The organism is Streptomyces sp. NPDC001410 (assembly GCF_042895235.1).
Lineage (GTDB): Bacteria > Actinomycetota > Actinomycetes > Streptomycetales > Streptomycetaceae > Streptomyces.
Window position 1 is genome coordinate 624953 of the sequence record NZ_JBIAWE010000002.1, and the last position, 57299, is coordinate 682251.

General features: G+C 71.5%; 53 protein-coding genes and 1 tRNA gene (2 of these 54 running past the window's edge). 42 read left to right on the plus strand and 12 right to left on the minus strand.

All coding sequences use genetic code 11. The features are described 5' to 3' along the window. Positions 1-108: the 3' end of a nuclear transport factor 2 family protein gene (locus ACFY3C_RS06290; RefSeq protein ID WP_386571877.1), read on the plus strand. Its footprint begins 288 nt before the window's first position; only the last 108 of its 396 coding nucleotides appear in the window; its start codon lies off the left edge, out of view; the stop codon is at positions 106-108. Between the two features lie 197 nt (positions 109-305). Here ACFY3C_RS06290 and rpsT read toward each other — a convergent pair whose 3' ends face one another. Further along, entirely contained in the window at positions 306-572 is a 267-nt protein-coding gene (rpsT, locus tag ACFY3C_RS06295; protein ID WP_067006864.1) for a 30S ribosomal protein S20, read from the minus strand. A 227-nt stretch (positions 573-799) separates the two neighbouring features. On the opposite strand from rpsT, the gene lepA reads away from it, so the two are divergent. From lepA to ACFY3C_RS06325, 6 genes are all read left to right on the plus strand, one after another. After that, complete coding sequence (gene lepA / locus ACFY3C_RS06300; RefSeq protein WP_390769893.1) at positions 800-2674, plus strand: translation elongation factor 4; 1875 nt, start codon at positions 800-802, stop codon at positions 2672-2674. A 262-nt stretch (positions 2675-2936) separates the two neighbouring features. Further along, a complete protein-coding gene (locus ACFY3C_RS06305) occupies positions 2937-4811 on the plus strand; it encodes an AMP-dependent synthetase/ligase (RefSeq protein WP_390769894.1) in 1875 nt (624 codons plus the stop codon). A gap of 190 nt (positions 4812-5001) precedes the next feature. Next, complete coding sequence (locus ACFY3C_RS06310; RefSeq protein WP_386571882.1) at positions 5002-5142, plus strand: hypothetical protein; 141 nt, start codon at positions 5002-5004, stop codon at positions 5140-5142. A 188-nt stretch (positions 5143-5330) separates the two neighbouring features. Continuing rightward, positions 5331-7208: a SpoIIE family protein phosphatase gene (locus tag ACFY3C_RS06315; RefSeq protein WP_390769939.1), complete on the plus strand. Its 1878-nt coding sequence runs from the start codon at positions 5331-5333 to the stop codon at positions 7206-7208. Positions 7209-7235: 27 nt separating this feature from the next. Further along, a complete protein-coding gene (gene hemW, locus ACFY3C_RS06320; protein WP_390769895.1) occupies positions 7236-8468 on the plus strand; it encodes a radical SAM family heme chaperone HemW in 1233 nt (410 codons plus the stop codon). A gap of 99 nt (positions 8469-8567) precedes the next feature. Continuing rightward, positions 8568-9146, plus strand: coding sequence for a Uma2 family endonuclease (locus ACFY3C_RS06325; RefSeq protein WP_390769896.1), 579 nt, complete (start codon positions 8568-8570; stop codon positions 9144-9146). Here ACFY3C_RS06325 and ACFY3C_RS06330 read toward each other — a convergent pair. Beyond that, the gene (locus ACFY3C_RS06330; protein ID WP_390769897.1) at positions 9124-9936 is read right to left on the minus strand and encodes a DUF3097 domain-containing protein; all 813 of its coding nucleotides are present in this window, start codon (positions 9934-9936) and stop codon (positions 9124-9126) included. The two genes, ACFY3C_RS06325 and ACFY3C_RS06330, sit on opposite strands and share 23 nt — an antisense overlap. Positions 9937-9970: 34 nt before the next feature. Beyond that, positions 9971-10705 (minus strand): MBL fold metallo-hydrolase, encoded by a 735-nt coding sequence (locus tag ACFY3C_RS06335; RefSeq protein WP_390769898.1) that lies wholly within the window; start codon positions 10703-10705, stop codon positions 9971-9973. A gap of 162 nt (positions 10706-10867) precedes the next feature. Between ACFY3C_RS06335 and hrcA the strand changes: the two genes are divergently transcribed. From hrcA to ACFY3C_RS06385, 10 genes are all read left to right on the plus strand, one after another. Next, a complete protein-coding gene (gene hrcA, locus ACFY3C_RS06340) occupies positions 10868-11884 on the plus strand; it encodes a heat-inducible transcriptional repressor HrcA (protein WP_389174500.1) in 1017 nt (338 codons plus the stop codon). Next, complete coding sequence (dnaJ, locus tag ACFY3C_RS06345; RefSeq protein WP_389174497.1) at positions 11885-13021, plus strand: molecular chaperone DnaJ; 1137 nt, start codon at positions 11885-11887, stop codon at positions 13019-13021. Between the two features lie 100 nt (positions 13022-13121). Beyond that, complete coding sequence (locus ACFY3C_RS06350; RefSeq protein WP_390769899.1) at positions 13122-14198, plus strand: nitronate monooxygenase; 1077 nt, start codon at positions 13122-13124, stop codon at positions 14196-14198. Continuing rightward, positions 14195-14947 (plus strand): 16S rRNA (uracil(1498)-N(3))-methyltransferase, encoded by a 753-nt coding sequence (locus tag ACFY3C_RS06355; RefSeq protein WP_390769900.1) that lies wholly within the window; start codon positions 14195-14197, stop codon positions 14945-14947. Before ACFY3C_RS06350 ends, ACFY3C_RS06355 begins: the two co-directional genes overlap by 4 nt. A gap of 20 nt (positions 14948-14967) precedes the next feature. Next, complete coding sequence (locus ACFY3C_RS06360; protein ID WP_390769901.1) at positions 14968-15360, plus strand: VOC family protein; 393 nt, start codon at positions 14968-14970, stop codon at positions 15358-15360. Between the two features lie 130 nt (positions 15361-15490). Then, positions 15491-16009 carry a hypothetical protein gene (locus ACFY3C_RS06365; protein ID WP_390769940.1) on the plus strand — a complete coding sequence of 173 codons (519 nt, stop codon included), beginning with the start codon at positions 15491-15493 and terminating at the stop codon, positions 16007-16009. Between the two features lie 108 nt (positions 16010-16117). Next, positions 16118-19279, plus strand: a complete 3162-nt coding sequence (locus tag ACFY3C_RS06370; protein ID WP_390769941.1) for a S41 family peptidase — start codon at positions 16118-16120, stop codon at positions 19277-19279. A gap of 122 nt (positions 19280-19401) precedes the next feature. Next, entirely contained in the window at positions 19402-19755 is a 354-nt protein-coding gene (locus ACFY3C_RS06375) for a histidine triad nucleotide-binding protein (protein ID WP_390769942.1), read from the plus strand. Positions 19756-19761: 6 nt separating this feature from the next. Next, entirely contained in the window at positions 19762-20667 is a 906-nt protein-coding gene (locus tag ACFY3C_RS06380; RefSeq protein WP_390769902.1) for a ribonuclease Z, read from the plus strand. Between the two features lie 20 nt (positions 20668-20687). Continuing rightward, positions 20688-21680: an adenosine deaminase gene (locus ACFY3C_RS06385; RefSeq protein WP_390769903.1), complete on the plus strand. Its 993-nt coding sequence runs from the start codon at positions 20688-20690 to the stop codon at positions 21678-21680. Here the strand turns inward: ACFY3C_RS06385 and ACFY3C_RS06390 are convergent. Continuing rightward, positions 21644-22906 (minus strand): MFS transporter, encoded by a 1263-nt coding sequence (locus ACFY3C_RS06390; RefSeq protein ID WP_390769904.1) that lies wholly within the window; start codon positions 22904-22906, stop codon positions 21644-21646. The genes ACFY3C_RS06385 and ACFY3C_RS06390 overlap by 37 nt on opposite strands. 264 nt (positions 22907-23170) lie before the next feature. On the opposite strand from ACFY3C_RS06390, the gene ACFY3C_RS06395 reads away from it, so the two are divergent. The 13 genes from ACFY3C_RS06395 (at position 23171) to ACFY3C_RS06455 (ending at position 35051) form a co-directional block, all read left to right on the plus strand. After that, a tRNA-Gly gene (locus tag ACFY3C_RS06395) sits at positions 23171-23243 on the plus strand. 194 nt (positions 23244-23437) lie between these two features. After that, positions 23438-24334, plus strand: a complete 897-nt coding sequence (locus tag ACFY3C_RS06400) for a 5-dehydro-4-deoxyglucarate dehydratase (RefSeq protein ID WP_386572449.1) — start codon at positions 23438-23440, stop codon at positions 24332-24334. After that, positions 24331-25620: a glucarate dehydratase family protein gene (locus ACFY3C_RS06405; protein ID WP_390769905.1), complete on the plus strand. Its 1290-nt coding sequence runs from the start codon at positions 24331-24333 to the stop codon at positions 25618-25620. The genes ACFY3C_RS06400 and ACFY3C_RS06405 overlap by 4 nt, the downstream gene beginning before the upstream one ends. A gap of 62 nt (positions 25621-25682) precedes the next feature. After that, on the plus strand, positions 25683-26825 hold the full coding sequence (locus ACFY3C_RS06410; protein WP_390769906.1) for a carbohydrate kinase family protein: 1143 nt from the start codon (positions 25683-25685) through the stop codon (positions 26823-26825). Between the two features lie 190 nt (positions 26826-27015). Continuing rightward, positions 27016-28095, plus strand: a complete 1080-nt coding sequence (locus tag ACFY3C_RS06415) for a PhoH family protein (protein ID WP_386571904.1) — start codon at positions 27016-27018, stop codon at positions 28093-28095. 12 nt (positions 28096-28107) lie between these two features. Further along, on the plus strand, positions 28108-28605 hold the full coding sequence (gene ybeY / locus ACFY3C_RS06420) for an rRNA maturation RNase YbeY (RefSeq protein WP_386571905.1): 498 nt from the start codon (positions 28108-28110) through the stop codon (positions 28603-28605). A 19-nt stretch (positions 28606-28624) separates the two neighbouring features. After that, positions 28625-29929, plus strand: coding sequence for a hemolysin family protein (locus ACFY3C_RS06425; protein WP_386571906.1), 1305 nt, complete (start codon positions 28625-28627; stop codon positions 29927-29929). Beyond that, the gene (locus ACFY3C_RS06430) at positions 29926-30285 is read left to right on the plus strand and encodes an MmcQ/YjbR family DNA-binding protein (RefSeq protein ID WP_390769907.1); all 360 of its coding nucleotides are present in this window, start codon (positions 29926-29928) and stop codon (positions 30283-30285) included. The genes ACFY3C_RS06425 and ACFY3C_RS06430 overlap by 4 nt, the downstream gene beginning before the upstream one ends. 128 nt (positions 30286-30413) lie before the next feature. Continuing rightward, complete coding sequence (locus tag ACFY3C_RS06435; RefSeq protein WP_390769943.1) at positions 30414-31352, plus strand: S66 peptidase family protein; 939 nt, start codon at positions 30414-30416, stop codon at positions 31350-31352. Positions 31353-31390: 38 nt separating this feature from the next. Then, positions 31391-31753, plus strand: coding sequence for a cytidine deaminase (locus tag ACFY3C_RS06440; protein ID WP_386571909.1), 363 nt, complete (start codon positions 31391-31393; stop codon positions 31751-31753). A gap of 186 nt (positions 31754-31939) precedes the next feature. Continuing rightward, positions 31940-32416, plus strand: coding sequence for a hypothetical protein (locus ACFY3C_RS06445; RefSeq protein WP_386571911.1), 477 nt, complete (start codon positions 31940-31942; stop codon positions 32414-32416). 191 nt (positions 32417-32607) lie between these two features. Then, complete coding sequence (locus tag ACFY3C_RS06450) at positions 32608-33936, plus strand: beta-xylosidase (protein ID WP_390769908.1); 1329 nt, start codon at positions 32608-32610, stop codon at positions 33934-33936. Positions 33937-34031: 95 nt separating this feature from the next. Next, entirely contained in the window at positions 34032-35051 is a 1020-nt protein-coding gene (locus tag ACFY3C_RS06455) for a WxL protein peptidoglycan domain-containing protein (protein ID WP_390769909.1), read from the plus strand. Here ACFY3C_RS06455 and ACFY3C_RS06460 read toward each other — a convergent pair. Beyond that, positions 34945-35283, minus strand: a complete 339-nt coding sequence (locus ACFY3C_RS06460; RefSeq protein WP_145878592.1) for a P-II family nitrogen regulator — start codon at positions 35281-35283, stop codon at positions 34945-34947. The two genes, ACFY3C_RS06455 and ACFY3C_RS06460, sit on opposite strands and share 107 nt — an antisense overlap. Further along, the gene (locus tag ACFY3C_RS06465; RefSeq protein WP_390769910.1) at positions 35280-36590 is read right to left on the minus strand and encodes an ammonium transporter; all 1311 of its coding nucleotides are present in this window, start codon (positions 36588-36590) and stop codon (positions 35280-35282) included. The genes ACFY3C_RS06460 and ACFY3C_RS06465 overlap by 4 nt, the downstream gene beginning before the upstream one ends. A 174-nt stretch (positions 36591-36764) precedes the next feature. Here ACFY3C_RS06465 and era point away from each other — a divergent pair, with 174 nt between their 5' ends. Continuing rightward, positions 36765-37718, plus strand: coding sequence for a GTPase Era (gene era / locus ACFY3C_RS06470; RefSeq protein WP_386571918.1), 954 nt, complete (start codon positions 36765-36767; stop codon positions 37716-37718). Between the two features lie 85 nt (positions 37719-37803). Here era and ACFY3C_RS06475 read toward each other — a convergent pair whose 3' ends face one another. The 4 genes from ACFY3C_RS06475 to ACFY3C_RS06490 are packed head-to-tail and all read right to left on the minus strand — an operon-like array spanning position 37804 to position 41783. Further along, positions 37804-39057 (minus strand): MFS transporter, encoded by a 1254-nt coding sequence (locus ACFY3C_RS06475; protein WP_390769911.1) that lies wholly within the window; start codon positions 39055-39057, stop codon positions 37804-37806. Continuing rightward, complete coding sequence (locus ACFY3C_RS06480) at positions 39054-40367, minus strand: GH1 family beta-glucosidase (protein ID WP_390769912.1); 1314 nt, start codon at positions 40365-40367, stop codon at positions 39054-39056. The genes ACFY3C_RS06475 and ACFY3C_RS06480 overlap by 4 nt, the downstream gene beginning before the upstream one ends. A 58-nt stretch (positions 40368-40425) precedes the next feature. Further along, positions 40426-40692 (minus strand): protealysin inhibitor emfourin, encoded by a 267-nt coding sequence (locus ACFY3C_RS06485; RefSeq protein ID WP_386571924.1) that lies wholly within the window; start codon positions 40690-40692, stop codon positions 40426-40428. 20 nt (positions 40693-40712) lie between these two features. Then, positions 40713-41783, minus strand: coding sequence for a M4 family metallopeptidase (locus tag ACFY3C_RS06490; protein ID WP_390769913.1), 1071 nt, complete (start codon positions 41781-41783; stop codon positions 40713-40715). Positions 41784-42105: 322 nt separating this feature from the next. Between ACFY3C_RS06490 and leuA the strand changes: the two genes are divergently transcribed. Together leuA and ACFY3C_RS06500 are read left to right on the plus strand one after the other, a co-directional pair. After that, the gene (gene leuA, locus ACFY3C_RS06495; protein WP_386571927.1) at positions 42106-43827 is read left to right on the plus strand and encodes a 2-isopropylmalate synthase; all 1722 of its coding nucleotides are present in this window, start codon (positions 42106-42108) and stop codon (positions 43825-43827) included. 185 nt (positions 43828-44012) lie between these two features. Further along, positions 44013-44708, plus strand: a complete 696-nt coding sequence (locus ACFY3C_RS06500; RefSeq protein ID WP_386571928.1) for a TerB family tellurite resistance protein — start codon at positions 44013-44015, stop codon at positions 44706-44708. A 208-nt stretch (positions 44709-44916) separates the two neighbouring features. Here ACFY3C_RS06500 and ACFY3C_RS06505 read toward each other — a convergent pair whose 3' ends face one another. Both ACFY3C_RS06505 and ACFY3C_RS06510 read right to left on the minus strand, forming a co-directional pair. Continuing rightward, positions 44917-45552, minus strand: a complete 636-nt coding sequence (locus tag ACFY3C_RS06505) for a response regulator (RefSeq protein WP_386571930.1) — start codon at positions 45550-45552, stop codon at positions 44917-44919. Continuing rightward, the gene (locus ACFY3C_RS06510; RefSeq protein WP_390769914.1) at positions 45549-46781 is read right to left on the minus strand and encodes a sensor histidine kinase; all 1233 of its coding nucleotides are present in this window, start codon (positions 46779-46781) and stop codon (positions 45549-45551) included. Before ACFY3C_RS06510 ends, ACFY3C_RS06505 begins: the two co-directional genes overlap by 4 nt. A gap of 168 nt (positions 46782-46949) precedes the next feature. On the opposite strand from ACFY3C_RS06510, the gene ACFY3C_RS06515 reads away from it, so the two are divergent. The 9 genes from ACFY3C_RS06515 to ACFY3C_RS06555 all read left to right on the plus strand — a co-directional run. Next, positions 46950-48038 carry an ABC transporter permease gene (locus ACFY3C_RS06515; protein ID WP_390769944.1) on the plus strand — a complete coding sequence of 363 codons (1089 nt, stop codon included), beginning with the start codon at positions 46950-46952 and terminating at the stop codon, positions 48036-48038. Beyond that, the gene (locus tag ACFY3C_RS06520; protein ID WP_390769915.1) at positions 48035-48718 is read left to right on the plus strand and encodes an ABC transporter ATP-binding protein; all 684 of its coding nucleotides are present in this window, start codon (positions 48035-48037) and stop codon (positions 48716-48718) included. The genes ACFY3C_RS06515 and ACFY3C_RS06520 overlap by 4 nt, the downstream gene beginning before the upstream one ends. A 263-nt stretch (positions 48719-48981) precedes the next feature. Beyond that, positions 48982-51066, plus strand: coding sequence for an MMPL family transporter (locus ACFY3C_RS06525; protein ID WP_390769916.1), 2085 nt, complete (start codon positions 48982-48984; stop codon positions 51064-51066). 47 nt (positions 51067-51113) lie between these two features. Next, the gene (locus ACFY3C_RS06530) at positions 51114-52421 is read left to right on the plus strand and encodes a sensor histidine kinase (protein ID WP_390769917.1); all 1308 of its coding nucleotides are present in this window, start codon (positions 51114-51116) and stop codon (positions 52419-52421) included. Beyond that, positions 52418-53083 carry a response regulator gene (locus ACFY3C_RS06535; RefSeq protein WP_386571937.1) on the plus strand — a complete coding sequence of 222 codons (666 nt, stop codon included), beginning with the start codon at positions 52418-52420 and terminating at the stop codon, positions 53081-53083. Before ACFY3C_RS06530 ends, ACFY3C_RS06535 begins: the two co-directional genes overlap by 4 nt. A 3-nt stretch (positions 53084-53086) precedes the next feature. Continuing rightward, on the plus strand, positions 53087-54262 hold the full coding sequence (locus ACFY3C_RS06540) for an exo-alpha-sialidase (RefSeq protein ID WP_390769918.1): 1176 nt from the start codon (positions 53087-53089) through the stop codon (positions 54260-54262). A 571-nt stretch (positions 54263-54833) separates the two neighbouring features. Further along, a complete protein-coding gene (locus ACFY3C_RS06545; RefSeq protein ID WP_390769919.1) occupies positions 54834-55211 on the plus strand; it encodes a hypothetical protein in 378 nt (125 codons plus the stop codon). Then, positions 55208-55795, plus strand: coding sequence for a hypothetical protein (locus tag ACFY3C_RS06550; protein WP_390769920.1), 588 nt, complete (start codon positions 55208-55210; stop codon positions 55793-55795). Before ACFY3C_RS06545 ends, ACFY3C_RS06550 begins: the two co-directional genes overlap by 4 nt. Next, a protein-coding gene (locus tag ACFY3C_RS06555) for a putative T7SS-secreted protein (RefSeq protein WP_390769921.1) crosses the window boundary here: on the plus strand, positions 55795-57299 show its start. It continues 3163 nt past the right edge of the window; 1505 of the gene's 4668 nt are visible here — the first part of the coding sequence; the start codon lies at positions 55795-55797; its stop codon lies beyond the right edge, outside the window. Before ACFY3C_RS06550 ends, ACFY3C_RS06555 begins: the two co-directional genes overlap by 1 nt.

Sequence of the window (57299 nt, forward strand, 5' to 3'; positions counted from 1 at the left end):
CGCTACGGGGAGGACGGATGCCTGGTCTTCCGGATCGTCGGGGACAAGATCACCGACATCGACGAGTGCGTACCGGACATCGACAGGGACAACGCCTTCTGGTCGTGACGCGAAGGCCCGGGGCGGTCATGCCGAAGGCCCCGCCGCCCACCCTGGGGAAGGGAGGGCACGGGGCCTCGGACCAAGCTGCGAGCCCGTTCCCGCGTGGCGAACGCAGGCCGCGAACAGGCTCTGGGGTGCCGGACGGGAGCGGATGAGAGAGGGCCCGCTCTGGGTCCTTCCGGCGGTCAGATCAAAAGGGAGTTTCAGCCCTTGAGGGACGTGACCTTGGAAGCAAGCGCCGACTTCTTGTTGGCGGCCTGGTTCTTGTGGATGACGCCCTTCGAGACGGCCTTGTCGAGCGCACGCGCGGCAGCGCGCTGCAGCTCGGTGGCCTTCTCGACGTCACCCGCGGCAGCGGCCTCACGGGCCTTGCGGATTGCGGTCTTCAGGGAGGACTTGACGGCCTTGTTGCGCAGCCGAGCCTTCTCGTTGGTCTTGATCCGCTTGATCTGGGACTTGATGTTCGCCACGAAGGAGCCTTTTCAGGTTCTGGTGCGGGGCCGCTCGGGTCCCGTACCGGTGATCCAAAAATTTTCTGTTCGCGCCTCGCGCTGAGAGGGCATGAGGCACAGCCATCTACAGTACCAGTGGCCCTCCGGGCGGCCCAAAACGGTCCCCGGTCCCTTCGCGTGGGACCATGGAGACTACGTATCGATCCGACCCGAGGCATAAGGCGCCTCAAGAGACAGGACCCTGCGTGCCCGCGACCCCTAACCATGTGCCCGAGCCGAGCCGTACCGCCCCGGCTCTGATCCGCAATTTCTGCATCATCGCGCACATCGACCACGGCAAGTCCACGCTCGCCGACCGGATGCTCCAGCTGACCGGTGTGGTCGAGCAGCGGCAGATGCGTGCTCAGTACCTCGACCGGATGGACATCGAGCGCGAGCGCGGCATCACGATCAAGTCCCAGGCGGTGCGTCTGCCCTGGGCCCCGACCGAGGGCCCCGACCAGGGCACGACGCACATCCTCAACATGATCGACACCCCGGGGCACGTCGACTTCACCTATGAGGTCTCGCGGTCGCTGGCCGCCTGCGAGGGGACCATCCTCCTCGTCGACGCCGCCCAGGGCATCGAGGCGCAGACCCTCGCCAACCTCTACCTGGCGATGGAGAACGACCTCACGATCATCCCCGTGCTGAACAAGATCGACCTGCCGGCCGCGCAGCCGGAGAAGTTCGCCGAGGAGCTGGCGAACCTGGTCGGCTGCGACCCGTCGGACGTGCTGAAGGTCTCCGCCAAGACCGGTCTCGGCGTCGACGCGCTGCTGGACAAGGTCGTCAAGGAGATCCCGGCGCCGGTCGGGGTCGCCGACGCGCCGGCCCGCGCGATGATCTTCGACTCGGTCTACGACTCCTACCGCGGTGTCGTGACCTACGTCCGTGTCATCGACGGCCAGCTCAACAAGCGCGAGCGCATCAAGATGATGTCGACCGGCGCCACCCACGAGCTGCTGGAGATCGGCGTCAACTCGCCCGAGATGCTCTCGGCGGACGGTCTGGGCGTCGGTGAGGTGGGCTACCTCATCACCGGCGTGAAGGACGTGCGCCAGTCCAAGGTCGGTGACACCGTCACCAGCCAGACCAAGGGCGCCACCGAGGCGCTCGGCGGCTACAAGGACCCGAAGCCGATGGTCTTCTCGGGCCTGTATCCGCTGGACGGCTCCGACTACCCGGAGCTGCGCGAGGCCCTCGACAAGCTCCAGCTCAACGACGCCGCGCTGGTCTACGAGCCGGAGACCTCCGCGGCCCTCGGCTTCGGCTTCCGCGTCGGCTTCCTCGGCCTGCTGCACCTGGACGTGATCCGGGAGCGGCTGGAGCGCGAGTTCGGCCTCGACCTGATCGCCACCGCGCCCAACGTGGTCTACCGCGTGGTCATGGAGGACGGCAGCGAGCACGTCGTCACCAACCCGAGCGAGTTCCCCGAGGGGAAGATCGGCGAGGTGTACGAGCCGGTCGTGCGCGCCACCATCCTGGCGCCCACCGAGTTCATCGGCTCGATCATGGAGCTGTGCCAGACCCGGCGCGGCACCCTGCTCGGCATGGACTACCTCTCCGAGGACCGGGTCGAGATCCGCTACACCCTTCCGCTCGCGGAGATCGTCTTCGACTTCTTCGACCAGCTGAAGTCCAAGACCCGCGGCTACGCGTCCCTCGACTACGAGCCCACCGGCGAGCAGACCTCCAGCCTGGTCAAGGTCGACATCCTGCTGCACGGCGACAAGGTGGACGCCTTCTCGGCGATCACCCACAAGGACGCCGCGTACGCGTACGGGGTGCGGCTCGTCGCCAAGCTGCGCGAGCTCATCCCGCGGCAGGCCTTCGAGGTGCCGATCCAGGCCGCCATCGGCTCCCGGGTCATCGCCCGCGAGACCATCCGCGCCATCCGCAAGGACGTCCTCGCCAAGTGCTACGGCGGTGACATCTCCCGTAAGCGGAAGCTGCTGGAGAAGCAGAAGGAAGGCAAGAAGCGGATGAAGATGGTGGGTTCCGTGGAGGTTCCGCAGGAGGCCTTCATCGCGGTCCTGTCCAGCGATGACAGCGCGGGGTCGGGCAAGGGCAAGAAGTAACCATCGGTAACAGTGCGCGGTGTCCGCAAACCGGGCACAACAGGGGCTCGTCGTGCGAAAGCATGGCGGGCCCCTACGCGTGCGTAGCGTCGCTCTGCGTGGAAAGTGACAGGCCGATGCCCCTTACGCAGCGGCCGGTCGCCCCTTACTCTGATCCCTGCTCGATAGTTACTCGCGAGTTAAACAACGCAGCCTGAACCCCACCGTGAGTTAACCCAGCCGCACCGAGTCAGCCGCACTGTCGCGGGCCCCGGAGGACGTCGTGACCGACACACAGACCCTGATCGAGAACCGCCCGCCGTCCGTCGCGGCCCTCTTCCTGGAGCGCGTGGCGGCCACACCGGACGCCGAGGCCTACCGCTACCCGGTCCCGCCCGCCTCCGGCCAGGGTCCCGACGACTGGAAGTCGCTGAGCTGGGCCGAGGCGGCACAGCGGGTGTACGCGATCGCGGCCGGGCTCATCGAACTGGGTCTGCAGCCGGAGCAGCGGGTGGCGCTCGCCTCCTCGACCCGCGTCGAGTGGATCCTCGCCGATCTCGGCATCATGTGCGCGGGCGGCGCCACCACGACCGTCTACCCGCAGACCAACGCCGACGAGTCCGCGTTCATCCTCTCCGACTCCGAGAGCCGGGTGCTGATCGCCGAGGACGCGGCCCAGGTCGCCAAGGCGCTGGAGAAGCGCGCCGAGCTGCCCGCGCTGACCAAGGTCGTCGTCATCGACCCGGCCGGCGTCGAGACGGATGAGTGGGTCATCACCCTCACCGATCTTGAGCAGCGCGGCGCCGCCCATCTGGAGAAGCACCCCGAGCTGATCAAGGAGCGGGTCGGCGCGCTCACCAGGGACCAGCTCGCCACCCTCATCTACACCTCCGGCACCACCGGCCGCCCCAAGGGCGTGCGCCTGCCGCACGACAACTGGGCGTACATGGCGAAGGCCATCGCCGCGACCGGCCTGATCAGCGGCGACGACGTGCAGTACCTGTGGCTGCCGCTCGCCCACGTCTTCGGCAAGGTCCTCACCTCCGGCCAGATCGAGGTCGGCCACGTCACCGCCGTGGACGGCCGTGTCGACAAGATCATCGAGAACCTTCCGGTGGTGCAGCCGACGTACATGGCCGCCGTGCCGCGCATCTTCGAGAAGGTCTACAACGGCGTCGCCGCCAAGGCACGCGAGGGCGGCGGGGCCAAGTACAAGATCTTCCAGTGGGCCGCCGAGGTCTCCCGCGAGTACGCCAAGGTCTCGCAGGACAACTTCCGCCGCACCGGCAGCCACGCCGTGCCGTTCGGCCTCGGCGCCAAGCACAAGGTCGCCGACGCCCTCGTCTACTCCAAGCTGCGCGAGGCCTTCGGCGGCCGGCTGCGCGCCTGCGTCTCGGGTGCCTCCGCGCTGGCCCCCGAGATCGGCTACTTCTTCGCCGGCGCCGGCATCCACATCCTGGAGGGCTACGGCCTCACCGAGACCTCCGCGGCCTCCTTCGTCAACCCGGGCGAGGCCTACCGCACCGGCACCGTCGGCAAGCCGCTGCCCGGCTGCGAGGTGCGCATCGCGGACGACGGCGAGATCCTGCTGCGCGGCCCCGGCGTCATGGACGGCTACCACCAGCAGCCCGAGAAGACCGCCGAGGTGCTGGAGAGCGACGGCTGGTTCCACACCGGCGACATCGGCGAACTGTCGCCCGACGGCTACCTGCGCATCACCGACCGCAAGAAGGACCTCATCAAGACCTCCGGCGGCAAGTACATCGCCCCGGCCGAGGTCGAGGGCCAGTTCAAGGCGGTGTGTCCGTACGTCTCCAACATCCTGGTGCACGGCGCCGACCGGAACTACTGCACCGCCCTCATCGCCCTCGACGAGATCGCCGTCCTGCAGTGGGCCAAGGAGAACGGCCTGGACGGCAAGTCGTACGCCGAGATCGTCGCGGCCCCGCAGACGGTCGAGATGGTCGACGGCTACGTCAAGCAGCTCAACGAGGGCCTGCAGCGCTGGCAGACCATCAAGAAGTTCCGGCTGCTGCCGCGCGACCTGGACGTCGAGCACGGCGAGATCACCCCGAGCCTGAAGCTGAAGCGGCCGGTGGTCGAGCGGACGTACAAGGCCCTGATCGACGAGATGTACTCGGGCACCCGCGAGGCGTGAGACAACCGTCCGGCCCCGGAAGGCACTTCGCCTTCCGGGGCCGGCGTGTGCCCGGACCAGGCGGAACGGGCGGACGGCCGACGCCGAGGGGAAGCCCCGACCGTCCGCCCCGGCCGCGCCTACGGCAACTCCGGCAGCCCGTGCAGACCACCGAGACGGACGCCGTCGCTCGGACCGTTCCCCCTTCCGGGTGAATGATGGCGCGCCTTCGGGCCGACCGGATCAGGCCCTGGGCAAGGCACTGCTGTGGCGCGAGGTGGGGGACGAGGTGACCTGGCGGACCGAACGCGGCACGACGCTGCGCGTGCTCATCCGGTACATCGGGGACTGAGCCGAGGACACGGCAGGACCGAGCCAAGGCCGCGGCAGGACCGAACCGAGGAGGCGCGGGTGCTCCAATTCCGCACATTTTCCGACCGTGTTCGAGCACACCCGTAGCACAGTTCTCACGCGCGCCTGTCCACTTCGGTAACTCAGCGCACAGGCGTGGGGTCACTCTGTCACCCTGGCCGCATGGACATGGCGGCCATACCGACGCAGCGGGAGAGCGAGAGTTACGACTGTGGGGCACAGGGACTCGTCACCCTGCCCGGCGGTCCCCTCGCGCCCGGATCCGCCCGTGCGCTGGTGCGCTCCGCCTTCGCCGAGTGGTCCCACCGGGGGCTCGTCGATCCGGAGCGGTCCCCACGGCTGGCCGACGACGCCATGGCCGTCGTCAGTGAACTCGTCACCAACGCCGTCGTCCACGCGGGCACGGAGGTGGAGGTCGACTGGCGCCTGGAGGAGTCCGGCGCGTTCGTGGTGGAAGTGCGCGACCACCACCCGGCGCGCGCGCCGCGCGACCCAGCGCGCGGCGAGGCGCCGTACGACACCCCCGAGTACGGGCACGGCCTGCGCCTGGTCGCCACCCTCGCCGAGTCCTGGGGCGTCACCTACCGCACCGGCACCAAGACGGTGTGGGCGCGGCTGTCCGCCGACGGCGGGGAGGCCCCGGACGGGCCCGCCCCGGCGCACACCCTGGCGGTCGCCGAGGCTCTCGCCCCGCAGCCGCAGCGCCCCGCAGCCGACCGGGACTGGCTCGGCCGGGGCGCGCTGTCCTTCCTCGCCGAGGCCTCCGACCTGCTCGCCGGGCAGCTGGACGAGAACCTGGTCACGGCCCTCACCGGCCAGCTGATCGTGCCCCGGCTCGCCGACTGGTGCGCGGTGTGGCTGGAGGACGAGGCGACCGTGCGCGGCGGCGACGGCGGCGCGCCCACGCGGGTCTGGCACGCCAGCGAGAACCGCATCGAGGAGCTGTCCCGCGCCCTGGAGAAGGATCCGCCCTGCCCGCGGGACGGGATGGGGATCCCCCCGCTCGAACAAGGTCGGGAGTGGGGGAGGTCCGGCCCGGAGTCGTACCCCTGGCCCGGCGACGCGCTCGGCCCGCAGGACGCCCACGGCGCGGCGCTGGCGTACCGGCTGATCGCGGGCGGCCGCCCGCTGGGCACGCTGGTCATCGGGCGCTGCGGGCTGCAACGCTTCCCGGACGAGGTCACCGGGCTCGTCGAGGATCTCGCCCGCCGGGTCGCCCTGGCCATCGGCGCCGCCCGCCAGTACGCCCGGCAGGCCACCATCAGCGCCGTCCTGCAGCGCGGCCTGCTGCCCGGCGCGGTCGCCGAGATCCCCGGAGTGAGCAGCGCGCTCGTCTACGAGCCCTGCGACAAGGGCGGCCCCAGTGGCGACTTCTACGACCTGTTCCCGGCGGGCGACGGCCGCTGGTGCTTCGCCGTCGGCGACGTACAGGGCAAGGGCCCCGAGGCGGCGGTCGTGATCGGACTCGCCCGTCCCTGGCTGCGGCTGCTCGCCCGCGAGGGCTATCGGGTCGCCGACGTCCTCGACCGCCTCAACCAGCTCCTCCTGGACGACGCCACCGAGGCCGCCGACGCGGCCGCCCGCGCACTGGTCGCCGGCGGCGCCCGGCCCGTGGCGCCCGGGGACGGCCCGCAGACCCGCTTCCTGTCCCTTCTGTACGGCGAGCTGACCCCGCACGACGGCGGCGTCCGCTGCACCCTCGCCTCCGCCGGACACCCCCTGCCGCTGCTGCTGCGCCCCGACGGCGACGTGCGCACCGCCGCCCGCCCGCAGACCCTGCTGGGCGTGGTGGAGGACGAGACGTACACCAGCGAGACCATCGAGCTGGGCCCCGGTGACAGCCTGCTGTGCGTGACCGACGGGGTGACCGAGCGCCGTTCCGGCTCCCGCCAGTTCGACGACGGCGACGGGCTCGCGCGGGCCCTGTCCGGCTGTGCGGGCCTGAGCGCCGAGCTGATCGCGGACAGGATCCGTCGTCTGGTGCACGACTTCGGCGGCGGTCTGCCGGAGGACGACCTGGCCCTGCTGGTGCTCCAGGCGGAGTAACCGGCGCCGTACGGGACAATGGAGGACATGCCTTCCGCACTCCCCGACGGCGAGCCGGTCCCCGACGACGGCGCGCTGCCCGCCGCCGCGCTCGCCGGCGCCGCTGACCGACCCCTCGGGTTCTATCTGCACGTCCCGTACTGCGCGACCCGCTGCGGCTACTGCGACTTCAACACGTACACCGCGACCGAGCTGCGCGGCACCGGCGGAGTGCTCGCCTCCCGGGACAACTACGCGGACACCCTGACCGACGAGGTCCGCCTGGCCCGCAAGGTGCTCGGCGACGACCCGCGCGAGGTCCGCACGGTCTTCGTGGGCGGCGGCACGCCGACCCTGCTGGCCGCCGACGACCTGGTGCGGATGCTGGGCGCGATCCGCGACGAGTTCGGTCTCGCGCCGGACGCGGAGATCACGACGGAGGCGAACCCGGAGTCGGTCGACCCGGCCTACCTCGCCGCCCTGCGCGCGGGCGGCTTCAACCGGATCTCCTTCGGCATGCAGAGCGCGAAACAGCACGTGCTGCGCGTGCTCGACCGCACGCACACCCCGGGGCGCCCCGAGGCGTGCGTGGCGGAGGCACGGGCCGCCGGCTTCGAGCACGTCAACCTGGACCTGATCTACGGCACGCCGGGGGAGTCGGACGACGACTGGCGGGCCTCACTGGACGCGGCGCTGGGGGCGGGGCCCGACCACATCAGTGCGTACGCGCTGATCGTCGAGGAGGGCACCCAGCTGGCGAGAAGGATCCGCCGGGGCGAGGTCCCGATGACGGACGACGACGTCCACGCCGATCGCTATCTGATCGCCGAGGAGATGCTGTCAGCGGCCGGCTTCGACTGGTACGAGGTCTCCAACTGGGCCACCTCGGAGTCGGCCCGCTGCCTGCACAACGAGCTGTACTGGCGGGGCGCGGACTGGTGGGGCGCCGGGCCGGGGGCGCACTCGCACGTGGGCGGGGTGCGCTGGTGGAACGTCAAGCACCCGGGGGCGTACGCGGCGGCGCTGGCGTCGGGCCGCTCACCGGGCGCGGGCCGGGAGCTGCTGTCCGACGAGGACCGCCGGGTGGAGCGCATCCTGCTGGAGCTGCGGCTGCGGGAGGGGGCGCCGCTGTCCCTGCTGAAGGATCAGGGGCTCGCGGCTTCCCGGCGGGCACTGGCGGACGGGCTACTTCAGGAAGGGCCGTACGAGGACGGACGGGCGGTGCTGACGCTGCGCGGGCGGCTGTTGGCGGATGCGGTGGTGCGGGATCTGGTGGACTGATCACTCCGGCGGATGAATCCCAGCGGAACGCCGGTTCGGTCCCTAACCTGGTTCGTAGGCTGCCGCCGACAGGACGCGGCGGATCTGGAGGCCACGGAGATGACGCTTGTGGACGAGCGTGGAATGGCCGATTACCTCGACAAGTTCGAGCCTCCCGAGGGCGTCAAGGCTGAGCTCCTCCGGGGGGTAATCGTGATGATGGCCAGCCCAGATCTGGTGCACAACCTGATCGTGCTGCATACACAGCGGCAGATTCCCATGGACCGCTGGTATCCCCTTCAGACCCAGGACGTCGACATCGTCGGCGAGCAGAGTGTGCCCATCCCGGATCTGGTTGTCGCGGCGCCGGACGTGCTGCCTGCCTCGGGGCACCTGCTGCCGTCAGAGCTGGTCACGGCGGTGGTCGAGGTTGTCTCCAAGTACAGCGTTCACCAGGACTACGTGGTCAAGCGCTCGATCTACGCGGCGGGAAAGATTCCCACCTACCTCATCCTCGACCCGATCATGGCGCACTGCGTCCTACTGACGAAGCCCGCAGGCCAGGGGGAAGACGCCGACTACCTGAGCCAGGAGATCATCAAGTTCGGGAACTCAGTTCTGTTGGAGGCTCTGGGGCTCGAACTGGATACGACCGAGTTCGGAACCTTCCCCAACGTCAGGCCCCACCGCTACCCGTAACGAAGTCGATCAGCTCCTCCACCCGCCCCAGCAACTCCGGCTCCAGGTCCCTGTAGGACCCCACCCGCTTCAGGATCGCCTGCCACACCGCCCCGGTGTTCTCCGGCGGCCACCCCAGCGCCCGGCACACCCCCGTCTTCCAGTCCTCCCCGCGCGGCACCCGGGGCCAGCCGGGGATCCCCAGGGACGACGGCTTCACGGCCTCCCAGATGTCGATGTACGGGTGACCGAGCACCAGCGCGTGCTCGCTCGTCACCGACTCGGCGATGCGCCACTCCTTCGTGCCCGGCACCAGGTGGTCCACGAGTACGCCCAGGCGCGCATCCGGACCCGGCGCGAACTCGGCCACGATCGCCGGCAGGTCGTCCACGCCCTCCAGGTACTCCACGACCACGCCCTCGATGCGCAGGTCGTCGCCCCACACCTTCTCGACCAGTTCGGCGTCGTGCCGGCCCTCGACGTAGATGCGGCCGGCGCGGGCCACGCGCGCGCGTGCACCGGGGACGGCCACCGAACCGGACGCCGTACGGGTGGGCCGTACCGGACCCGATGCGGGCCGCACCAGGGTGACCACCCTGCCCTCCAGCAGGAAGCCGCGCGGCTCCAGCGGGAACACCCGGTGCTTGCCGAAGCGGTCCTCCAGCGTCACCGTGCCCGCCTCGCAGCGGATCACCGCGCCGCAGAAACCGGTACCGGGCTCCTCGACCACCAGGCCGGGCTCCGCCGGGACCTCCGGCACGGGCTTGGGCTTCTTCCAGGGCGGGGTCAGGTCCGGTGAGTACTGGCGCATTCGGATGACGATAGGAGAAGCCGCCGACCCGCACTCACGACACGCCGAAACGCGCTGCCAGCTCGTCGCGTTGCCGTCGTACGAACGCCGCGTCGACCACCGCACCGTGACCGGGGACGTACAGCGCGTCCTCGCCGCCGAGGGCGAGCAGCCGGTCCAGGGCGTCGGGCCAGCGGGACGGTACGGCGTCCGGGCCCGCCTGGGGTTCGCCGGACTCCTCCACCAGGTCGCCGCAGAAGACGATCTCGGCGGCGCCGGAGACCGGGCCGGGGACGAGCACCACGAGATCGTGGGCCGTGTGGCCGGGGCCCACGTTGGCCAGCAGCACCTGCCGGCCGTCGCCGAGGTCCAGCGTCCACTCGCCGGAGACCAGGTGGCGGGGAGGAGTCAGGGCGGCGACGGCCGCGTCCGCGTCCGCGGCCGGCAGTCCGTGCCGGACCGCGTCCCGGCGCAGCTCCTCGCGTTCGTACGCGAACACCGCGTCGATGCCCACCGCCGCGTACGTCTGCGCCCCGGCGAAGGCGGCCGCGCCGAAGACGTGGTCGAAGTGGGGATGGGTGAGCGCGAGATGGGTCACACCGTGCCCCGCCAGCTGCTCCGCCCACGTCCGCAGCCGCTCGCCCTCGGCCGGGCTCGACCCGGCGTCCACCATCAGTGCCGTACCCGCCCCGAGAACCAGGCCCACGGTGCAGTCCCAGCCGGGCAGCCGGCACCGCCCCACCCCGGGCGCCAGCCGCTCCCACCCCAGCTCTTCCCAAGTCACCGTCATACCGCGACGCTAGCGGTACAACCCGGAACAGCAGGACCGACCTTGCCCAGTGAGTACCCCACGCCCGTACACTGGGCTGGGGAAGGCTGGCACTCGGACACGCAGAGTGCCAGGCGGGCGACCGGAAGAACCGAGGGGACGACATGCTGGAGGTGCGCGCGAATGCTGAGTGAACGCAGGCTTCAGGTGCTGCGCGCCATCGTCCAGGACTACGTGGGCACCGAGGAGCCGGTGGGCTCGAAAGCGCTCACCGAGCGGCACAACCTCGGCGTCTCCCCGGCGACCGTGCGCAACGACATGGCTGCCCTGGAGGACGAGGGGTTCATCGCCCAGCCGCACACCAGTGCCGGGCGCATCCCCACCGACAAGGGCTACCGGCTGTTCGTGGACAAGCTCGCGGGCGTCAAGCCGATGACCGCGCCCGAGCGCCGCGCGATCCAGAACTTCCTGGAGGGCGCCGTCGACCTCGACGACGTCGTGGCCCGCACGGTACGGCTGCTCGCGCAGCTGACCCGGCAGGTCGCCGTCGTGCAGTACCCGTCCCTGACCCGGTCCACCGTGCGGCACGTGGAGCTGCTCTCGCTCGCTCCCGCGCGCGTGATGCTCGTGCTGATCACGGACACCGGCCGGGTCGAGCAGCGGATGGTCGACTGCCCGGCGCCCTTCGGCGAGGCGTCCCTGGCGGACCTCAGGGCCCGGCTGAACAGCCGGGTCGCGGGCCGCAGGTTCAGCGACGTGCCGCGCCTGGTCGAGGACCTGCCCGAGGCCTTCGACGTCGAGGACCGCGGTACGGTCTCCGCAGTGCTCTCCACCCTGCTGGAGACACTGGTCGAGGAGAACGAGGAGCGGCTGATGATCGGCGGTACCGCCAATCTCACCCGCTTCGGACATGACTTCCCCCTCGTGATCCGGCCCGTCCTGGAGGCCCTTGAGGAGCAGGTCGTGCTCCTCAAGCTCCTCGGCGAGGCGAAGGATCCGGGCATGACCGTGCGCATCGGGCACGAGAACGCCCACGAGGGACTCAACTCCACCTCCGTCGTGTCGGTCGGCTACGGTTCGGGCGGCGAGGCGGTTGCCAAGCTCGGCGTGGTCGGACCGACCCGCATGGACTACCCGGGAACGATGGGAGCGGTACGCGCAGTGGCACGGTACGTCGGACAGATCCTGGCGGAGTCGTAAGTGGCCACGGACTACTACGCCGTTCTCGGCGTGCGCCGCGACGCGTCGCAGGATGAGATCAAGAAGGCGTTCCGTCGGCTCGCGCGCGAGCTGCACCCGGACGTCAACCCGGATCCGAAGACCCAGGAGCGGTTCAAGGAGATCAACGCCGCTTACGAGGTGCTGTCGGACCCGCAGAAGAAGCAGGTCTACGACCTCGGCGGCGACCCGCTCTCCCAGGCGGGCGGCGCCGGAGCGGGCGGCTTCGGGGCCGGTGGCTTCGGCAACTTCTCCGACATCATGGACGCGTTCTTCGGTACGGCGTCGCAGCGCGGCCCGCGCTCGCGCACCCGGCGCGGCCAGGACGCGATGATCCGCATCGAGGTCGAGCTGGACGAGGCGGCCTTCGGGACGACCAAGGACATCCAGGTCGACACCGCGGTCGTCTGCAACACCTGTAACGGTGAAGGTGCCGCTCCCGGCACGTCCGCCCAGACGTGTGACATGTGCCGCGGCCGCGGTGAGGTCTCCCAGGTGACCCGGTCCTTCCTGGGCCAGGTCATGACCTCCCGCCCCTGCCCCCAGTGCCAGGGCTTCGGCACGGTCGTGCCGACCCCGTGCCCGGAGTGCGCCGGTGACGGGCGCGTCCGCTCCCGTCGCACGCTGACCGTCAAGATTCCGGCCGGTGTCGACAACGGCACCCGCATCCAGCTGGCCGGCGAGGGCGAGGTCGGCCCCGGCGGCGGTCCGGCCGGTGACCTCTACGTCGAGATCCACGAGCTGCCGCACCCGACCTTCCAGCGGCGCGGCGACGACCTGCACTGCACGGTCACGATCCCGATGACGGCGGCGGCCCTCGGCACCAAGGTGCCGCTGGAGACCCTGGACGGCATGGAGGAGGTCGACATCCGGCCCGGCACCCAGTCCGGCCAGTCGATCCCGCTGCACAACCGGGGCGTCACGCACCTGCGCGGCGGCGGCCGGGGTGACCTGATCGTCCACGTCGAGGTCACGACCCCGACCAAGCTCGACCCCGAGCAGGAACGGCTGCTGCGCGAGCTGGCGAAGCTGCGCGGCGAGGAGCGTCCGCAGGGACAGTTCCAGCCGGGTCAGCAGGGGCTGTTCTCCCGCCTGAAGGACGCTTTCAACGGGCGCTGAACCATCGGCTACGGGGTGCCCCGGCACCCCGTATGCCGGTGGCCTATGCCGTGGGACGCCCGGATTCGGACTTGTTCAAAGGACGTGACAACATGCCGTCATGTCCTCCGCACTGACCGATCTCTTCCCCCACCCGATCGTGCAGGCCCCCATGGCGGGCGGTGTCTCCGTCCCGCAGCTCGCCGCCGCCGTGTCCGAGGCGGGCGGCCTCGGGTTCCTCGCCGCCGGATACAAGACCGCCGACGGCATGTACCAGGAGATCAAGCATCTGCGGGGGCTCACGAGCCGGCCTTTCGGCGTGAACCTCTTCATGCCCCAGCCGGAGTATGCGGAGTCGGGCGCCGTCGAGGTCTACGCGCACCAGCTGGCCGGTGAGGCCGCCTGGTACGAGACCGAGCTGGGCGACCCCGACAGTGGCCGGGACGACGGCTACGACGCCAAGCTCGCGGTCCTCCTCGACAACCCGGTGCCGGTGGTCTCCTTCCACTTCGGCATCCCGAGCCGGGACGTCCTCGACTCCCTGCGCCGTGCCGGAACCCTCACCCTGGTCACCGCCACCACCGCCGAGGAGGCCCTCGCGGTCGAGCGGGCCGGCGCGGACGCGGTGATCGCACAGGGCGTGGAGGCCGGCGGCCACCAGGGCACCCACCGGGACATCCCCGAGAACGACGGCTCCGGCATCGGCCTGCTCTCGCTGATCGCCCAGGTCCGGGAGGCCGTCAGCATCCCGGTCGTCGCCGCCGGCGGCCTGATGCGCGGCAGCCAGATCGCCGCCGTCCTCGCGGCGGGTGCGGGCGCGGCCCAGCTGGGCACGGCGTTCCTTGCCACCCCGGAATCCGGCGCCAACACCCTGCACAAGCAGGCGCTGACCAACCCCCTGTTCGCCCGCACCGAGTTGACCCGCGCCTTCTCCGGCCGCCCGGCGCGCGGCCTGGTCAACCGCTTCCTGCGCGAGCACGGCCCGTACGCCCCCGCCGCCTACCCCGAGATCCACCATCTGACCTCACCGCTGCGCAAGGCCGCCGCCAAGGCCGGCGACGCCCAGGGCATGGCGCTGTGGGCGGGCCAGGGCCACCGGTTGGCCCGCGAGCTGCCCGCCGGGGAGCTGGTGGAGGTCCTCGTCGGCGAGCTCGATGCGGCGAGGACAGCGTTGCCGGACGGAGGTGACGGGCGATGACGGCTCCGGTCTTCGTCGTCGACTCCCTGGAGGGCGTGGGCCCCGGGTCGATCATCGACGTGACGGGCCCCGAGGGGCGGCACGCGGTCTCCGTACGGCGGTTGCAGTCCGGTGAGGACGTGGTGATCACCGACGGGAAGGGCCGGGGGGCGGCCGGGGTCGTCCTCAGCGCGTCGGGGAAGGACCACCTGGTCGTCGAGCCCTTCGAGTTCCCGGTGGAACCCGAGCCGAGCCCCCGTATCACCGTCGTCCAGGCCCTGCCCAAGGGCGACCGCGGTGAGCTGGCCGTGGAGACGATGACCGAGACCGGCGTCGACGCGATCGTGCCCTGGTCGGCTGCCCGCTGCATCACCCAGTGGAAGGGCGACCGGGGCCTCAAGGCGCTCGCCAAGTGGCGGGCCACCGCGCGCGAGGCCGGCAAGCAGTCCCGCCGCCTGCGCTTCCCGGAGGTGGCGGACACGGCGACGAGCAAGCAGGTCGCCGCACTTCTCGCCAAAGCCGACTTCGCCGCCGTCCTGCACGAGGACCGCGACTACGGCAGCGAGCCGCTCGCGACCGCCGAACTCCCCGTCACGGGCGAGATCGTGCTGGTCGTCGGGCCCGAAGGCGGCGTCTCCCCCGAGGAGTTGGCACTCTTCGAGGAGGCCGGCGCGAAGGCCTACCGGCTCGGGCGTAGCGTGCTGCGCACGTCGACCGCGGGCACCGCGGCCACCGCGCTGCTCCTGGGCCGCACCGGCCGCTGGTCCTGACACGAACCTGGGGGAACACGATGGAACTCGCACAGGTACGGCTCCTCGTCACCGACTTCGCCGCCTGCTACCACTTCTACGCCGAAGTCCTCGGCCTCAAGCCGCAGTCCGGCGCCACCGAGGGCCCGTACGAGAAGTTCAGCCCGCACGCAGGCTCCGCCGGGATCGCCCTCCAGGACCGCGCCATGATGGCCGAGATCCTGAACGAACTGAGCGACCCGGCCGACGGCCACCGCTCCCTGGTCGTCCTGCGCGTCGACGATCTCGACGCCTACTGCGAGCAGATCACCTCCCGCGGCGCCACCCTGCTCCACGGCCCGGCCCCCATGACCGACCGCATGCGCGTGGCCCACCTCAAGGACCCCGAGGGCAACCTGGTGGAGCTGCAGGAGTGGCTGCTGCTGCGCAGCTGAGGTCATCCGAAGGTGACCGCTCCGAACTGACGAGTGACCGTAAGCGGTCTTCCGTCGTGGGTGGGCCGGTGGCACGCTGCCCTGCATGGGGGTGTCGAGGCGGATTCGGTGTCGGGCGCGGCCCGTGCGTGTGCTGGGTGCGGCCGGGCTTGCCGTGATGGCCGTGGGAGCGGTCGTGGGGTGCCAGCCGGGGGGTCCCGGTTCGGCCGCGGTGGCGTACACCACCGACACGACCGCCACCGCAGAGCTGAAACGGCAGCATGTGCACGTGAGTTGGCTCACCTGCACCGGGAACTACGGCAGCTCGGGCAGCCGCACGCCCGGGCGGGCACCCTCGCCGACACAGACCACCGTCGTCTCCGTCGACTGTCAGGGACAGACCGACGACCTGCGGAAGATCACCGTCGTCGGGGTGGTGACCAAGGCCGTCGACGGCGCCTGTGTGCGCGGGGATCTGACGGCCCGGGTCGAGGGCAAGCAGGTGTTCCACGTCGGCGGACTGGGCAACTGCAACGCCAAGCCGGGACCGACGTACGCCCCGCCCGTCACCTACCGGCCCTCCGGCGCGCAGCCGACCGTCACCGTCACCGTGACCCGGACGATCTGGTGCAAGGGTGACCCGACCTGTTGGCCCGCGCAGGGCAAGTGATCGAAACCGGGGGCGCGGACGGCGGTCGCTGCGTAAAGTGACGGGGTGACTAAGGGCGCTTCGACGGGAACCTCCGGCTACCTCCGATTCCCCCATCTCCACGGCGACTTGGTGACCTTCACCGCCGAGGACGACGTGTGGCTCGCACCCCTGGACGGCGGGCGGGCCTGGCGGGTCAGCGCCGACAACGTGCCGGTGACCCACCCCCGCATCTCGCCCGACGGTACGAGCGTCGCCTGGACCTCCACCCGCAACGGCGCCCCCGAGGTGCACGTCGCCCCGGTCGCCGGCGGCCCCGGCAAGCGGCTGACGTACTGGGGGAGTTCGAAGACCCAGGTGCGCGGCTGGACCCCGGACGGCGAGGTCCTCGCGGTCAGCACCCAGGGCCAGGCGAGCCTGCGCCGCAGCTGGGCGCGGGCGATCCCGCTGGACGGCGGCCCCGCCACCACGCTGCCGTACGGTCCGGTCGGCGACGTCGCGTACGGCCCGCACACCGTGCTGCTGTCCGCCCCGATGGGCCGCGAGGCCGCCTGGTGGAAGCGCTACCGGGGCGGCACGGCGGGCAAGTTGTGGATCGACCGTGCCGCCGAAGGCGAAGCAGGCGCCGGCGAGTTCGTGCGGCTGCACGAGGAGCTGGACGGGAACATCGAGTACCCGGTGTGGGTCGGGGACCGGATCGCGTTCCTGTCCGACCACGAGGGCACCGGAGCCCTCTACTCCTCCCTCGCCGACGGGTCCGACCTGCGGCGCCACACCCCCCTCGACGGCTTCTACGCCCGGCACGCCGCCTCGGACGGCCGCCGCGTCGTCTACTGCAGCGCGGGCGAACTCTGGCTGCTCGACGACCTCGACGGCGCAGAGCCACGCCGCCTGGACGTCCGGCTCGGCGGTGCGCGCGTCGACCTGCAGCCCCACCCCGTGAACGCCTCCCGCTGGTTCGACCACGCCACCCCCGACCACACCGCGCGCGGCAGCGCGGTCGCCGTGCGCGGCGCCGTCCACTGGGTCACCCACCGCTCCGGCCCGGCCCGCGCGCTGGCCGCACAGCCCGGCGTACGGGCCCGGCTGCCGCGCACCTTCCGCGCGGACGGCGAGGAATGGGTGGTGTGGGTGACGGACGCCGAGGGCGAGGACGCCCTGGAGTTCGCGCCCGCCACCGGCGTCGCACCCGGCGCCGTCCCGCGCCGGATCGCCGCCGGACAGCTCGGCCGCGTCCTGGAACTGGCCATGGCCCCCGACGGCAGCCGGGCCGCCGTCGCCTCGCACGACGGCCGGCTGCTGCTGGTCGAGCGCGACACCGGCGAGGTCCGCGAGGTGGACCGCAGCGAGGACGGGGACGTCAGCGGCCTCGCCTTCTCGCCCGACTCCGGCTGGCTCGCCTGGTCCCACCCCGGCCCGCATCCGCTCTGCCAGCTCCGCATCGCCAACACCACCGACCTGTCGGTCACCGAGGCGACCCCGCTGCGCTTCCAGGACTACGCGCCCGCCTTCACCCTGGACGGCAAGCACCTCGCCTTCCTCTCCAGCCGCTCCTTCGACCCGGTCTACGACGAGCACGTCTTCGACCTGGCCTTCGTCGAGGGCGTCCGCCCGCACCTGATCACCCTCGCCGCGACCACACCGTCCCCGTTCGGGCCGCAGCGGCACGGCCGGCCCTTCGGGACCCCCGACAAGGAGGAGACCCCCGACGCCGAGGGCACCCCTGCGACCCGGATCGACCTCGAAGGGCTCGCCGACCGGATAGTCCCGTTCCCGGTCGAGGCGGGCCGCTACGCCAACCTGCGGGCCGCCAAGGACGGCGTGCTGTGGCTGCGCTACCCGGTGCGCGGCGTCCTCGGCGCGTCCCGGGCCACTCCCGACGACCCGGATCCCAAGACCGAGCTGGAGCGCTACGACCTCGCCCAGCAGCGCCTGGAGCACCTCGCCGCCGACGCCGACCACTTCGAGGTCAGCGGCGACGGCAAGCGGGTGCTGCTGTGGACCGACAGCCGCCTCAAGGTCGTACCCGCCGACCGGCGCGCCTCCGACGACGAGGACAGCGACTCGAACATCACCGTCGACCTGAGCCGGATCCGGCAGACCGTCGACCCGGCCGCCGAGTGGCGCCAGATGTACGACGAGACCGGCCGCATCATGCGGGACAACTTCTGGCGGCCGGACATGAGCGGCGTCGACTGGGACGGCGTCCTCGACCGCTACCGCCCCCTCCTCGGCCGCCTCGCCACCCACGACGACCTGGTGGACCTCCTGTGGGAGGTGCAGGGCGAACTCGGCACCTCGCACGCCTACGTCACCCCGCGCGGCGGCTTCGGCAACGGCGCCCGGCAGGGCCTGCTCGGCGCCGACATCTCCCGTCACGCGGACGGCGGTTGGCGCATCGACCGCATCCTGCCTGCGGAGACCTCCGACCCCCAGGCCCGCTCCCCGCTCGCCGCGCCCGGTGTCGCCGTGCGTCCCGGGGACGCGATCGTCGCGGTCGCCGGACAGCCGGTCGACCCCGTCACCGGCCCCGGCCCGCTGCTGATCGGCACGGCCGGAAAGCCGGTCGAGCTGACCATCTCGCCCGCCGGCGGGGGCGACCCCCGGCACGCGGTCGTGGTCCCCCTCGCCGACGAGGAGCCCCTGCGCTACCACGCCTGGGTCGCCGACCGTCGCGCCTACGTCCACGAGACGTCCGGCGGCCGCCTCGGCTACCTCCACGTGCCCGACATGCAGGCACCCGGCTGGGCCCAGATCCACCGCGACCTGCGCGTCGAGGTGGCCCGCGAGGGCCTGGTCGTCGACGTCCGCGAGAACCGTGGCGGCCACACCTCCCAGCTCGTCGTGGAGAAGCTGGCCCGGCGCATCGTCGGCTGGGCGCTGCCACGCGGCATGCGGCCGTACAGCTACCCGCACGACGCGCCGCGCGGCCCCGTCGTCGCCGTCGCCAACGAGTTCTCCGGCTCCGACGGCGACATCGTCAACGCGGCGATCAAGGCCCTCGGCATCGGCCCGGTCGTCGGCACCCGCACCTGGGGCGGCGTCATCGGCATCGACAGCCGCTACCACCTGGTCGACGACACCCTGATCACCCAGCCGAAGTACGCGTTCTGGCTGGAGGGATACGAGTGGGGCGTCGAGAACCACGGGGTGGACCCCGATGTGGAGGTCGTCCAGCGTCCGCAGGACTACGCCGCGGACAGGGACACCCAGCTGGACAAAGCGATCAGCCTGGCGCTGGAGGCACTGGAGGAGCAGCCGGCTAAAACTCCGCCGGGCTTGCCGACTTAAGGGGCGCGGGGCCGTGTCGATATGCGGCTCCGCCGCGGGGCGCGACCAGCCCCCACCGGACCCGCACCCAACCGACTACGATGCCCCCCGTACTGATCACCGGCGAAAGCGAGCGCAGCGCAATGGCGGGAGAACCGCAGGACGACTGCCTGTTCTGCAAGATCGTCGCAGGGCACATCCCGGCGACGATCGTCCGTGAGACGGAAACCACCGTCGCCTTCCGGGACATCAACCCCCAGGCGCCCACGCACGTCCTGGTGATCCCCAGGGTGCACTACAAGAACGCGGCCGAACTCGCCGCCGCGGAACCGACCGTCGCCGCCGACATACTGCGCGAGGTCCAGGCCGTCGCCGACGAGGACAAGTTGGAGAGCTACCGCGTCGTCTTCAACACCGGCAGCGGCGCCGGTCAGACCGTCTGGCACGCCCATGCGCACATCCTCGGTGGCCGTGGCATGCAATGGCCCCCCGGATAAGTCGTCATGTCTGTACGTGAATTGGTGGTCCTCGGCACCGCCAGCCAGGTCCCGACCCGGCACCGCAACCACAACGGCTACCTGCTGCGCTGGGACGGCGAGGGCATCCTGTTCGACCCCGGCGAGGGCACACAGCGGCAGATGCTGCGCGCCGGGGTCGCCGCCCACGACCTGAACCGGATCTGCGTCACGCACTTCCACGGCGACCACTCCCTCGGCCTCGCCGGGGTGATCCAGCGGATCAACCTCGACCAGGTGCCGCACGAGGTCACCGCGCACTACCCGCGCTCCGGGCAGCGCTTCTTCGACCGGCTTCGGTACGCGACCGCCTACCGGGAGACCGTCCGCCTCACCGAGGCACCGGTCGACGCCGACGGCACCCTCGCACGGACCCCGGCGTACACGCTCGAAGCCCGCAAGCTGTCCCACCCCGTCGAGTCCTACGGCTACCGGCTGGTCGAACCCGACGGCCGCCGCATGCTGCCCGACCGGCTCGCCGCGCACGGGATCAAGGGGCCGGACGTCGGCCGGATCCAGCGCGAAGGCCGGCTCGGGGACGTGACCCTGGACGAGGTCAGTGAGGTACGGCGCGGGCAGCGGTTCGCGTTCGTCATGGACACCCGGATGTGCGACGGGGTGCACGCGCTCGCCGAGGGCTGCGACCTGCTGGTCATCGAGTCCACGTTCCTCGACGAGGACCTCGAACTCGCGGAGGACCACGGCCATCTCACGGCCGGTCAGGCGGCGTCCGTGGCCCGGGACGCGGGGGTGCGGCACCTCGTCCTCACCCACTTCAGCCAGCGCTACTCCGGCCCCGAGGAGTTCGAGCGGCAGGCGCGTTCCGCCGGGTTCGAGGGGGAGCTGACCGTGGCGCACGACCTTCTGCGAGTGCCGGTTCCGAAGCGCGTATAAAACACGCTTACGATGCTTTGATGCCCCTCCCCAAAGCAGAACTGCACCTCCACATCGAAGGCACCCTGGAGCCCGAGCTGGCGTTCGAGCTGGCCGCCCGCAACGGTGTCGAGCTGCCCTACGCCGACACCGACGAGCTGCGCAAGGCGTACCAGTTCGAGGACCTCCGGTCCTTCCTGAACCTGTACTACGAGCTGATGGCCGTCCTGCGCACCGAGCAGGACTTCGCCGACCTGGCCGACGCCTACCTCGCCCGGGCCGCCGCGCAGGGCGTGCGGCACGCGGAGATCTTCTTCGACCCGCAGGCGCACATCGCGCGGGGCGTGGCCATGGGCACGGTCGTCGAGGGGCTGTGGCGGGCGCTCGGCCGCAGCGAGGAGAACCACGGCGTCTCCACGAAGCTCATCATGTGCTTCCTGCGCGACGAGTCCGCCGACTCGGCGCTCGAGACCCTGGAGGCGGCCAGGCCCTACCTGGACCGGATCACCGGCGTCGGCCTCGACTCGGCCGAGGTCGGGCACCCGCCGGTGAAGTTCCGGGAGGTGTACGAGGCCGCCGCCGCGCTCGGGCTGCGCCGGGTGGCGCACGCCGGTGAGGAGGGTCCGCCCGCGTACATCACCGAGGCCCTGGACGTCCTCGGCGTCGAGCGGATCGACCACGGCCTGCGCTGCATGGAGGACCCGGAGCTGGTCGAGCGGCTGGTCCGGGAGCGCATCCCGCTGACCCTGTGCCCGCTGTCCAACGTCCGGCTGCGGGCGGTGGACGTCCTCGCGGACCATCCCCTTCCGGCCATGCTCGACGCGGGTCTGCTGTGCACGGTCAACTCCGACGACCCGGCCTACTTCGGCGGGTACGTCGCCGACAACTACCACGCGGTGCGCGACGCCCTCGGGCTGCCCAGGGAGCAGATGCGCGAGCTGGCCCGCAACTCCTTCCTCGCGTCCTTCCTGGAGGACGACGAGGAGCGGCGGGCCCGCTACATCGCCGAGGTCGAGGCGTACGAGTTCGGGTAGGCGGTGTCGTACGCGGGCTGGGCGGGCACGACCGGGGTGTCCAGCTGGATCTCCACCACGGAGACCGTCTGCCTGCCCGCCCGCAGCGCCACCACCGTCATCGGGACCGCCACCGCCAGCAGCCCGACGGCCAGCACCTCGCCCATGACCGGGAAGCCCGCCCACGCCGCCAGCATGCTCCCGGCCAGCGGGCCCGCGGCGGTGCCCAGGGACGCCGCCGAGCCGACGAACACCGCCCAGCGGCCGCGCGGGTCGAGGGAGGCGGCGAGGCCGATGACGTACGACAGCACGACCGGGTAGACCACGTTCCAGGCGATCTCGCCCCCGGCGAAGGACGCCAGGTCGGTCGCCGAGGCGCTGAGCGCGATGCAGCCCGCGATGAGCGCCGTACCCACGCCGATCGGCACCGCCCGGCCCAGCCGCGGCCCGAGCGCCCCCGCGCCCACGCCTCCGAGAAGGCCGGCGCCGAGCGCGACCGCGAACACCGCGCCGACGGTGACCTCGGTCAGGTGTGCCTGGTCGAGACCGATACGGCCGCTGACGCCCCACAGGGAGTTCTGCGCCAGGGACCAGCAGGGCATGGCGGCGGCCAGCAGCAGACCGGCGCGCAGGTGGGGGAGTCGGCGGCGCTCGATGGGGGTCCCCCCGCGCGAGCGTGTTCGAGCGTGGGGGAGGGTGCGGGCCGGGGCCGTACGGCCGGACAGGCGGCCGGTGAGCGGCCAGGCCGCGAGGGCGGTCAGCGCGATCGCGGCGAGGGGCTGCCCGTGGCCGGGGCCGAGGTGCGGGATCGTCAGGTAGAGGGCGCCTGCGAGGGCGGAGACACCGAGCAGACCGAACGTGGTGACCCGGTGCGGGTCCTGCTGTCCGGCGATGCCGCCGGCGGCGACCGCCGTGACCGTGCCGGACCCGAACCCGCCGATCAGCGCGCCGGCGACGACGGCTGGTACGACTCCGGTGAGCGCGGCGCCGCCGTAGCCGAGGAAGGCGAGCGTGAGCCCGAGCCGGGCGAGGGTGCGGGCGCCGATCCGCTCGATCTGGGAGGCCAGCAGAAAGCCCGCCGCGGCCGAACTCAGCAGCAGCGCACTGCCGATGGCACCGGCCTGGGTGACGGAGAGCGGAAGCCCGGTGTCGAGCCGGCCGACGGTGGTCGGGAGCAGGTACGGGGCGAGGTACCCGGCCGTGAAAAGGGCGACGAGGGGCCAGGGCAGGGAGCGGGGGGCGGACACGGGCGTTCCAGGGCGGACGAGAGCAGCGGCTCGGAAAAGAGGGGGGATGAGCGACGACCGTCGACGGACAGGAACGCGCGAGCAAGTTGTATCAATTACGCGGTTCGGGAAGAAGGTCGGCCGGCGTGATCCGGGTCACTTTCGTGTTTGTGATCGGTGGGCCGGGGTATGAGCGCGCCCCTTGTTGGCGAGTTGGCTTGTGACCCGCCGGATGCGCTATGGTTGATCACGTCGCGGTCGCCGGAACTCCCGGTGCCGGACAGTGCGTTGGTGGTCCAAGGAAAGACGCCCCGCTTCCTGCGGGGAGATGCAGGTGCAAGGCCTGCCCGGCGCTCCAGTAGAGCCCCATCCCGCTGTGTGCGGGATGGGGCTCTTTTGCTGTTCCCTCTGTTCCTTCTGTTCCCTCATTGACTCTCGTGTGTCCGTGTATCTAGCCTCTGTTCTCATACATAGACAACATTCATAAGGGGAGATGGTCAGGTGGGCGGCGACCCGACTCCGCAGGACGTGGCGCGGCGGCTGCGGGAGGGCATGGCGCACGGCGTGCTGTCCTTCCCGCTCACCGCCTTCCACGACGACGGCTCCCTCGACCCGGACGGCCTGCGCGCCCATGTCGCCGCGCGGCTCGCCGCCGGTCCCGGGGCCCTCTTCCCGGCCTGCGGCACCGGCGAGTTCTTCTCGCTGGACGAGGAGGAGTACCGGCAGGTCGTCACCATCGCCGTCGAGGAGGCGGCCGGACAGGTGCCCGTGGTGGCCGGGACGGGATACGGCTGGGCGCAGGCCGCCCGGTTCGCGCGGATCGCCGAGGAGGCCGGCGCCGACGCCCTGCTCGTGCTGCCGCACTACCTGGTCGCCGCCCCGCAGGAGGGCCTCGCCGCCCAGCTGGAGCAGCTCGCCGCCCGCACCCGGCTGCCGATCATCGCCTACCAGCGGGGCCAGGTCGCCTATGGTGTGGCCGCGTTGCGGCGTATCGCGCGCATCCCGAACGTCATCGGCCTCAAGGACGGCCACAGTGACCTCGACCGCCTCCAGCGCCTCACCCTCGCCGCCCCCGAGGACTTCCTGTTCTTCAACGGCGCCGCCACCGCCGAGATCCAGGCCCGCGCCTACGCCACCGTCGGCGTCCCCGCCTACTCCTCCGCCGTGCACGCCTTCGCCCCCGAGATCGCGGGCGCCTTCTTCACCGCGCTGCAGGGCGGCGACCACGGCACGACCGAGAAGCTGCTGCGCGACTTCTACGTCCCCTTCGTCGAACTCCGCGACCGCGCACCCGGATACGCGGTGTCCCTGGTGAAGGCGGCGGCCCGGCTGCGCGGTGAACGCGTCGGCCCCGTCCGCGCCCCGCTCACCGACCCCGCGCCCGCCGATCTCGCCGACCTGAAGACCCTCCTCACCGCCGGACTCGACCTCGTAGGAGCCTCCCTGTGACCCGTGACCTGACCATCACCGAGGTACGCCTGACGCCGATCCTGGTCGCCGACGCACCGCTGCTCAACACCCAGGGTGTGCACCAGCCGTACACCCCCCGGCTGATCGTGGAGGTGGTCACGGCCGACGGGATCACCGGGCTCGGCGAGACCTACGGCGACACCAAGTACCTGGAGCCGGCCCGCTCCCTCGCCGAGCGCCTCCCCGGACGATCGGTCATGGATGTGAACGGACTGTTCGGGCTGGACCTCACCGTGGACGAGGACCGGATCGGGGGCGCCGTGGACGCCGGCGGCCTGCGGGGCGTGCAGAGCGCCGACAAACTGCGGCTGTCCGTGCTCTCCGCCTTCGAGGTGGCCTGCCTGGACGCCCAGGGCCGGGCTCTCGGGCTGCCCGTGCACGCACTGCTCGGCGGCAGGGTGCGGGACGCGGTCGAGTACAGCGCCTACCTCTTCTACAAGTGGGCCGGCCACCCGGAGGGCGTCACGGCCGAGCCGGACGACTGGGGCGCCGCCCTGGACCCGGCCGGAGTCGTCGCCCAGGCACGGAAGTTCAAGGAGCGGTACGGGTTCACCTCCTTCAAGCTCAAGGGCGGTGTCTTCCCGCCCGAGGAGGAGATCGCGGCCGCACGCGCCCTCGCCGAGGCCTTCCCCGGGCATCCGCTGCGGCTCGACCCCAACGGCGCCTGGTCCGTCGAGACCTCGCTGAAGGTGGCCAAGGAACTCGGGGACGTCCTGGAGTACCTGGAGGACCCGACCCTGGGCACTCCCGCGATGGCCCAGGTGTCGGCCGGGACGGACATCCCGCTCGCCACCAACATGTGCGTGACGACGTTCGGCGAGATCAAGGAGGCGTTCACCAAGGACGCCGTCCAGGTGGTGCTCTCCGACCACCACTACTGGGGCGGACTGCGCAACACCCAGCACCTCGCCGCGATCTGCGACGTCTTCGGCGTCGGGGTGTCCATGCACTCCAACACCCACCTCGGCATCAGCCTCGCCGCCATGACCCAGGTGGCGTCCACCGTGCCCGGCCTCCACCACGCCTGCGACTCCCACTACCCCTGGCAGTCCGAGGACGTCCTCACCGAGCGGATCGCGTTCACCGACGGCAGGGTCGCGGTGTCCGACGCACCCGGCCTCGGCGTCGAACTGGACCGGGACGAGCTGGCCCGGCTGCACCGGCGGTGGGCCGAGGACGACGGCACGATGCGCGAGCGGGACGACGCGGCGGCGATGCGGGTGGCCGAGCCGCACTGGCGGACGCCGGTGATGCCCCGCTGGTAGCCGCGCCCCGGGTGGGATCTGGTGCACACTGGCCAGATCCGCATCACCTCAGGGAGCGCACCGTGACCCCGTCCCACGCGATCGCCGGAGAGGAACCGGAGCACCTCACCCGTGCAGCGCCCTGCCGGGCCCAGGTCGACCCGCTGGTCGCCCTGCGCGCACCGGACGATCCGCCCTGGGACGTCTACCTCACGGGCACCGTCTTCCTCGACATCATCTTCACCGGCCTGGACTCGGCGCCCGTGCGCGGCACCGAGTCCTGGGCCCGGGGGATGGGCTCCAGCCCGGGCGGGGTCGCCAACATGGCCGCCGCGCTCGCCCGCCTCGGTCTGCGGACGTCCCTTGCGGCGGCCTTCGGGGACGACCACTACGGCGAGTACTGCTGGGACGCGCTGGAACAGGGCGAGGGCATCGACCTCACCCTCTCGCGGACCGTGCCCGGCTGGCACTCGCCGGTGACCGTCTCCATGGCCTACGAGGGCGAGCGGACCATGGTGTCCCACGGCCACGAGCCGCCGCCGGAGGAGCCGGCGCCGGACTTCCCGCCCCGCGCGCGTGCGGCCGTCGCCTCTCTCGTTCCCGGCACCCGCGCCCCCTGGATCGCCCAGGCCGCCCGCGCGGGCACCCGGGTCTTCGCGGACGTCGGCTGGGACGACACCGGGGCCTGGGACCTGGCGGGCCTCCCCGACCTCGAACACTGCGAGGCGTTCCTGCCCAACGCGCAGGAGGCGATGCGGTACACCGGCGTGGACTGCCCGCGGGCGGCGGCGCGGGCGCTGACCGAGTACGTGCCGCTGGCGGTGGTGACGCTCGGGGCGGAGGGGGCGTACGCGGTGGACCGGCGTACGGGGGAGACGGCCGAGGTGCCCGCGATCGCGGTGGAGGCGCTGGATCCGACCGGGGCGGGGGATGTGTTCGTGGCCGGGTTCGTGACCGGCACGCTGGCGGGGTGGCCGCTTGCCGATCGTCTTGCCTTTGCCGGGCTCACGGCGGCTCTGTCGGTGCAGGAGTTCGGGGGCTCGCTGTCGGCGCCGGGGTGGTCGGAGGTCGGGGCGTGGTGGCGGAAGGTGCAGTCCCTTCCAGGGCAGGACCGGGTGGCGTTGCAGAGGTTCGCCTTCCTCGACGGGCTGGTGCCTGAGGAACTGGACCGGGTGTGGCCGTTGCGGCGGGCCGTGCCGACCATCGGGTTCCGCCGGTCCAGCTGACGTTCCAGGGTGCTCCCGCCCCCTGGACCCCCGGCCTGTGCCCACCCACCACCCGACTCGGTAGGCGGAAAAGTGGCCCTCTGAAAAGCCCTACGGCCTTGTCAGTCCACCGTCGTACCCTGGAATCGCGAGGCCGCCCTCAGCTATGCGGCCGTGACGAGGAGGAACCGCAGGCCTACAGCGCCGGCCCATGACTCAGACACCCACAGCTCACACCCCCGCGCAGGAGCAGGCACGAGCGCAGCTCACCGTCCCCGCCCAGCACCCCATGGTGACCGTGCTGGGTTCCGGCGACTCCCTTCTGCGCGTGATCGAGAAGGCCTTCCCGGCAGCTGACATCCATGTCCGGGGCAATGAGATCAGCGCGGTCGGCGACCCTGCGGACGTCGCCCTCATTTCGCGCGTGTTCGACGAGATGATGCTGGTGCTCCGCACCGGGCAGCCGATGACGGAGGACGCAGTGGAACGCTCGATCGCGATGCTCAAGGCGAGCGAGGCAGGGACGAGTGACGGACCGGAGACCCCGGCCCAGGTACTGACGCAGAACATCCTGTCCTCCCGCGGCCGCACGATCCGCCCCAAGACGCTCAACCAGAAGCGGTACGTCGACGCGATCGACAAGCACACGATCGTCTTCGGCATCGGCCCCGCCGGTACCGGCAAGACCTACCTGGCCATGGCCAAGGCCGTGCAGGCCCTGCAGTCCAAGCAGGTCAACCGGATCATCCTGACCCGTCCCGCGGTCGAGGCCGGCGAGCGCCTCGGCTTCCTGCCGGGCACGCTCTACGAGAAGATCGACCCCTACCTGCGCCCGCTGTACGACGCGCTGCACGACATGCTCGACCCGGACTCGATCCCGCGCCTGATGGCCGCGGGCACGATCGAGGTCGCGCCGCTCGCGTACATGCGCGGTCGTACGCTCAACGACGCCTTCATCATTCTCGACGAGGCACAGAACACGAGCCCCGAACAGATGAAGATGTTCCTCACCCGCCTCGGCTTCGACTCGAAGATCGTGATCACCGGTGACGTGACGCAGGTCGACCTGCCGAACGGCACGAAGAGCGGTCTGCGGCAGGTGCAGGAGATCCTGGAGGGCGTGGAGGACGTCCACTTCTCCCGGTTGTCGTCCCACGATGTCGTACGGCACAAGCTGGTGGGCCGTATCGTCGACGCGTACGAGTTGTACGACAGCAAGCACGGCACCGAGAACGGCGCCCACAAGGGCGGCCACGGCAGGACCGGTGCCAAGGGCTCCAAGGGGAAGTAGACCAGCACGACCATGTCGATCGACGTCAACAACGAGTCCGGCACCGAGGTAGACGAGCAGGCGATCCTCGACATCGCCCGCTACGCGCTCGCGCGGATGCGCATCCACCCGCTCTCCGAGCTCTCGGTGATCGTCGTGGACGCCGACGCCATGGAGCAGTTGCACATCCAGTGGATGGATCTGCCGGGTCCCACCGATGTCATGTCGTTCCCGATGGACGAGCTGCGGCCGCCCTCGAAGGACGACGACGAGCCGCCGCAGGGGCTGCTCGGCGACATCGTGCTGTGCCCGGAGGTCGCCACCAAGCAGGGCGCGGAAGCGCCGACGCAGCACTCCATGGACGAGGAGCTCCAGTTGCTCACCGTCCACGGAGTGCTGCACCTGCTCGGGTACGACCACGAGGAGCCCGACGAGAAGGCCGAGATGTTCGGGCTCCAGGCCGCCATCGTGGACGGGTGGCGGGCCGAGCGCGGGCTGACCGGCCCGTCGCCGGCGCCGACCGTCTCGTAGTCCGAGGGCCGGTCTTCGCATGAGTCCGCAGATCGTGATCGGCGCGATCGCCCTGGTTGTCGTCGCCTGGCTGGCCGCGTGTGCGGAGGCGGGCATCGCGCGCGTCTCCAGCTTCCGCGCCGAGGAGGCCGTGCGCAACGGCCGGCGTGGCAGCGCCAAGCTGGCCCAGGTCGCCGCCGACCCCACCCGCTATCTGAACGTGGCCCTGCTGGTCCGCGTCGCCTGCGAGATGGCGGCCGCGGCCCTGGTGACGTACGCCTGCCTGCAGGAGTTCGCGGCCACCTGGCAGGCCCTGCTGGTCGCCATCGGCGTGATGGTCCTGGTGTCGTACGTCGCCGTCGGCGTCTCCCCGCGCACCATCGGCCGCCAGCACCCGCTGAACACGGCGACGGCGGCGGCGTACGTGCTGCTGCCCCTCGCCCGGATCATGGGCCCGATCCCGTCGCTCCTCATCCTCATCGGCAACGCGCTCACCCCCGGCAAGGGCTTCCGCCGCGGTCCGTTCGCCTCCGAGGCGGAGCTGCGCGCGCTGGTCGACCTCGCCGAGAAGGAGTCGCTGATCGAGGACGAGGAGCGCCGCATGGTGCACTCGGTCTTCGAGCTGGGCGACACCCTCGTACGGGAGGTCATGGTCCCGCGCACCGACCTGGTGGTGATCGAGCGCTACAAGACCATCCGGCAAGCCCTCACCCTCGCCCTGCGCTCCGGCTTCTCGCGGATCCCGGTCACCGGTGAGAGCGAGGACGACGTCGTCGGGATCGTGTATCTGAAGGACCTGGTCCGCAAGACGCACATCAGCCGCGACGCCGAGAACGACCTGGTGTCCACGGCCATGCGCCCGGCGGTCTTCGTCCCCGACACCAAGAACGCCGGCGACCTGCTGCGCGAGATGCAGAAGGACCGCAACCACGTCGCCGTCGTCATCGACGAGTACGGCGGCACCGCCGGCATCGTCACCATCGAGGACATCCTCGAGGAGATCGTCGGCGAGATCACCGACGAGTACGACCGTGAGCTCCCGCCCGTGGAGGACCTCGGCGACGACCGCTACCGGGTCACCGCGCGCCTCGACATCACCGACCTCGGAGAGCTGTACGGCCTGGAGGAGTACGACGACGAGGACGTGGAGACCGTCGGCGGCCTGCTCGCCAAGGCGCTCGGCCGCGTGCCCATCGCCGGCGCGTCCTCGGTCGTGGAACTGCCCGACGGCCGCGAGCTGCGCCTGACCGCGGAGGCCGCGGCCGGCCGCCGGAACAAGATCGTGACCGTCCTGGTGGAGCCGCTGGGCCCGGCGGACCCGCCCGAGGAGGAGAATCCCGAGTGACCCCCGAGGAGCTGCGCGCCTTCTGCCTGTCCTTCAACGCGGCGGTCGAGGACTTCCCGTTCAGCCCGGACGTCTCGGTCTTCAAGGTCCTGGGCAAGATGTTCGCGCTGAGCTGGCTGGACGCGCGGCCCCTGACGGTCAACCTCAAGTGCGACCCGGACGACGCGGTCCGGCTGCGCGGTGAGCACGAGGGACTGATCATCCCCGGCTACCACATGAACAAGCGACACTGGAACACCGTCACCGTGGACGGCGAACTCCCGGACCGCCTGGTCCGCGAGCTGATCGAGGACTCGTACGACCTCGTCGTCGCGGGCCTGCCGAGGGCGCAGCGGCTGCGGCTCGACCGGCCGTAAATACGTTTGCCGGGCCCCTCTGACCGCGTGTCAGAATCCGGCGCATGTCTTCTGTGCGATATCCGCGCCCGCTGCGCCCCGGTGACCGTGTCGGTGTGACCTCCCCCTCCAGTGGGGTGCCCGAGAAGATGCGCGGGCGCCTCGACGTGGCGATAGGCGACCTGGAGGCGCGGGGGTACGAGGTCGTCGTCGGCCGGTGCATGGACGGCTCGACGCACATCAGCGCCCCCGCCGCCGAACGCGCCGCCGAACTGACCGAGATGCTGACCGACCCGACGATCCGGGCCGTCGTACCGCCGTGGGGCGGGGAGACCGCGATCGACCTGCTGCCGCTGCTCGACTTCGACAAGATCGGGCGGGCCGAGCCGACGTGGGTGGTCGGCTGGTCCGACATGTCGACCCTGATCACGCCGCTGACCCTGCTCACCGGGGTCGCGACCGTGCACGGCAACAACCTCATGGACACGCCGTACCGGACGCCCGAGGGCCTGCTGTCCTGGCTCGACATCGTGACGGCGCCGCAGGGTGAGCCGCTCTCCCAGACCCCGCCGGGCCGCCACCGCTCGGGCGGTTTCGACGACTACCGGTTCCACGCGGATGTACGGGACTTCACCCTGGACGCCGAGGGTACGTGGACCCGGCTCGACGGCACCGGTGACGTGGACGTCGAGGGCCGGCTGATCGGCGGCTGCATCGAGACCATCGCCAACCTCGCCGGGACGCCGTACCTGGACATGAAGTCCTTCGCCGGCGACGAGGGGCTGCTCGTGTACGTCGAGGCCGCCGAGGACAACGCATACACGATCTGTCGCAACCTGCACGGCATGCGCCTCAACGGCTTCTTCGACCGCGCGGCCGCCGTCCTCGTGGGCCGCACCCACGCCCCCGACGGCGGCACCCTCACCCAGTACGAGGCCGTCCTCGACGCCCTCGGCTCCCTGGGCGTACCGATCGTCGCGGACGTCGAGTGCGGCCACGTGGCGCCCTATCTCCCGCTGGTGAACGGCGCCCGTGCCCGCGTGGTGCACACGGCCGCCCACAGCGGGATCGTTCAGACCCTGGACTGACCTCGGCGCAGGTCCGGGCCGGTCCGTATGCTCGGGGCATGACCGACAGCAACGCGCTCGACCCCGAGGACCGCAAGATCGTCACCCTGGCCCGTTCCGCCCGGGCCCGCAACGGTGTGCCCGAGGGGGCGGCCGTACGGGACGAGACCGGGCGCACGTATGTCGCCGGGTCGGTGCGGCTCGCCTCGCTGAAGCTGAGCGCCCTGCAGACCGCCGTCGCCATGGCCGTGGCCTCCGGGGCCAAGTCGCTGGAGGCGGCAGCCGTGGTGAGCGAGGCGGAGTCCGTCCCGGCGCAGGACCGGGCCGCTGTGGCCGACCTCGGGGGGCCTGAGACGCCGGTGTTGCTCGCCGGGCCCGACGGGGCCGTGAAGCTGACGGTCCAGGCGGGCGCCACAGAGTAGTCCGGAATTCATCCTTGCCGTCGCCTGCCTCTCGCGCATCAATGGAGCCGTAAGTTCCGACGATCCGTCAGATCCGCACCGCCGCCGCAGCGTGCCCGCACCCACCTGCTCAGGCCTGCTCGTTCGTCGGCGCACCTTCCGACCATCCCCACATGGCATCCCCACAGGGAAGGGAAGCGGATCCCCATGAGAGGCAAGCGCACGGCAACAGGTGCGGCGCTGGTCGCCGGGGCCCTCGCGGTCACCGGACTGGCCTTCGCGCCCACCGCGGCCGCCGTCACCCCCCAGACGGCGACCATCAACGCGAGCTGCGGCATCTTCGGCGGTGGCGCGGCCACGCTCACCGCCACCCAGAGCGGCACCTCCGCCACCATCACCCTCACCTCCACCGCGGTCAAGGCGCCGGTCGCGGTGGCGAAGGACTCCATCACCTCCAAGCTCACCCTGGTCAAGGCGAGCGGCGGCACCACCGTCTTCACCGGGACGAAGAACCCGGCCATGGCCGCCGGCGACCCGGTCACCGCCGGCCCGCTCACCGGCACCGTGGCCTCCGGTGACAGCCTGGAGGCGTACGGCGGTTCGCTGCAGATGACGATCTTCGGGGTCAACGTCACCTGCACGGCCACCGGAAAGCAGTCGCCCGGCCCGTTCGTCTTCGACTGAGCGACCCGAGGGGCCCGAGTGGCCTGAGTGATCTGTTCCGGATAGTTCCGGATCTCCCGGGGATGCCGCAGAAACTGATGAACCGTCAGATTTCTGCGGCGTCTCCATTGACTTCTCACGCGGGCTCCACATCAATGCCCCCTGTCGGCGCAGATGAGCCGCTGCGCCCGCAACCCTCAGGAGGGGCCCCCATGGGTTCGACACCCCGAAGATCCCGACGGTGGCGCTGGGCGTCACTGTTCGGGGCGACCGCCCTCGCGGTCACCGCGGGCGGCGCGCTGGCCGGTCCGGCCGGTGCCGCCGGCACGAACGTGGACTTCGCCACGCACTGCATCCCGCCCGCCGTCTCAGGCCTGCCGCCGATCGACGGCACCACCACCGCGAACGTGTCGGTGGACAACGCCAGCCCGAAGGTCGGCGACACGGTCACCGTGACCTACACCGTGGTCACGGCCGCCGCCAGCAACCCCACCGACCTGGCCCTGCCGGCCGACATCATGACCCCGACCGGCAAGGTCACCCTCGGCGGCGCCCAGAGCGGTGACGTCACCGTCGCCGGACCGAAGAAGAACCCCCCGGTGCCGGGGAAGGCCGCGTTCCCGTCCTTCTCCATGACCGGGACGTTCACCGTGACCAAGGCCGGCCAGATCACCCTCTCGCCGGGCGACTACAACATCCACACCAGCTACATCCTCGAACTGGACACCCCCTGCACGGTCACCAACCCGCCCGCCCCGGTGTCGCAGACCGTCACGGCGACCGACGGGACTCCGACCAACACCCGTGCCATCTCACTGGGTTCGGCATCTGGTGACCCGGGTGCCAGTGTCACGGTGAACGGCAGCAACTTCACGCCGGGCGCCACCGTCACCCTGGCCGGGCGGGCCGGGGGCACCCAGACCGCGGACACCGCCACGGTGACCGCGGGCGCCTCGGGCTCCTTCAGCGGTTCGCTGGTCGTCAACGACAAGACGACGACCGGGATCGTGGCCTACGAGGGCGGCTCCTGGAGCGCGGACAAGGGCGCGGGCCCCGCGGCCTACGTCGTCAACGACAACACGCCCGTCCCGGCCGGCAGCCAGAAGCTGACCACCACCGTCAAGGCGGGCACCCTGTCCATGTCCCAGGCCGGGGACGCCGTCGCGCTGTCGTCGGTCGACTTCGGCAAGGGCGGGGCCTCCAGCGGAGCCCTGCACACGGTGACGGTCAAGGACTTCCGCGGCGGGCCCGCGGGCTGGTCCCTGACCGGCAAGGTCACCGACTTCACCGGCCCCGGTGCCAAGATCGACGCGAGCAGACTGAGCTGGGCCCCCGCCTGCGTCACCAAGGCGGGCAGCCCCAGCACCTGCAAGGCCGGTTCGACGGGCGCGGTGGGCACCTCGGGAGCGACCCTCGCGTCGGCCCCGGACGCCACGCTCACCGGCGGCGAGTTCACCGTCGACGCCGGACTCTCCCTGGACGTACCGGCGTTCACGCCTCCAGGCGCGTACTCCGGCGTCCTGACCCTCACCCTCACCTGACCCGAAACACCCACCACGGTGGCCGGGCGCCCGCCGCACCACGGGGCCGCACCCGCCCGACCGCCACGACTCGAGCCCATGGGGGGTCCGCACCCATGCGCAAGCCGTACGTCCTCCTCCTGAGCCTCATCGGCCTGTTCCTCGGCGTGACGACCGTCCCTGCGCGGGCTGCCAACAACGGCAGCTGGTCCGTCTACCCGGTCGCCTCCAAGGTCGCCGCGCGCCCCTACTTCTATCTCTCGGCCGACCCCGGGCAGACCCTCACCGACAAGGTCGCCGTCGCCAACAAGACCGGCAGGCCGCTCACCTTCCGGCTCTACGCCGCCGACGCCTACAACACCGCCCGCGACGGCGGGTTCGCCGTACGGACCCTGAAGGAGCGGATGCGCGGGGTGGGCGCCTGGGCGCGGCCCGCGAAGTCACGCGTCACCGTTCCCGGCCACAGGACCGTCACCGTGCCCTTCACCCTGCGCGTGCCCCGGGGCGCCGAACCGGGCGACCACCCGGGCGCGATCGTCGCGCTCGACGAGCGGGTCGACCCCGGCAGCGGCAAGCTGGCGCTCGGTGTGCAGCGGGCCGTCGGCGCCCGGGTCTACCTCCGGGTCGGCGGGCCCACGCTGTCCGCGATCTCCGTCGAGCAGGTGCACATCAGCCAGCACCAGCCGCTCGTCCCCGGCTTCGGCGACAGCACGGCCACCATCGGCTACACCCTGCGCAACACCGGGAACGTCACCCTCGACCCCAAGGTGGAGCTGAAGGCGCGCGGGCTGTTCGGCCGTACGCTGCTCGACCGCGACCTGACCGGGGTGCCGTCCGAGCTGCTGCCGGGGCAGCGGGTGCGGCTCACCGAGACCTGGCACGGGGCACCCCAGCTCGACTGGGGCGACATCACCCTGACCGCGAGCGCGCCGGACACCCGTCAGTCGGCGAGCGCCTCCTTCTTCGCGCTGCCGTGGCTGCTCGCCGGGCTCGTGTTCGTGGCCGGAGTGGTGACCGGAGTGCTGCTGGTCAGAGCGCGTCGGGGCCGCGCTCGCCGGTCCGCACCCGTACGACGGTCTCCACGGGCACTGCCCACACCTTCCCGTCCCCGATCTTCCCCGTCTGCGCGGCGCTGACGATCGCGTCGATCACGTCCTCGGCGACCGCGTCCTCGACCACGACCTCGATCCGGGCCTTCGGCACCAGGTCGACGCGGTACTCGGCCCCCCGGTACACCTCGGTGTGGCCGCGCTGACGGCCGTAGCCGCTCGCCTCGGTCACGGTCAGACCGTGCACACCCAGCTCCTGCAGGGCGGTCTTGACCGCGTCCAGGCGGTACGGCTTGACGATCGCGGTGATGAGCTTCATGCCTGGCTCTTGACCTTCTGGGCGGTGGGGACGACGGAGGAGGAGACCGGGGCGCCATGCCCCAGGACCCCGTGATCGTAAGCCGTCTCGGCGTGCACCGTAAGGTCCAGGCCGGTGTGCTCCTGCTCCTCGCTCGCCCGGAAGCCCAGCGCCCGGTCGATCAGCTTGGCGAGGCCGTACGACACCGCGAAGGCGTACCCCGCGACGACCACGACGGCCAGCAGCTGCTTGCCGAGCGGGGCGAGTCCGCCGCCGTGGAACAGGCCCTCGACGCCGCCGGTCATCGCCTTCTCGGCGAACAGGCCGATGAGGAGGGTGCCGATGACGCCGCCGACCAGGTGGACGCCGACGACGTCCAGCGAGTCGTCGTAGTTCAGCTTGAACTTCCAGCTCACCGCGTAGGAGCAGACGACACCGGCGGCCAGGCCCACGACCAGCGCGCCGAGCAGGGAGACCGTGCCGCAGGAGGGCGTGATCGCGACCAGGCCGGCCACCGCGCCGGAGGCGGCGCCCAGGGTGGTCGGGTGGCCGTCGCGCCGCTGCTCGACGAAGAGCCAGCCGAGCAGGCCGGTGCAGCCGGCGGCCAGGGTGTTGAGGAAGGCGGCCGCGGCCAGGCCGTTCGCGCCGAGCGCGGAGCCCGCGTTGAAGCCGAACCAGCCGAACCAGAGCAGACCGGTGCCGAGGATCACCATGGGCAGGTTGTGCGGACGCATCGCGTCCTTCTTGAAGCCCAGGCGGGGGCCGAGGACCAGGCACAGGGCGAGGCCGGAGGCGCCGGAGGTGATCTCGACGGGCAGACCGCCCGCGAAGTCGAGCGCGCCGAGCTTGTCGAGGATCCAGCCGCCCGGGCCCCACACCCAGTGGGTGACCGGAACGTATACCAGCAGCGTCCACACCGGGACGAAGACCAGCCAGGCCGAGAACTTCGTACGGTCCGCTACCGCGCCGCTGATCAGCGCCGCCGTGATGATCGCGAAGGTGAGCTGGAAGGTCGCGAAGAGGAGGGTGGGCACGGAGCCGTGCACGCTGTCCGGGCCGAGGCCGCTCATGCCGGCGTGGTCCAGGCCGCCGATCAGCCCGCCGCCGATGTCGTCGCCGAAGGCGAGCGAGTAGCCGGCCGCCAGCCACACCACCGTCACCAGGGCGATCGACACGAAGCTCATCATCAGCATGTTGAGGACGCTCTTCGTGCGGACCATGCCGCCGTAGAACAGGGCCAGTCCCGGAGTCATCAGCAGGACGAGGGCGGTGGCTGCGAGCAGCCAAGCGGTGTCGCCGGTGTTCACGTGCGCGGCGGCGAGGGTCACGGGCGTCTCCAACGGTGTGCGGGCTCGTCAGAGGGTCACCGGTGTGCGTTTCCGGTTGCGTACGGGTGTGTTTCCGTGACGTTTCGTTGCGTGGGGGTTTCCGGAACCTCACGTGCGGGCGTGGTGCGCCCCACTGGTACCGCGCGGCTTCGTGGATCAGGGAGAATGGTCGCCATGAGCGTTCGTACCCAGTCATCCGAGCAGCCGGCCGAGACCGCCCACCGCGCCGGCTTCGCCTGCTTCGTGGGCCGTCCCAACGCGGGCAAGTCCACCCTCACGAATGCTCTGGTCGGGCAGAAGGTGGCGATCACCGCGAACCAGCCGCAGACCACGCGGCACACCGTGCGTGGCATCGTGCACCGGCCCGACGCCCAGCTCATCCTGGTGGACACCCCCGGCCTGCACAAGCCGCGCACCCTGCTCGGCGAGCGCCTCAACGACGTGGTCCGCACCACGTGGGCCGAGGTCGACGTGATCGGCTTCTGCCTTCCCGCGAACGAGAAGATCGGTCCCGGCGACCGCTTCATCGCGAAGGAACTCGCCGGCATCAAGAAGACCCCGAAGGTCGCGATCGTCACCAAGACCGATCTGGTCGACTCCAAGACCCTCGCCGAGCAGCTGATCGCCATCGACCAGCTGGGCAAGGAGCTGGGCTTCGAGTGGGCGGAGATCGTGCCGGTGTCGGCGGTCGGCGACAAGCAGGTGGGCCTGCTGGCCGACCTGATCGTCCCGCTGCTGCCGGAGGGCCCGGCGCTCTACCCCGAGGGTGACCTCACGGACGAGCCCGAGCAGATCATGATCGCGGAACTGATCCGCGAGGCGGCCCTGGAGGGCGTCCGCGACGAACTGCCGCACTCCATCGCCGTCGTCGTCGAGGAGATGCTCCCGCGCGAGGACCGCCCGGCCGACCGTCCCCTCCTGGACATCCACGCCAACGTCTACATCGAGCGCCCCAGCCAGAAGGGCATCATCATCGGCCCCAAGGGCAAGCGCCTGAAGGAGGTCGGCATCAAGTCCCGCAAGCACATCGAGGCTTTGCTGGGCACGCCGGTCTTCTTGGACCTCCACGTGAAGGTCGCCAAGGACTGGCAGCGGGACCCGAAGCAGCTGCGGCGGCTGGGGTTCTGAGGCCCTGGGGCTCTGCCCCAGCCCCCCGCCACGGGAGTCGCCGGGAAGTCCGGCGGGCCCCGGAGGGGACGTGGAAGACGACAGCTCACGCCACGCCCCGTATCCGCCCCACCAGCACCGCCCCCGCCAGCCCGATCACCGCCGCCACCAGGTACAGCACCCGGTAGCCGCCGAGGTACGTCACGATCGGCGCCGCCAGGACCGGGGCCGCCACCTGGGGGAGGGCGTTGGCCACGTTGATGACGCCGAGGTCCTTGCCCCGGTCCAGGGCCTTCGGCAGGACATCGGTCATCAGGGCGAAGTCGACCGAGGTGAAGACACCGAAGCCGATCCCCAGCACCGCCGACGCGACGACAGCCCCCGGCCAGGTCTGCCAGCCGGACAGGGCCGCCGTGGCCACCGCCATCAGCACACCCGACCAGACGACGAACGGCTTGCGCCGGCCCACCCGGTCCGACCAGACACCGCCCGCCACGACCGTCGCCATCAGCGTCAGGCTGTTGACCGCCGTGAGGACGAGGACACCCCGGTCGGGGTCGGAGTAGTGCAGGCGGTCGCGCAGGTAGTAGAGGAGATACAGCAGGACCAGCGAGTTGCTGAGGTTGATCAGGAAGCGGGTCAGCCAGGCCCAGGCCAGGTCGGGGTGGCGACGTGGGCTCAGCCAGAACGACGCCAGGAAGCCGCGCCAGGACCAGGGCGACCGGTCCTCAGGCGCCAGCCGCAGGTCCTCGTAGCGCAGTACGTAGGGCAGGACGCCCACCACCGTGAACACCGCGCAGGCCGTGTACCCGGCGCCGACCCCGCCCGCCGCCGTCGCCAGCCCCGTCCCGCCGACCACGCCCAGGATCTGCGCCGCACCCAGCCAGCCGCCCACCGAGCCCCGCTGGAGCCGCGGCACCCGGTCCGGCACGGCCGCGGTCACCGCCGCGAAGGCCGCGTTCAGCGTGAGCTGCACCAGGCACCAGCCCAGCGTCATCGTCCACAGCCCGCCCGCGCCCGCGAGCAGCAGGAGGGAGAGCGCACCGCCCGCCGCGCCCGCCACGATCCACGGGGTACGGCGGCCCCGGCGGGCGGTCGTCCGGTCGGAGAGCGCGCCGAAGAACGGGTTCGCGAGCAGCGAGACCACCGCGCCCGCCCCCGTCACCCAGGCCAGCATCGTCTCCTTCGACATCCCGGAGCCGGGCGCGAAGTCCCCCGCCTGGGAGGCGAGCAGGATCTGCAGCGGGCCGAACCAGCCCACCCAGATCGCCCCGTTGGCCAGCGAGAGCGCCACCGTCCAGCCGCGGCCGACCCGCTCCACGGGCTCGGCGAGTGCGGCCGAGGCGCGGGTGGTGGTCATCTCTGCGCCCGCAGCACGTCCCGGAACCAGTGGTAGGAGGCCTTCGGGGTGCGCCGCTGGGTCTCGTAGTCCACGTGGACCAGGCCGAAGCGGCGCGCGTAGCCCTCAGCCCACTCGAAGTTGTCCATCAGGGACCAGACGAAGTAGCCGCGCACATCCACCCCGGACTCCAGCGCCGCGTGCAGGGCGCGGACATGACCGTCCAGGTAGGCGATGCGGTCCTGGTCGTCGACGCCCTCGTAGGAGCAGCCGTTCTCGGTGATGACGATCGGCGGGAGCCGGTCGCCGTAGCGGTCGCGGAAGGTCGTGAGCAGCTCCGTGAGCCCCTCCGGGACGACCGGCCAGCCGAAGTCCGTCACCGGGCGGCCCTCGATCTCCCGGACGGAGAAGGGGAGTTCGGCCGGCATGGTCAGGCCGCCGAACTCGATCTCGGTGCCCTGCGGGGCGCCCACCCGGGTCGGCGCGTAGTAGTTGACGCCGTACCAGTCGATCGGCTCCGAGATCACCTTCAGGTCCGCGGACACGTCGCCGGGCATCAGATCGCCGATGCCCTCCGGATAGGCGCCCAGCAGGACCGGCTCGGCGAACAGCCGGTTGAGCAGGAGGTCGTAGAAGCCCGCCGCCTCCTGGTCGGCGGGTTCCGCGGACGCCGGCCAGGTCGGGCCGTGGGAGTTGGCGATGCCGATGTCCGTCACGCCGGCCGCGCGCAGGGTCTGCACCGCGAGACCGTGGGCGAGGAGCTGGTGGTGGGCGACCGGGAGCGCGTCGAAGAGGAGCCGTTTGCCGGGGGCGTGGGCGCCCAACGCGTGACCCAGCAGGGTGTGCTCGGCGGGCTCGTTGAGGGTGATCCACTTGGTGACGCGGTCGCCGAGGCGCTCGGCCACCACGGACACGTGGTCGGCGAACCGGACCGCCGTGTCCCGCTCCAGCCAGTCGAGCGAGGCGGGCAGGTCCCAGTGGAAGAGGGTGGGAACGGGCTGTACGCCGGCCGCGCACAGCTCGTCCACCAGGCGGTCGTAGAAGTCCAGGCCGCCGGGGGAGTTCACGCGGGGCCAGGAGACGGAGAAGCGGTACGCGTCCACGCCGAGGCCGGCGAGGAGGGCCACGTCCTCCCGGTAGCGGTGGTAGTGGTCGCAGGCCACCGCAGCCGTCGTGCCGTCCTTCACCCGCCCGGGCTCGGCCGTGAACACGTCCCACACGGACGCCTCGCGCTCGTCGGCCGCGCCCTCGATCTGGTGGGCGGAGGTCGACACACCCCACAGGAAGCCGGCCGGGAAGCGGGGGATCGGATTGACTGCATCGGTCGCCATGGCCGGGATCATCCTTACCCCCGGTAACGGAAGTCAACGCCCCGGCGTGAAACCGCGGTTACGCACCCTCCTTCAGCACCCGGGAGATCAACTCCCGCTCCGCCTCGGACAGTCGGGGGTCGGCCGCGTACACCGTCCGGCCGTCCACGGTGATCTCGTAGCTGAAGCCGTCCGGGACCCCGGCCGGGCGCGTGCCCCGGCCGGACGCGAGGGCGCGTTCGGCCAGGGTGCGCCACTCATGGGCGTCGGGCCGGCCCGAGGTGTCCACCTCGGCCCGGCGCTCGATGCCCGCGAAGCCGCCCGTGCGCCGCACTTGGATACGCATGGGTCACTTCTAGTACGGAACTACAGCGTCCGCACCCCCACCTGCTCCCATGCCTTCTGCACGGCCTGGAGTTCGTCGCCGGCGCCGTAGCGCTCGCGGGCCGCCTTGACGGTCAGCGTGGCGAAGTCGGCGAAGGCGGCGTCCTGCTTCAGCTCGCCGCCGGTCAGGGTGTCGTACCAGATCTGTCCGGCCCGCTCCCAGGCGTTGCCGCCGATGGCCGTGGCGACCAGGTAGAAGGCGTGGTTCGGGATGCCCGAGTTGATGTGCACGCCGCCGTTGTCGCGGCCGGTGCGGACGTAGTCGTCCATGGTCGCGGGCTGCGGGTCCTTGCCGAGGACGTCGTCGTCGTACGCCGTGCCCGGTGCCTTCATGGAGCGCAGGGCGGTGCCGGTGACGCGCGGGGCGAGCAGGCCCGCGCCGATCAGCCAGTCGGCCTCGGCCGCGGACTGGCCGAGCGCGTACTGCTTGATCAGCGAGCCGAAGACGTCGGAGACCGACTCGTTGAGCGCGCCGGGCTGGCCGAAGTAGGTCAGGTTGGCGGTGTGCTGGGTGACGCCGTGGGTCAGCTCGTGGCCGATGACGTCCACCGGGATGGTGAAGTCCAGGAAGATCTCGTTGTCGCCGTCGCCGAACACCATCTGCTCGCCGTTCCAGAAGGCGTTGTCGTAGTCCGTGCCGAAGTGCACGCTCGCGTCCAGCGGCAGCCCCTCGCCGTCGATGGAGTTGCGGCCGTACGCCTTCAGGTACAGCTCGAAGGTGGCGCCCAGGCCCGTGTAGGCGCGGTTGACCGTGGCGTCCGCACCGGGCTCGGCGCCCTCCTCGCGGACCTTCGTGCCGGGCAGGTCCTGCTGGTGGCCGGCGTCGTAGATGGTGCGGTGCGGCTGGTCGGCCACGGCCCCGGCGGGCGCGGCGACGGCGGGCGCGCCGATCACCGTGGTCAGGCGGCGGTGGGTGCGCTGGTAGGCGTCGTGCTCCAGGGACCGGCGGGCGGGTCCGGAGAGCGAGGGGTCCTCGTTCCGGGCGAGCCTGTCGAGGACGTGCGGCGGCACGATCGTGCAGAAGACGGGCTGGAAGCCCCCGTTGGTCGTCATGCCCGGCACCCTTGCACTGTGTGATCCGACTGTCACTACTCGCAACCATGATTGGTGAAATACGGTGACATCGGGCTCACTCCGCGTAGCCGTAGTGGTATGGCGCACTTTTTGTCCGATTTGCCCTCGCGGTCCCGCATACTGATACGAACCCTCGCGGTGAGGCGCCGCTCGGCTAGCATGCGGAGCATCATGCGTTTCGGGCTGCTCCTTCTTAGCTGCCGCGGCGAGGGCCTGTAGTCGAGGCCGACTCCCTCCCCGCGGAGCTTGGCGTTGCGTCGTCGGCCGTCCTTCCGGACACCTCCCAAGGAGCCCCCGCATCATGGCCAACCGCCAGCAGCCCAGTTCCATGCCGATCCACAAGTACGGCCGCTACGAGCAGGTCGACATCCCGGACCGCACCTGGCCGGAGCAGCGCGTCACCGTCGCCCCCCGCTGGCTCTCCACCGACCTGCGGGACGGCAACCAGGCCCTGATCGACCCGATGTCGCCCGAGCGCAAGCGCCGGATGTTCGACCAGCTGGTCAAGATGGGCTACAAGGAGATCGAGGTCGGCTTCCCGGCCTCCGGCCAGACCGACTTCGACTTCGTGCGCTCGATCATCGAGGAAGAGGGCGCGATCCCCGAGGACGTCACCATCTCCGTGCTGACCCAGGCCCGCGAGGACCTGATCGAGCGGACCGTGGAGTCCCTGAAGGGCGCCCGCCGGGCCACCGTCCACCTGTACAACGCCACCGCGCCGGTCTTCCGCCGGGTCGTGTTCCGCGGCTCCAAGGACGAGATCAAGCAGATCGCCGTCGACGGTACCCGCCTGGTGATGGAGTACGCCGAGAAGCTGCTGGGCCCGGAGACCGAGTTCGGCTACCAGTACTCGCCGGAGATCTTCACCGACACCGAGCTGGACTTCGCGCTGGAGGTCTGCGAGGCGGTCATGGACGTCTACCAGCCGGGCCCGGGCCGCGAGATCATCCTCAACCTGCCTGCCACGGTGGAGCGTTCGACCCCGTCGACGCACGCGGACCGCTTCGAGTGGATGAGCCGCAACATCTCCCGTCGTGAGCACGTCTGCATCTCCGTCCACCCGCACAACGACCGCGGTACGGCCGTCGCCGCCGCCGAGCTGGCCCTGATGGCCGGCGCCGACCGCGTCGAGGGCTGCCTGTTCGGGCAGGGCGAGCGCACCGGCAACGTCGACCTGGTCACCCTGGGCATGAACCTGTTCTCCCAGGGCGTCGACCCGCAGATCGACTTCTCCGACATCGACGAGATCCGTCGTACGTGGGAGTACTGCAACCAGATGGAGGTCCACCCGCGCCACCCGTACGTGGGCGACCTGGTCTACACGTCCTTCTCCGGCTCCCACCAGGACGCCATCAAGAAGGGCTTCGACGCCATGGAGGCCGACGCGAAGGCCAAGGGCGTCACCGTCGACGACATCGAGTGGGCGGTCCCGTACCTGCCGATCGACCCGAAGGACGTCGGCCGCTCCTACGAGGCCGTCATCCGGGTCAACTCGCAGTCCGGCAAGGGCGGTATCGCGTACGTCCTGAAGAACGACCACAAGCTGGACCTGCCGCGCCGGATGCAGATCGAGTTCTCGAAGATCATCCAGGCCAAGACGGACGCCGAGGGCGGCGAGGTCACCGGCGGCGACATCTGGTCGGTCTTCCAGGACGAGTACCTGCCCAACCCGGAGAACCCCTGGGGCCGCATCCAGGTCCGCACCGGCCAGTCGACCACCGACACCGACGGCGTGGACACCCTCACCGTCGAGGCCACCGTCGACGGCGTCGACACGGTGCTGACCGGCTCCGGCAACGGTCCGATCTCGGCGTTCTTCGACGCCCTGCAGTCCATCGGCATCGACGTACGCCTGCTGGACTACCAGGAGCACACGATGAGCGAGGGTGCCTCCGCGCAGGCCGCCTCCTACATCGAATGCGCGATCGACGACAAGGTTCTGTGGGGTATCGGCATCGACGCGAACACGACGCGTGCCTCGCTGAAGGCCGTCGTCTCCGCGGTGAACCGCGCCACCCGCTGACCCTCGCCGACCAGCACTTTCGGGGCCCTGACCGCTGTATACGACGGTCAGGGCCCCGTCACTTATCGGCCATCGCACCCCTAAGATCACGAACGGGTCTCGTACGAGGTGCTGACTCAGCCTCCGTGATGTGGCTAACATCACGCCAGCGCGGCGATGTTGCCGCGTCATTACGGAGGTGCGACGTGCTGCCAGTACGGGGACGAGACGACCGTGCCACCCGGGCTGTGCGCCTCCTGGGTACCCGCACCGCATGGACACCCGTGGGGGACGGCGAGTTCTACTGCCCCGGCTGCGGAGGCGACCGCAACTACCAGCGGCTCACCGGCCGCCGCCGCTTCACCCTCCTCGGGGTGCCCGTGCTGCCGCGCGGGGCGACCGGACCCGTCGTGGAGTGCGCCTCCTGCCGCCGTCACTTCGGCACCGACGTCCTCGACCACCCCACCACCCGCCGCTTCTCCGCGATGCTCCGCGACGCCGTGCACACCGTCGCCCTCGCCGTCCTGGCCGCCGGCGGTGCCTCCTCCCGTACGGCCCTGGAGACGGCCGCCACCGCGGTCCGCGCCGCCGGCTTCGAGGACTGCACCGAGGACCAGTTGGCCGCCCTGGTCGAGGCTCTCGCCGCCGACACCGGCCGGGTCCTCGGCGGGCCGTGCGGCGCGAGCCTCGCCATAGAACTGCACGAGGCCCTCGACCCGCTCGCCCCGCACCTCGCCCCGGTCGGCCGCGAGTCCCTGCTCCTCCAGGCCGCGCGCATCGCCCTGGCCGACGGCCCCTACACACCCGCGGAACGGGACGCACTGGCCACGATCGGCGCCGCGCTCACCATCTGCGCCGACGACGTCAACCGGTTGCTGGCCGCTGCGCGGACTCCGTCCTGACCCGCGCGGACTCCGTCCCGGTCCGTGCCGCCTGACCCGGTGCCGCCCGGATCGCCCGGCTCGGCCGGCGGCGCCGGACCCGAGCCGAGGAGGCGGCTCCACGGCATCTCCTCGACGTGACGGGCGACCTCGGCGTGACGCGCGACGTTCGACGCGACACCGGAGTCTCGGCATGACGTGCGACGCGACACCGGAGCCCGCTGATCCGTCAGCGCCTGATCAGGCCCAGGTCGGTGGCGGTGGCGACGGCGGCGGTGCGTGAGTCGACGCCGAGCTTGGCGTAGACGCGGGCCAGGTGCGACTTGACCGTGCCCTCGGTGAGATGGAGCCGCCGGCCGATGGCCTGGTTGGACAGGCCCGCCGCGACCAGGGCGAGGACTTCCGTCTCCCGCCGGGTCAGGGCGGCGCCGGGGTCGCGCAGCCGGTTCATGAGCCGGTCGGCGACCGTGGGAGCCAGGGTGGTGCGTCCCGCGGCGGCGGTGCGCACGGCGGCCGCGAGATCCTCGGGCGGGGCGTCCTTCAGGAGATAGCCGGTGGCGCCGGCCTCGATCGCCGGGAGAGTGTCGGCGTCCGAGTCGTACGTGGTGACGATCAGCACCCGGGGAGCGCCCGGCCGGGCGGTGATCCGGGCGGTGGCCTCGGCACCGCCCATTCCCTTGCCGAACTGCAGGTCCATCAGCACGACGTCGATGTCACCCGCGGCGGCGCGGGCGACAGCGTCCTCGGCGGTGGCGGCCTCGGCCACCACGGCGAGGCCGGGTTCGGTCTCCAGGACGGCGCGCAGCCCGGCCCGCACCACAGGATGGTCGTCGGCGACGAGCAGGCGGATGGCGGAGTCGGTCACGGGCGGGCCTCGGTCTCGGCGGGTGGGGCGAGGGGGAGCCGGGCGGCCAGGGCGGTGCCGTGGCCGGGGGCGGACTCGATGGTCAGGGTGCCGCCGAGCGCGTCGAGCCGGGCGCGCATGGAGGCCACACCGAAGCCGCCCCTCTCCGGGTCGGGCACGGGCAGCTTCGCGGGGTCGAAACCGATGCCGTCGTCGACGACGTCGAGGACGACATGGTCGCCGCACCGTCCGAGAGTGACCTCGACGGTCGTGGCCCGCGCGTGGCGGACGGTGTTGGCGACGGCGGACTGGGCCACGCGCAGCAGCACGACCTCGTACGAGGTCGGCAGCGGGGCCGGATCGCCGCTGAGGCGGAAGCGGGCGGTGAGCCGGTGCCGGGCACCGGTGGTGGCGCACAGCCGTTCCAGAGCGCCGGCCAGGGTGGTGCCCTCCAGGGCGGGCGGGGCGAGGGCGGCGACGAAACGGCGGGCCTCGGCGAGATTGTCGACCGCGGCCTGGCGGGCCTGACCGACGTAGCGGGCACTGTTCTCCGGAGCGTCGGGCAGGGCCCGCTCGGCGGCGCGCAGCAGCAACTGGATGCTGGACAGCCCCTGGGCGAGGGTGTCGTGGATCTCCCGGGCCAGCCGCTCGCGTTCGGCCAGCACACCGGCGGTGTGCTGGGCCTCGGCCAGGTCCGCGCGGGTGGCGGTGAGTTCCTCGATCAGGCGCCTGCGCTGTTCGCTCTCCCGGTACAGGGCCTGGTATCCCCACACCACGGCGACCGCGACGGCGGCGCCGATCGCCGGGCCGATCGCCATGGCCGCGCTGAAGGACCCCTGGTGGAGGGCGAACGCGGCGATCGCCGCGAGCGCGGTCGCGGCCACGGCGGCCAGGCCGGCCCGCCGCGGCAGCAGGTGGAGCTGGAGGAAGTACAGCGGGAAGGCGACCCACACCCCGTCGGCGGTCAGGCCCAGCAGCACCAGCCACACCGCGCCGACGGCGGCCAGCCACCAGGCGGCGGCCCGCCGGTCACTGCGGATACGGGGCACGAGCGGGCCGGCCGCGTACACCAGCCCGCACGCCACGGCCACGGCGACCGTCGCCCCGGCGTGCGGCCGGCCTTCGGCCACGGCGCGGCCGGCGGCCAGGGCGAGCAGGGCGACGATCAGCAGGTGCAGGCACCAGGACAGGGTCCGGGTGGTCGGGGTCAGGGCGGGGGCGGCGGTGTTCGCGGGAGGGGCGGTGTTCACAGTCCCTCCAGCGTAAGGAACCGGTCCGGGCCGGGCCTCCGCCGAAAGTTACAACCCGCGCGCCGCCTTTCGGTCCGCGAAGTGCCGTCCGTCGCCGGATGCCCGGCCGGGGCACCGGAGGCGACGCTGGGGCCGTATCGCTTCCACCGCCGGAAAGGGCAGGCCAAGGTGTTCGTCGCCTGGAGAGATCTGAAGTTCGCCAAGGGGCGGTTCGCCCTCATGGGAACCGTCATCGTGCTCATCACCCTGCTGGTCGGGCTGCTCTCCGGACTGACCGCGGGCCTGGGTCGGCAGAACATCTCCGCCATCACCGGCCTGCCGGCCGACCGGATCGCCTTCCACGTGCCCGGCGGGGCCCAGGAGCTGTCGTACGCCAACTCGACCGTCACCGCCGAGCAGTGGCGGCGGTGGGCCGAGGTCCCCTCAGTCACCGGCGCCGAACCGCTGGGCATCAGCACCACCAGGGCCACCGCGGGCGACCGGAGCACCGGGGTCTCCGTGTTCGGCGTCCGGCCCGGCTCCCGCCTGGCCCCCGACGGCAGCAGGATCACGGGGCACGCGACGGTGCTGTCCGGCACGGCCGCCGACGACCTGGGCCTGGGGCCCGGGGACGGCTTCACCCTGGCCGGACAGAAGCTGACCGTGGCCGCCGTGAAGGGCGACGCCTCCTTCAGCCACACCCCCGTGATCTGGACCAGCCTCGACACCTGGGCGAGGACGGCGCCCCCCGCCGGCGCAGGCGACGGGCCGACCGCGACCGTGATCGCCCTGAACACCGGCTCCGGCGCCGACATCGCCGCCGCCGACCGGGCCATCGGCACCAGAACGGTCTCGAAGGACGACTCGCTGTCCGCGATCGGCTCGTACGCCTCCGAGAACGGCTCCCTGCAGCTGATGCGCGGCTTCCTCTTCGCCATCTCCGCCCTGGTCGTCGGCGCCTTCTTCACCGTCTGGACCATCCAGCGCAGCGGCGACATCGCCGTCCTCAAGGCACTCGGCGCCTCCACCGCCCAGTTGCTCAAGGACGCCCTCGGCCAGGCCGCGGTCCTCCTGACCGGCGGCACTCTCCTCGGCACCGGCATCGCCGCCGGTCTCGGCGCCCTCGTCGCGGGAAGCGCGGTGCCGTTCCTCCTCACTCCCACCACGGTCCTCGTCCCCGCCGCCGTGATGATCCTGCTCGGCGCGCTCGGGGCCGCCCTGTCCGTCCGCCGCATCACCTCCGTCGACCCGCTGACCGCCCTGGGGAGCGCCCGATGAGCCTGAGCCTGACCGACATCACCCTCACCTACCCCGACGGCGACTCCCGCCTGACCGCCCTCGACCACGTCACGCTGGACGTGCCCAAGGGCGGTCTGACCGCCGTGGTCGGCCCCTCCGGATCCGGCAAGTCCAGCCTCCTCGCCGTGGCCGCCACCCTCATCACCCCCGACGCCGGCACGGTCACCATCGACTCCACCGCCACGACCGGCATGACCCGCGACGAACTGACCCGGCTGCGCCGCGACAAGATCGGCATCGTCTTCCAGCAGCCCAACCTGCTGCCCTCCCTCACCGCGGCCGAGCAGCTCCAGGTCATGGCCCGGATCGCCGGACGGTCACCGGCCAAGGCCCACGGCCGGGCCATGGAACTGCTCGACGCGGTGGGCGTCGCGGCCCAGGCCGGACGCAGGCCCCACCAGCTCTCCGGCGGTCAGCGCCAGCGCGTCAACATCGCCCGCGCCCTGATGAACAGCCCCGCCGTCCTGCTGGTCGACGAACCCACCAGCGCCCTGGACCACGAACGCGGCGCCGCCGTAGTCGACCTGATCACCCGCCTCACCCATCAACAGGCCATCGCCACCGTCCTGGTCACCCACGACCGCACGCACCTCACCGCCGTCGACCGGATCGCCGAGGTCCACGACGGACGCCTCCGCCTCGCTACGGCACCCTGCTGACCGGAGACCCGGAAAGGGGCTTGGGCTGCGCGCTGGGGCGGGTGATCCCCGGGACCATGGGAGCCGGGTCGGGTGATCCCCGGGATCATGGGGACGCCCCCCCCGTGCGGATCCGCGTGGTACTCCCGAGGGAGTATTCCGCCCGCCCGGCCGCCCTGCGCAGTACCGCCGAACTCGCTCCCGAGCCCGACGAACGCGCCCCTTTCCGGCGGAAGTCTGGAAGCCGTATCCAGACATCCGCTCCGGAGGGAGGGCCCGTTTCCATGGGGGCCGCGACAACACGTGTGAGAGGCGGGCGACGAGGCCTGCCCTGGCTGGTGCTGGGCCTGTGGGTGGTCCTGTTGGCCCTGGCCGGGCCGTTCGCCGCCAAGCTCGGCGACGTCCAGCACAACCGCACGACCGACTACCTGCCCGCCTCCGCCGACTCCACCCAGGTGGCCCGGCTCCAGGACCGCCTCCCGGGCGGTCAGACGACCGAACTGGTCCTCGTCTACCACCGCGCGAGCGGCCTGACCGCCGCCGACCGGGCCACCGCCGCCGCGCAGGTCGACGCTCTCGCCCACCGGCACGCCCTCACCGGCCGGACCCCGCAGGGCATCCCGTCCGCCGACGGCACCACCCTCATGTACCCGGTCACCAGCAACGAGCCCGGCACCGACGAGAAGAAGCGCGACGCCTTCGTCGACGACGCCCGCAGCATCGTCCACGACACCGGCGGACTCTCGGTCGACGTCGGCGGCCCGGCCGCCCTGGCCACCGACGCCTCGGGTGTCTACAAGTCCCTCGGCGGCCCGCTGCTCTACACCACCGTCGCCGTCGTGGCGATCCTGCTGATCCTCATCTACCGCAGCCCGCTGCTGTGGCTGGTCCCGCTCGTCGTCGCCGGCGTCGCCGACTTCCTCGCCCAGGCCGCCGCCTACGCCCTCAACCAGGCCTTCGGCACCGCCGTGACCGGCGCGAGCACCGGCATCATGACGATCCTCGTCTTCGGCGCCGGCACCGACTACGCCCTGCTCCTCGTCTCCCGCTACCGCGAGGAGCTACGACGCCACGAGCGGCCGTACGACGCGATGCGGGCGGCGCTGCGCGGCTGCGGACCCGCCGTCCTCGCCTCCTCCGGCACGGTGGCCGTCGGCCTGCTGTGTCTGCTCGCCGCGGACCTCAACTCCAGCCGGGGCATGGGCCCGCTCGGCACGGTCGGCGTGCTGTGCGCGCTGGCCGCCATGCTGACCCTGCTGCCCGCCGTCCTGGTCCTGCTGGGCCGCCGTCTGTTCTGGCCGCTCATCCCCGCCTACGGCTCCACGCCCAAGGCCGCCCGCCGGTCGCTGTTCGCCGCGATGGGCTCCTCGGCCGGGCGCCGCCCGCTGACCGTCCTCGCGTCCGGCGCCGCCCTGCTCGGCGCGCTGGCGCTGGGCGCGCTGAACCTGCCCGGGCCGCTCAAGCAAGTGGACACCTTCGTCGACCGGCCCGACTCCGTCACCGCCATGCAGACCGTGGTGAAGGCCTACCCGGAGCGCTCCGCGCAGCCCATCGAGATCCTCACCCCGGCCGGCCGCGCCGACGCCGCCCTGGCGACGATCCGGGGCACGAAGGGAGTGGCGGACGCGCGAGAGGGCCGTACCGGCGCCGGCTGGACCGAGATCACGGTGACCGCGTCCGCCCCGCCCCAGTCCGCCGCCGAGACCGCCACGATCAAGGCACTGAGGCAGCGGCTGGACGGTTCCCACGTCGGCGGGCCCAGCGTCCAGCAGCTCGACCTCGCGGACACCAGCGCCCGCGACCGGCTGGTCGTCGTACCGATCGTCCTGCTCTCCGTGCTGCTGATCCTGATCGCACTGCTGCGGTCCCTGGTCGCCCCGCTGCTGCTGGTGGTCGCCGTGGTCGCCGTGTGGGGGGCGGCACTTGGCCTCGGCGGGCTGGTCTTCGAGCCGCTGTTCGGCTTCCACGGCACCGATCCCGGCCTCGGCCTGCTGTCCTTCGTGTTCCTCGTCGCCCTCGGCGTCGACTACGGCATCTTCCTGATGCACCGGATGCGGGAGGAGTCGCTGCGCGGCGCCGAGCCCGCCGCGGCCGCGCTGACGGCACTGCGGACCACCGGCGGGGTCATCGCCTCCGCCGGACTCGTCCTCGCCGCCACCTTCGCGGTGCTGACCAACATGGGGCTCGTCCAACTCGTCGAGCTGGGCTTCGTCATCGCGGTCGGGGTCCTGCTGGACACCTTCCTCGTGCGCACCTACCTGGTGACCAGCGCGAGCGTGGCGCTGGGCAGGGCGGTGTGGTGGCCGGGGCGGCTGTCCAGGGCACCGGAGGCGGCGCGCGCCGCGCGCGCACCGGAACCCGTGGGCTGAACCGTCGGGCGCCCCTGCCCTGGGCGGGGGCGCCCGCCTACCGGAAGATGAACCCCGTGCAGGAAACCACGACAGTGCCCGGCCGCCGCACGACAGGCCGCCGCCGGCCCCCGAGGATCCCGGCGGCGGTGCGCGGCGTCCCGGCGGCGGGTCGCCCCCGCCAGGGCGAGCGGATCGTCGCGGCGATCAACCGCAATCCCCTCACCGCCCCGCACGCCACCCGCAACGACGCCCTGCTCGCCCTCGCCCTCACCGTGCCGGCCGTGTGCATCGCCCTGTTCACCGACCCGGGCCGCCGCCCCGACGCGCTCGGCTGGGCGCTCCTGCTCGCCGCACACGTGCCGCTCGTGTGGCGGCGCCGCCGCCCCCTGCTGGTGCTCGCCGCCGCCGTGACCCTCATCGCGACGTACAACGCCCTCGACAACAACCACGCCGCGACGGTCCCGGCCGGGCTCACCGCGCTCTACACGGTCGCCGTCACCAGTCGCCCCCTGCGGACCGTCCTGACCGGCGTCACCGTCCTCGTCGTCATCGTGGGCGTGATGACGACGGTGAACACCCATCACGCCTTCCAGATGCTGCGCACCTCCGGCTGGGTGATCGCCGTGCTCTTCCTCGGCGTCGCCGTCCGCTCCCACCGCCGGCACATCGCCGCGATCGTCGAACGAGCCGAACGCGCCGAACGCACCCGCGAGGAGGAGGCGCGCCGCAGAGTCGCCGAGGAGCGGCTGCGCATCGCGCGCGACCTGCACGACCTGCTGGCCCACAGCATCACCCTGATCGGCGTGCAGACCTCGGTCGCCGCGCATGTTCTGGCCGCCGATCCCGAGCGGCTCGACCGGGAGACGGTCGCCAAGGCGCTGGACGACATCGCGGAGACCTGCCGCACCGCACGCGGCGAGCTGCGCGCCACCCTGGAGGTACTGCGGGAGCACGGCTCCTTGGACGCCCGCGGCCCCCTGCCCGGTCTCGACGGCCTGCCCGACCTGGTGGAGGCCGCGCGCCTCGCGGGCGCCCGCGTCGAGCAGACCGTACGGGTACGCAAGGCACCGGCCGCCGTGGGCGCCGCCGCGTACCGCATCGTCCAGGAGGCGCTGACCAACGTGGTACGGCACGCCGGCCCCGAACCAGCCGTCAGCATCGACCTGTACGCGCGGGACGGCGCTCTGCACCTGACGGTGACCGACGACGGAACCGGCCCCACCCCCGGCGGCACGCCCGGCTACGGACTGGTCGGCATGCGCGAGCGAGCCCGCAGCGTGGGCGGCACCCTCGACGCCGGACCACGCACGCAGGGCGGCTTCGAGGTGAGAGCCGTACTGCCCACGACGACCATCGCGGAAGGGACCGGATGAGCGCCGTTCGCGTACTGCTGGCCGACGACCAGGCCCTCGTCCGGGCCGCGTTCGCCATGCTCGTGGAGTCCGCGCCGGACATGGAGGTCGTCGGACAGGCCGCCACCGGCCGCGAGGCCGTCGACCTCGTCCGCACCGAACGCGCCGACGTCGTGCTGATGGACGTCCGCATGCCCGACCTCGACGGCATCGAGGCGACCCGGCTGATCGCCGCCGACGAGGACCTCGCCGGGGTGAAGGTGCTGGTCCTCACCACCTACGACACCGACGAGAACATCGTGGACGCGCTGCGCGCCGGCGCCTCCGGGTTCCTGGTGAAGGACACCCGTCCGGCCGACCTGCTGGATGCGATCCGCACGGTCGCCGCGGGCGAGGCCCTGCTCTCTCCGGGGCCGACGGCACGCCTGATCGAGCGGTTCCTGCGCAGCCCCACGGCGCCCGTCACGGGAGGCCCGGAGTGCCTGTCGGACCGGGAGCGGGAGGTGCTGACGCTGGTCACCCGGGGCCTCAACAACACCGAGATAGCTGAGGTGTTGGGGCTGAGCCCGCTCACCGCGAAGACCCACGTGAGCCGGATCATGGGCAAGCTCGGCGCCCGCGACCGGGCCCAGCTGGTGATCGTGGGCTACGAGTCCGGGCTGGTGATTCCGGGGAGCATGTGAGGCGTGATTCCGCTGAGCCGCGCTCTCCTTGCCGCAACCGCGTTCCTCACCCCGCTCACCGCCGTCCACCCGGCGCACTCCACACAGGGCTGCGTCTCCTCGGTGCCGTACATGTCCGGGCAGGGCGGCTACGACACGTACCGCATCCCCGCGACCGTCGTCACCCGACGCGGCACGGTCCTGGCCTTCGCCGAGGGCCGGCACACGGGCGCCGCCGACAGCGGCGACATCGACGTCGTCCTGCGCCGCTCCACCGACGGCGGCTGCACCTGGGGCCCGCTGACGGTGGTGGCCGCCGGTCAGGGGAACACCCGGGGCAACCCGGCACCCGTGGTCGAGCCGCGCTCCGGCGCCGTCGTGTTGGTGACCTCGTACAACGGTGGGTCGGTGACAGAGGCGCAGATCATGCGCGGCGAGGTCGCACCCAGCCAGGGCCGCCGGGTGTACGTGCAGCGCAGCGAGGACGACGGCCGCAGCTTCACACCCCCGCGGGACATCACGGCCGAGGTGAAGCCGCCGAACTGGCGCTGGTACGCGACCGGCCCCGGCCACGCGCTCGCCCTGACCCGCGGCCCCCACACCGGCCGCCTCCTCGTCCCCGCCGACCACTCCACCGCCCCGCCCCCCGGCTCCTCCGACACCGGCCGCGAGCCCCGCTACTACGGCGCCCACGCCCTCTACAGCGACGACGGCGGCCGCACCTGGCACCTGGGCTTCGTGGACGACACCTACGACGGCGCGACCAACGCCAACGAGACCAGCATCGCCCAACTCCCCGACGGCCGCCTTTACATCAGCTCCCGCGACCAGAACGGCAGCGCCGGCCCCGGCCACCGCCTCGACACCTACAGCGGCGACGGCGGCGGGAGTCTCGTCCGTCCCTTCGCCGTCCAGCGCACCCTGAACGACGTCCCGGAGGTCGAGGGCAGCGTGCTCCAACTCCACAAAGGCCCCTTGCTGTTCTCCGCCCCGTCGGTGTCGACCGCCCGCCGGGCGATGGCCCTGTGGTCCAGCACGAACGCCGGCCGCACCTTCACCCGCCTACGGACCCTGTCCGACCGTCCGGCCGCCTACTCCGACTTGGTCCAGCTCGGCCGGGACAGGGTCGGGCTCCTGTACGAGACGGGGGCGAAGACGCCGTACGAGAGGATCGAGTTCCAGCGCCTGTGGTTGCCCTAGCCGGCCGGCGGGAGTGCTGAGAATGGCCCTGGATACAGCCGGATACAACGGCAATTGACTGTCCTTTGACTCACTGTTGGTCCGACGAACATTGTTCACATCAGCCCACGCATGTGACGATTGAAGATCGTTCGCGGAATGAAAATCAGCCGAACGTATCAAGACATTTTCGGTGGGGGGAAGGCGCGCTGTGGCCAGCGCTGAGTCGATGGGATCCACGGGGGCGACGGGCGAGGCCGAGGGGCATCCACCCAGGTCGGCACTGTCAGATATCGCGGAGCAGACGGTTCTACACGCAGGTAGTGCACCGCTGCCTCCTGCTGATGTGCTCTCTGCAGCTCAACCGCACCCGGAATCAAGCACATTAGCCACCGCGAAGCAGTCCGCACCGGATACTGCAACAACGGCCGCCGAGGAATCCGTAGCCACACAGCCGACCGACCGGCAAGACGCGTCGCTCTCCGCGGAACAGGCCATCCGACTCAGGGTTCACCGGCGTCGGTTCCGCGCCGGCCTCGGGGAGTTCCGACGTCGCCGTGTCCTCGTCCCGTACGGGGAAAACGGTGCTGCGATGACGGTGGAGACTCATGGGGCGCGGTGGTTGCTCGCGTTCACCGACGAGGCCGCGCTCGGCCGCTATGCGATGGCGCGCGGAGAGGGCGACCGGATCTGGCGGTACCGCGCGGTGTGGGGTGCTGCGGTCCTGGACGCAGGCGTACCGGCGGTTGCTGAGGCCGGGCTTCCGTGCGGGGTGTTGGTGGACGCCGGCGACGGTGAGCGGGGAATGGTGCTGCCACCGGTCGTCGGAATCGTGCCGGAGTCGGTTGCCGTGGACCGGCCGGGCGGCGACGAAGGCCCGGGAAGCGGAACCGGAACAGGTGTGCGTGGCGTGCAGGACATGGACTCGGGTGCTGGGACCCGACGACCGACGGGGGAGGGACGGCAATGACGACGCCGAGCGGGGGCGGGCAGCCGGATCTGCAGGTTCATGGCCTGAAGTTGATCGCCGAGGGCATCAACAAGGCGTTGAGCGAGATGGATTCGCTGGGTGGGATGAAGGGCTGGGCGGGCGCGGGGCGTGGTTTCACCGGCCTGGAGATGGACGGCATGGACGTCGGTGACGACCATCTCGGCGCGATGCTGCACACCTTCTGCGAGCGCTGGCAGTGGGGAGTGCGCGATCTGATGCAGGAGGGCAACGCGCTCGCGGAGGGGATGGGGCTGGCAGCCGGAACCTTCCACCAGACGGACGAGTACGTGAAGGGCTCGCTGAAGGTCGCCTACAACTCCGTGGTCGGGGATCCGTTCGCCTCTAACGACAAGGTGGAGAAGGAGAGCCTGGATCAGATCAACCATGCCGCGGCGACGACGGGTTACGGCGAGAAGGACCGCGACAACCTGGTGAACTCGGTGAAGCAGACGGGGAAGGGCATGCTCACGGACGTGGAGACGAGCGAGGGCGCGCCGGGTAGCCCGATCCCGATCACGCCGTCCATCGTGCGGGACGTGACCGGGGCGGGTGACGGCAACTGATGTCTCTCACGGGGAAGTTCAACAGTGCCCTGGGGTCGCTCAAGTCCGGCTACGACCACGTCAAGCGGGCGACGGGCCATGTCATCGACGAGGGTGCCCACGGGGTGGGCGACGCGCTCGACTACGTGGGTGCGCACGGTGCGGCCGACAAGGTCGACGACTGGGGCGACTCCACCGCGTCCAAGCTGGGCGCGCACGTGGACGAGCAGCAGCTGGACGAGACCGAGGATCCGAAGGAACTGATCCACGGCAATCCGGCGAAGCTGCGCGAGACGGCAGGGCATCTGCGGAACTTCGCGACGTCCTTCGGTGCGGTCGCGACCGGCATGCAGCAGCTGGACTCGTCGGAGTTCAAGGGCGAGGCCGCCGACGCCTTCCGCAAGAAGTTCGCCACGCACCAGGTCAAGTGGCGGCAGGCCGCCGAGGCTTGCGGTGAGGCCTCCTCGGCCCTGGAGAACTTCGCGCACACGGTGGAATGGGCACAGGCCCAGGCCCGGGAAGCGGTGGCGAAGTACCGCGAGGGCAAGGCCGCCTCAAAAGCCCATCAGCAGAAGGTGCAGACGTACAACGACGCGGTCGATGCGGGCGACAAGGACCCCGGTCCCAGGCCCTCGGAGCAGGATCCCGGCGACGAGGCCAAGCACGCGGCCGAGCAGATCCTGGCCGCCGCACGGCGCCAGCGCACCCACCTCGCCTCGGAGGCGGCCGATCGCGTCAAAGCCGCCCTGCAGCACGCTCCCCACGAGCCGTCGGCCGTGAACCAGCTCAAGCTCGACGGCGCGGATGTCCTGGATGCCGCCAAGACGGAGGACATGCGCTTCTTCGGCGGTTTCATGCGCGGACTCGGCGACCTGAACAACCTGGCCCGCAACGCGAACCCGCTCGATCCGTACGCGATCACGCATCCCTACGAGGCGCTCCAGGCCAAGGTGGAACTGCTGGGCGGTGCCGTCCATATGGTCACCCACCCCACCCAGACCGCCGACGGCCTCTGGAAGTCCTTCCTCGAGGACCCGGGCGGTGTCGGTGGCGAATTCGCTGCCCAGTTCATGGTCCCGGAGGCGGGGGCCGAGGGGGTGGCTGCGGACGGGGTCCGGGTCGCGGAAGACGGGGTGAGGGGGGCAGAGGGGGCCGAGGAAGCGGCGGCAGGGGAACGCGGGGCAGCGGAGGGCGAGACGGTGAATTCCGAAGGGAACGCCGCCCGGGAGGGGGTGAACAAGGACCGGCCAGCGACCTCCCACGACGAGAACAGCACGGAGAGCGCGGGCACCGACCCGATCAACCTCGCCACCGGCAAGATGTACCTGCCGCAGACGGACGTCACGATCCCTGGGGTACTGCCCCTGGTCCTGAAGCGGCGAGTGGAGTCCGGCTACCACCTGGGCCGCTGGTTCGGCCCGTCCTGGTCCTCCACCCTGGACCAGCGCCTGGAGGTCGACGCCGAGGGAGTCGTCTTCGTCACGGAGGACGGCCTGCTCCTGGCATACCCGCACCCGGCGCCCGG

What these genes read in the sequence shown, in the direction of transcription:
- ACFY3C_RS06315 (WP_390769939.1), top strand. Translation starts at nt 5,331, where the DNA reads ATGGCGGCCATACCGACGCAGCGGGAGAGCGAGAGTTACGACTGTGGG.
- hemW (WP_390769895.1), top strand. Translation starts at nt 7,236, where the DNA reads ATGCCTTCCGCACTCCCCGACGGCGAGCCGGTCCCCGACGACGGCGCG.
- ACFY3C_RS06325 (WP_390769896.1), top strand. Translation starts at nt 8,568, where the DNA reads ATGACGCTTGTGGACGAGCGTGGAATGGCCGATTACCTCGACAAGTTC.
- ACFY3C_RS06330 (WP_390769897.1), bottom strand. Translation starts at nt 9,936, where the DNA reads ATGCGCCAGTACTCACCGGACCTGACCCCGCCCTGGAAGAAGCCCAAG.
- ACFY3C_RS06335 (WP_390769898.1), bottom strand. Translation starts at nt 10,705, where the DNA reads ATGACGGTGACTTGGGAAGAGCTGGGGTGGGAGCGGCTGGCGCCCGGG.
- hrcA (WP_389174500.1), top strand. Translation starts at nt 10,868, where the DNA reads ATGCTGAGTGAACGCAGGCTTCAGGTGCTGCGCGCCATCGTCCAGGAC.
- ACFY3C_RS06350 (WP_390769899.1), top strand. Translation starts at nt 13,122, where the DNA reads ATGTCCTCCGCACTGACCGATCTCTTCCCCCACCCGATCGTGCAGGCC.
- ACFY3C_RS06355 (WP_390769900.1), top strand. Translation starts at nt 14,195, where the DNA reads ATGACGGCTCCGGTCTTCGTCGTCGACTCCCTGGAGGGCGTGGGCCCC.
- ACFY3C_RS06360 (WP_390769901.1), top strand. Translation starts at nt 14,968, where the DNA reads ATGGAACTCGCACAGGTACGGCTCCTCGTCACCGACTTCGCCGCCTGC.
- ACFY3C_RS06375 (WP_390769942.1), top strand. Translation starts at nt 19,402, where the DNA reads ATGGCGGGAGAACCGCAGGACGACTGCCTGTTCTGCAAGATCGTCGCA.
- ACFY3C_RS06380 (WP_390769902.1), top strand. Translation starts at nt 19,762, where the DNA reads ATGTCTGTACGTGAATTGGTGGTCCTCGGCACCGCCAGCCAGGTCCCG.
- ACFY3C_RS06385 (WP_390769903.1), top strand. Translation starts at nt 20,688, where the DNA reads ATGCCCCTCCCCAAAGCAGAACTGCACCTCCACATCGAAGGCACCCTG.
- ACFY3C_RS06400 (WP_386572449.1), top strand. Translation starts at nt 23,438, where the DNA reads ATGGCGCACGGCGTGCTGTCCTTCCCGCTCACCGCCTTCCACGACGAC.
- ACFY3C_RS06415 (WP_386571904.1), top strand. Translation starts at nt 27,016, where the DNA reads ATGACTCAGACACCCACAGCTCACACCCCCGCGCAGGAGCAGGCACGA.
- ybeY (WP_386571905.1), top strand. Translation starts at nt 28,108, where the DNA reads ATGTCGATCGACGTCAACAACGAGTCCGGCACCGAGGTAGACGAGCAG.
- ACFY3C_RS06425 (WP_386571906.1), top strand. Translation starts at nt 28,625, where the DNA reads ATGAGTCCGCAGATCGTGATCGGCGCGATCGCCCTGGTTGTCGTCGCC.
- ACFY3C_RS06435 (WP_390769943.1), top strand. Translation starts at nt 30,414, where the DNA reads ATGCGCGGGCGCCTCGACGTGGCGATAGGCGACCTGGAGGCGCGGGGG.
- ACFY3C_RS06440 (WP_386571909.1), top strand. Translation starts at nt 31,391, where the DNA reads ATGACCGACAGCAACGCGCTCGACCCCGAGGACCGCAAGATCGTCACC.
- ACFY3C_RS06445 (WP_386571911.1), top strand. Translation starts at nt 31,940, where the DNA reads ATGAGAGGCAAGCGCACGGCAACAGGTGCGGCGCTGGTCGCCGGGGCC.
- ACFY3C_RS06450 (WP_390769908.1), top strand. Translation starts at nt 32,608, where the DNA reads ATGGGTTCGACACCCCGAAGATCCCGACGGTGGCGCTGGGCGTCACTG.
- ACFY3C_RS06455 (WP_390769909.1), top strand. Translation starts at nt 34,032, where the DNA reads ATGCGCAAGCCGTACGTCCTCCTCCTGAGCCTCATCGGCCTGTTCCTC.
- ACFY3C_RS06460 (WP_145878592.1), bottom strand. Translation starts at nt 35,283, where the DNA reads ATGAAGCTCATCACCGCGATCGTCAAGCCGTACCGCCTGGACGCGGTC.
- era (WP_386571918.1), top strand. Translation starts at nt 36,765, where the DNA reads ATGAGCGTTCGTACCCAGTCATCCGAGCAGCCGGCCGAGACCGCCCAC.
- ACFY3C_RS06475 (WP_390769911.1), bottom strand. Translation starts at nt 39,057, where the DNA reads ATGACCACCACCCGCGCCTCGGCCGCACTCGCCGAGCCCGTGGAGCGG.
- ACFY3C_RS06480 (WP_390769912.1), bottom strand. Translation starts at nt 40,367, where the DNA reads ATGGCGACCGATGCAGTCAATCCGATCCCCCGCTTCCCGGCCGGCTTC.
- ACFY3C_RS06485 (WP_386571924.1), bottom strand. Translation starts at nt 40,692, where the DNA reads ATGCGTATCCAAGTGCGGCGCACGGGCGGCTTCGCGGGCATCGAGCGC.
- ACFY3C_RS06490 (WP_390769913.1), bottom strand. Translation starts at nt 41,783, where the DNA reads ATGACGACCAACGGGGGCTTCCAGCCCGTCTTCTGCACGATCGTGCCG.
- leuA (WP_386571927.1), top strand. Translation starts at nt 42,106, where the DNA reads ATGGCCAACCGCCAGCAGCCCAGTTCCATGCCGATCCACAAGTACGGC.
- ACFY3C_RS06520 (WP_390769915.1), top strand. Translation starts at nt 48,035, where the DNA reads ATGAGCCTGAGCCTGACCGACATCACCCTCACCTACCCCGACGGCGAC.
- ACFY3C_RS06525 (WP_390769916.1), top strand. Translation starts at nt 48,982, where the DNA reads ATGGGGGCCGCGACAACACGTGTGAGAGGCGGGCGACGAGGCCTGCCC.
- ACFY3C_RS06530 (WP_390769917.1), top strand. Translation starts at nt 51,114, where the DNA reads ATGAACCCCGTGCAGGAAACCACGACAGTGCCCGGCCGCCGCACGACA.
- ACFY3C_RS06535 (WP_386571937.1), top strand. Translation starts at nt 52,418, where the DNA reads ATGAGCGCCGTTCGCGTACTGCTGGCCGACGACCAGGCCCTCGTCCGG.
- ACFY3C_RS06545 (WP_390769919.1), top strand. Translation starts at nt 54,834, where the DNA reads ATGACGGTGGAGACTCATGGGGCGCGGTGGTTGCTCGCGTTCACCGAC.
- ACFY3C_RS06550 (WP_390769920.1), top strand. Translation starts at nt 55,208, where the DNA reads ATGACGACGCCGAGCGGGGGCGGGCAGCCGGATCTGCAGGTTCATGGC.